The sequence below is a fragment of the Vibrio sp. Isolate24 genome, assembly GCF_022398215.1.
GTDB classification, from domain to species: Bacteria; Pseudomonadota; Gammaproteobacteria; order Enterobacterales; family Vibrionaceae; genus Vibrio; species Vibrio coralliilyticus_A.
In genome coordinates this window covers 57,672-115,342 of the sequence record NZ_JAKEUU010000004.1, presented here as the reverse complement: position 1 = coordinate 115,342, position 57,671 = coordinate 57,672, and the positions used below count along the sequence as shown (strand labels likewise).

Annotated in this window: 50 protein-coding genes and 1 other annotated feature (2 of these 51 cut by a window edge); of the genes, 34 read left to right on the top strand and 16 right to left on the bottom strand. The window is 46.0% G+C overall.

The genetic code is table 11. The annotated features are described in order from the left end of the window. A protein-coding gene (locus tag L1D23_RS17245) for an FAD-dependent 2-octaprenylphenol hydroxylase (protein ID WP_239868854.1) crosses the window boundary here: on the top strand, nt 1-913 show its 3' portion. 314 nt of this gene lie to the left of the window's left edge; the window shows 913 of its 1,227 coding nt (coding positions 315-1,227); the start codon falls outside the window, past its left edge; it ends in the stop codon at nt 911-913. Between the two features lie 54 nt (nt 914-967). Here the strand turns inward: L1D23_RS17245 and L1D23_RS17240 are convergent, their stop codons facing one another. The 3 genes from L1D23_RS17240 to ygfZ form a co-directional block, all read right to left on the bottom strand. Then, nucleotides 968-1,174 carry a DUF1107 domain-containing protein gene (locus L1D23_RS17240; RefSeq protein ID WP_239838542.1) on the bottom strand — a complete coding sequence of 69 codons (207 nt, stop codon included), beginning with the start codon at nt 1,172-1,174 and terminating at the stop codon, nt 968-970. A gap of 625 nt (nt 1,175-1,799) precedes the next feature. Next, nucleotides 1,800-2,273 (bottom strand): YbaK/EbsC family protein, encoded by a 474-nt coding sequence (locus L1D23_RS17235; RefSeq protein WP_239868836.1) that lies wholly within the window; start codon nt 2,271-2,273, stop codon nt 1,800-1,802. Next, complete coding sequence (gene ygfZ / locus L1D23_RS17230) at nt 2,263-3,231, bottom strand: tRNA-modifying protein YgfZ (protein ID WP_239868833.1); 969 nt, start codon at nt 3,229-3,231, stop codon at nt 2,263-2,265. Before ygfZ ends, L1D23_RS17235 begins: the two co-directional genes overlap by 11 nt. A gap of 188 nt (nt 3,232-3,419) precedes the next feature. Here ygfZ and L1D23_RS17225 point away from each other — a divergent pair, with 188 nt between their 5' ends. After that, entirely contained in the window at nt 3,420-3,680 is a 261-nt protein-coding gene (locus L1D23_RS17225) for a succinate dehydrogenase assembly factor 2 (RefSeq protein ID WP_239838539.1), read from the top strand. A gap of 381 nt (nt 3,681-4,061) precedes the next feature. Here L1D23_RS17225 and nadB read toward each other — a convergent pair whose 3' ends face one another. Further along, nucleotides 4,062-5,678: an L-aspartate oxidase gene (nadB, locus tag L1D23_RS17220; RefSeq protein WP_239868830.1), complete on the bottom strand. Its 1,617-nt coding sequence runs from the start codon at nt 5,676-5,678 to the stop codon at nt 4,062-4,064. A 385-nt stretch (nt 5,679-6,063) separates the two neighbouring features. Here nadB and rpoE point away from each other — a divergent pair, with 385 nt between their 5' ends. The 11 genes from rpoE (at nt 6,064) to acpS (ending at nt 15,271) form a co-directional block, all read left to right on the top strand. After that, the gene (rpoE, locus tag L1D23_RS17215) at nt 6,064-6,642 is read left to right on the top strand and encodes an RNA polymerase sigma factor RpoE (RefSeq protein WP_006957798.1); all 579 of its coding nucleotides are present in this window, start codon (nt 6,064-6,066) and stop codon (nt 6,640-6,642) included. 26 nt (nt 6,643-6,668) lie between these two features. Next, nucleotides 6,669-7,298, top strand: a complete 630-nt coding sequence (locus L1D23_RS17210; protein ID WP_239868811.1) for an RseA family anti-sigma factor — start codon at nt 6,669-6,671, stop codon at nt 7,296-7,298. Further along, the gene (rseB, locus tag L1D23_RS17205) at nt 7,295-8,260 is read left to right on the top strand and encodes a sigma-E factor regulatory protein RseB (RefSeq protein ID WP_239868808.1); all 966 of its coding nucleotides are present in this window, start codon (nt 7,295-7,297) and stop codon (nt 8,258-8,260) included. The genes L1D23_RS17210 and rseB overlap by 4 nt, the downstream gene beginning before the upstream one ends. Continuing rightward, entirely contained in the window at nt 8,257-8,727 is a 471-nt protein-coding gene (locus L1D23_RS17200) for a SoxR reducing system RseC family protein (protein WP_239868805.1), read from the top strand. Before rseB ends, L1D23_RS17200 begins: the two co-directional genes overlap by 4 nt. Nucleotides 8,728-8,832: 105 nt before the next feature. Beyond that, nucleotides 8,833-10,626: a translation elongation factor 4 gene (lepA, locus tag L1D23_RS17195; protein WP_043006850.1), complete on the top strand. Its 1,794-nt coding sequence runs from the start codon at nt 8,833-8,835 to the stop codon at nt 10,624-10,626. Between the two features lie 88 nt (nt 10,627-10,714). Further along, nucleotides 10,715-11,611: a signal peptidase I gene (gene lepB / locus L1D23_RS17190; RefSeq protein ID WP_239868802.1), complete on the top strand. Its 897-nt coding sequence runs from the start codon at nt 10,715-10,717 to the stop codon at nt 11,609-11,611. Between the two features lie 76 nt (nt 11,612-11,687). Further along, the gene (gene rnc / locus L1D23_RS17185; protein WP_006957792.1) at nt 11,688-12,365 is read left to right on the top strand and encodes a ribonuclease III; all 678 of its coding nucleotides are present in this window, start codon (nt 11,688-11,690) and stop codon (nt 12,363-12,365) included. Next, entirely contained in the window at nt 12,358-13,332 is a 975-nt protein-coding gene (gene era, locus L1D23_RS17180; protein WP_239868799.1) for a GTPase Era, read from the top strand. Before rnc ends, era begins: the two co-directional genes overlap by 8 nt. 93 nt (nt 13,333-13,425) lie before the next feature. Then, the gene (gene recO, locus L1D23_RS17175; RefSeq protein ID WP_239868796.1) at nt 13,426-14,154 is read left to right on the top strand and encodes a DNA repair protein RecO; all 729 of its coding nucleotides are present in this window, start codon (nt 13,426-13,428) and stop codon (nt 14,152-14,154) included. Beyond that, a complete protein-coding gene (gene pdxJ / locus L1D23_RS17170; RefSeq protein WP_239868791.1) occupies nt 14,151-14,882 on the top strand; it encodes a pyridoxine 5'-phosphate synthase in 732 nt (243 codons plus the stop codon). Before recO ends, pdxJ begins: the two co-directional genes overlap by 4 nt. A 5-nt stretch (nt 14,883-14,887) precedes the next feature. Then, on the top strand, nt 14,888-15,271 hold the full coding sequence (gene acpS / locus L1D23_RS17165; RefSeq protein WP_239838530.1) for a holo-ACP synthase: 384 nt from the start codon (nt 14,888-14,890) through the stop codon (nt 15,269-15,271). Here acpS and barA read toward each other — a convergent pair. Then, a complete protein-coding gene (barA, locus tag L1D23_RS17160) occupies nt 15,256-18,039 on the bottom strand; it encodes a two-component sensor histidine kinase BarA (protein WP_239868787.1) in 2,784 nt (927 codons plus the stop codon). The genes acpS and barA overlap by 16 nt on opposite strands. 169 nt (nt 18,040-18,208) lie before the next feature. Here barA and rlmD point away from each other — a divergent pair, with 169 nt between their 5' ends. The 5 genes from rlmD (at nt 18,209) to eno (ending at nt 26,008) form a co-directional block, all read left to right on the top strand. Then, nucleotides 18,209-19,528: a 23S rRNA (uracil(1939)-C(5))-methyltransferase RlmD gene (gene rlmD / locus L1D23_RS17155; RefSeq protein ID WP_239868768.1), complete on the top strand. Its 1,320-nt coding sequence runs from the start codon at nt 18,209-18,211 to the stop codon at nt 19,526-19,528. Nucleotides 19,529-19,601: 73 nt separating this feature from the next. Further along, a complete protein-coding gene (gene relA, locus L1D23_RS17150; RefSeq protein WP_239868749.1) occupies nt 19,602-21,821 on the top strand; it encodes a GTP diphosphokinase in 2,220 nt (739 codons plus the stop codon). 205 nt (nt 21,822-22,026) lie between these two features. Further along, complete coding sequence (gene mazG / locus L1D23_RS17145) at nt 22,027-22,827, top strand: nucleoside triphosphate pyrophosphohydrolase (protein WP_239868745.1); 801 nt, start codon at nt 22,027-22,029, stop codon at nt 22,825-22,827. A 156-nt stretch (nt 22,828-22,983) separates the two neighbouring features. Continuing rightward, a complete protein-coding gene (locus L1D23_RS17140; protein ID WP_021458603.1) occupies nt 22,984-24,624 on the top strand; it encodes a CTP synthase in 1,641 nt (546 codons plus the stop codon). Nucleotides 24,625-24,709: 85 nt separating this feature from the next. Further along, the gene (eno, locus tag L1D23_RS17135; protein WP_082313390.1) at nt 24,710-26,008 is read left to right on the top strand and encodes a phosphopyruvate hydratase; all 1,299 of its coding nucleotides are present in this window, start codon (nt 24,710-24,712) and stop codon (nt 26,006-26,008) included. Nucleotides 26,009-26,366: 358 nt separating this feature from the next. Here the strand turns inward: eno and L1D23_RS17130 are convergent, their stop codons facing one another. After that, complete coding sequence (locus tag L1D23_RS17130) at nt 26,367-27,584, bottom strand: multifunctional CCA addition/repair protein (protein WP_239868742.1); 1,218 nt, start codon at nt 27,582-27,584, stop codon at nt 26,367-26,369. A gap of 90 nt (nt 27,585-27,674) precedes the next feature. Between L1D23_RS17130 and L1D23_RS17125 the strand changes: the two genes are divergently transcribed. Both L1D23_RS17125 and L1D23_RS17120 read left to right on the top strand, forming a co-directional pair. Continuing rightward, complete coding sequence (locus L1D23_RS17125; protein ID WP_239868740.1) at nt 27,675-29,285, top strand: ExeA family protein; 1,611 nt, start codon at nt 27,675-27,677, stop codon at nt 29,283-29,285. Further along, a complete protein-coding gene (locus L1D23_RS17120; protein ID WP_239868736.1) occupies nt 29,285-30,061 on the top strand; it encodes a general secretion pathway protein GspB in 777 nt (258 codons plus the stop codon). The genes L1D23_RS17125 and L1D23_RS17120 overlap by 1 nt, the downstream gene beginning before the upstream one ends. A gap of 41 nt (nt 30,062-30,102) precedes the next feature. Here L1D23_RS17120 and L1D23_RS17115 read toward each other — a convergent pair whose 3' ends face one another. The 3 genes from L1D23_RS17115 to L1D23_RS17105 form a co-directional block, all read right to left on the bottom strand. After that, nucleotides 30,103-30,714, bottom strand: coding sequence for a TIGR04211 family SH3 domain-containing protein (locus L1D23_RS17115; protein WP_006957778.1), 612 nt, complete (start codon nt 30,712-30,714; stop codon nt 30,103-30,105). Nucleotides 30,715-30,868: 154 nt separating this feature from the next. Beyond that, nucleotides 30,869-32,128 (bottom strand): inorganic phosphate transporter, encoded by a 1,260-nt coding sequence (locus L1D23_RS17110; RefSeq protein ID WP_065740733.1) that lies wholly within the window; start codon nt 32,126-32,128, stop codon nt 30,869-30,871. A 130-nt stretch (nt 32,129-32,258) separates the two neighbouring features. Further along, entirely contained in the window at nt 32,259-32,939 is a 681-nt protein-coding gene (locus L1D23_RS17105) for a TIGR00153 family protein (protein ID WP_239838519.1), read from the bottom strand. A gap of 204 nt (nt 32,940-33,143) precedes the next feature. Here L1D23_RS17105 and L1D23_RS17100 point away from each other — a divergent pair, with 204 nt between their 5' ends. Then, nucleotides 33,144-34,661: an inorganic triphosphatase gene (locus tag L1D23_RS17100; protein WP_239868734.1), complete on the top strand. Its 1,518-nt coding sequence runs from the start codon at nt 33,144-33,146 to the stop codon at nt 34,659-34,661. 28 nt (nt 34,662-34,689) lie between these two features. Here the strand turns inward: L1D23_RS17100 and L1D23_RS17095 are convergent, their stop codons facing one another. After that, entirely contained in the window at nt 34,690-35,454 is a 765-nt protein-coding gene (locus tag L1D23_RS17095) for a potassium channel family protein (protein ID WP_239868731.1), read from the bottom strand. A gap of 116 nt (nt 35,455-35,570) precedes the next feature. Between L1D23_RS17095 and L1D23_RS17090 the strand changes: the two genes are divergently transcribed. The 3 genes from L1D23_RS17090 (at nt 35,571) to hldE (ending at nt 41,258) form a co-directional block, all read left to right on the top strand. Continuing rightward, a complete protein-coding gene (locus L1D23_RS17090; RefSeq protein ID WP_239838516.1) occupies nt 35,571-36,827 on the top strand; it encodes a methyl-accepting chemotaxis protein in 1,257 nt (418 codons plus the stop codon). A 99-nt stretch (nt 36,828-36,926) separates the two neighbouring features. Next, nucleotides 36,927-39,767 carry a bifunctional [glutamate--ammonia ligase]-adenylyl-L-tyrosine phosphorylase/[glutamate--ammonia-ligase] adenylyltransferase gene (gene glnE / locus L1D23_RS17085; protein WP_239868726.1) on the top strand — a complete coding sequence of 947 codons (2,841 nt, stop codon included), beginning with the start codon at nt 36,927-36,929 and terminating at the stop codon, nt 39,765-39,767. A gap of 60 nt (nt 39,768-39,827) precedes the next feature. Next, a complete protein-coding gene (gene hldE / locus L1D23_RS17080; RefSeq protein WP_239838514.1) occupies nt 39,828-41,258 on the top strand; it encodes a bifunctional D-glycero-beta-D-manno-heptose-7-phosphate kinase/D-glycero-beta-D-manno-heptose 1-phosphate adenylyltransferase HldE in 1,431 nt (476 codons plus the stop codon). A gap of 142 nt (nt 41,259-41,400) precedes the next feature. On the opposite strand, the gene arcA is transcribed toward hldE, so the two are convergent. Then, a complete protein-coding gene (arcA, locus tag L1D23_RS17075) occupies nt 41,401-42,117 on the bottom strand; it encodes a two-component system response regulator ArcA (RefSeq protein WP_239838513.1) in 717 nt (238 codons plus the stop codon). 325 nt (nt 42,118-42,442) lie between these two features. Between arcA and L1D23_RS17070 the strand changes: the two genes are divergently transcribed. Together L1D23_RS17070 and L1D23_RS17065 are read left to right on the top strand one after the other, a co-directional pair. Further along, on the top strand, nt 42,443-42,832 hold the full coding sequence (locus L1D23_RS17070) for a DUF3293 domain-containing protein (protein WP_239868721.1): 390 nt from the start codon (nt 42,443-42,445) through the stop codon (nt 42,830-42,832). 29 nt (nt 42,833-42,861) lie between these two features. Then, a complete protein-coding gene (locus tag L1D23_RS17065) occupies nt 42,862-43,347 on the top strand; it encodes a putative 4-hydroxy-4-methyl-2-oxoglutarate aldolase (RefSeq protein WP_239868718.1) in 486 nt (161 codons plus the stop codon). Here the strand turns inward: L1D23_RS17065 and L1D23_RS17060 are convergent. Further along, complete coding sequence (locus L1D23_RS17060; protein ID WP_239868715.1) at nt 43,344-43,805, bottom strand: hypothetical protein; 462 nt, start codon at nt 43,803-43,805, stop codon at nt 43,344-43,346. The genes L1D23_RS17065 and L1D23_RS17060 overlap by 4 nt on opposite strands. A 283-nt stretch (nt 43,806-44,088) precedes the next feature. After that, nucleotides 44,089-44,208, top strand: a sequence feature (Thr leader region). A gap of 29 nt (nt 44,209-44,237) precedes the next feature. Here L1D23_RS17060 and thrA point away from each other — a divergent pair. The 3 genes from thrA to thrC are packed head-to-tail and all read left to right on the top strand — an operon-like array spanning nt 44,238 to nt 48,951. After that, nucleotides 44,238-46,697 carry a bifunctional aspartate kinase/homoserine dehydrogenase I gene (gene thrA, locus L1D23_RS17055; RefSeq protein WP_239868712.1) on the top strand — a complete coding sequence of 820 codons (2,460 nt, stop codon included), beginning with the start codon at nt 44,238-44,240 and terminating at the stop codon, nt 46,695-46,697. Nucleotides 46,698-46,714: 17 nt separating this feature from the next. After that, nucleotides 46,715-47,671: a homoserine kinase gene (thrB, locus tag L1D23_RS17050; protein ID WP_239869014.1), complete on the top strand. Its 957-nt coding sequence runs from the start codon at nt 46,715-46,717 to the stop codon at nt 47,669-47,671. Then, entirely contained in the window at nt 47,668-48,951 is a 1,284-nt protein-coding gene (thrC, locus tag L1D23_RS17045; protein ID WP_239868708.1) for a threonine synthase, read from the top strand. Before thrB ends, thrC begins: the two co-directional genes overlap by 4 nt. 59 nt (nt 48,952-49,010) lie before the next feature. On the opposite strand, the gene L1D23_RS17040 is transcribed toward thrC, so the two are convergent. From L1D23_RS17040 to mtnN, 4 genes are all read right to left on the bottom strand, one after another. Beyond that, nucleotides 49,011-49,631 carry a TRIC cation channel family protein gene (locus tag L1D23_RS17040; RefSeq protein ID WP_239838507.1) on the bottom strand — a complete coding sequence of 207 codons (621 nt, stop codon included), beginning with the start codon at nt 49,629-49,631 and terminating at the stop codon, nt 49,011-49,013. A gap of 81 nt (nt 49,632-49,712) precedes the next feature. Then, on the bottom strand, nt 49,713-50,534 hold the full coding sequence (gene btuF, locus L1D23_RS17035) for a vitamin B12 ABC transporter substrate-binding protein BtuF (RefSeq protein ID WP_239868705.1): 822 nt from the start codon (nt 50,532-50,534) through the stop codon (nt 49,713-49,715). Between the two features lie 3 nt (nt 50,535-50,537). Beyond that, entirely contained in the window at nt 50,538-51,491 is a 954-nt protein-coding gene (locus tag L1D23_RS17030) for a cobalamin biosynthesis family protein (protein WP_239868702.1), read from the bottom strand. Nucleotides 51,492-51,515: 24 nt separating this feature from the next. After that, a complete protein-coding gene (mtnN, locus tag L1D23_RS17025) occupies nt 51,516-52,214 on the bottom strand; it encodes a 5'-methylthioadenosine/S-adenosylhomocysteine nucleosidase (protein ID WP_239838504.1) in 699 nt (232 codons plus the stop codon). A 299-nt stretch (nt 52,215-52,513) separates the two neighbouring features. Here mtnN and rpsO point away from each other — a divergent pair, with 299 nt between their 5' ends. The 5 genes from rpsO to L1D23_RS17000 form a co-directional block, all read left to right on the top strand. Further along, nucleotides 52,514-52,783: a 30S ribosomal protein S15 gene (gene rpsO / locus L1D23_RS17020; protein WP_006957756.1), complete on the top strand. Its 270-nt coding sequence runs from the start codon at nt 52,514-52,516 to the stop codon at nt 52,781-52,783. A 331-nt stretch (nt 52,784-53,114) separates the two neighbouring features. Beyond that, nucleotides 53,115-55,244, top strand: coding sequence for a polyribonucleotide nucleotidyltransferase (gene pnp, locus L1D23_RS17015; RefSeq protein ID WP_239868699.1), 2,130 nt, complete (start codon nt 53,115-53,117; stop codon nt 55,242-55,244). Between the two features lie 121 nt (nt 55,245-55,365). Further along, nucleotides 55,366-56,289, top strand: coding sequence for a lipoprotein NlpI (gene nlpI / locus L1D23_RS17010; RefSeq protein ID WP_239868695.1), 924 nt, complete (start codon nt 55,366-55,368; stop codon nt 56,287-56,289). Nucleotides 56,290-56,397: 108 nt separating this feature from the next. Then, entirely contained in the window at nt 56,398-56,811 is a 414-nt protein-coding gene (locus tag L1D23_RS17005; protein WP_239838501.1) for a MarR family transcriptional regulator, read from the top strand. A gap of 59 nt (nt 56,812-56,870) precedes the next feature. Continuing rightward, a protein-coding gene (locus L1D23_RS17000) for an MATE family efflux transporter (protein WP_239868692.1) crosses the window boundary here: on the top strand, nt 56,871-57,671 show its 5' portion. 537 nt of this gene lie beyond the right edge of the window; 801 of the gene's 1,338 nt are visible here — the first part of the coding sequence; it begins with the start codon at nt 56,871-56,873; its stop codon lies off the right edge, out of view.

Here is a 57,671-nt window from a genome sequence, read left to right as displayed (position 1 = left end):
GCATATTGTTGAAAATCGTGTGATTCAGCTATCATTGCTTGAGCAGGTCAAGCAGCAGTCAAACGTTAGCTTATTTATGCCGACAAAATGCAGTTCGATGGCTATTGGTGAAAGTGAAGCTTGGTTAACGTTGGATAACGGTCAGTCCCTGACTGCTAAGTTGGTTGTTGGCGCGGATGGGGCTAATTCTTGGGTGCGCAAGCAGCAAGATATTCCTTTAACGCACTGGGACTATGGGCATAGCGCCGTTGTAGCGAATGTTTGGACAGCAGAAACGCACGACAGAGTTGCGCGTCAGATCTTTACACCACAAGGACCGCTGGCTTTTTTACCTATGGGTGAAAGCAATATGAGTTCGATTGTCTGGTCTACCGAACCGAATCGAGCCGACAGTTTAGTGGCCATGTCTGATGCTGAATTCAATAAAGCCCTGACGGCTGAATTTGATGCTCGACTAGGGTTATGTGAAGTCGTCGGACAACGCTTCGCTTTCCCACTCAAAATGCGTTATGCGCGAGACTTTGCCGTAGAGCGAGTTGCCCTCGTGGGGGATGCGGCTCATACCATTCACCCGCTAGCGGGGCAGGGTGTCAACCTTGGTTTGTTGGATGCTGCGAGTCTTGCCCAAGAGGTGATGACGTTATGGCGTAAAGGTGAAGACATTGGTGCTAAACGTAATCTCCGTAGTTACGAGCGCTGGAGAAAATCTGAAGCCGCGAAAATGATCGCAGCGATGCAAGGATTTAAAGATCTGTTTTCTGGGGATAACCCTGCGAAGAAGCTGGCGAGAGGTATTGGTATGGCGTTGGTTGGGCAATTGCCAGGAGCGAAAGATGAAATCATGAAACGTGCTCTTGGATTGAAAGGTGAGCTCCCTGCGCTAGCGCAATATCATGAGGCGACATTACCTTAGTTGTTTGTGTAAATCACAAAGGGTTGGCTAAAGCCAACCCTTTCTAATTCCTATTTACGCGTATGCGCAGCGTAGTCTCATTATTTCTTGGTTCACTTCTTTGACTGTCTGGAAATGTCGTCGCTCAGCCTTTTCCGGTAAGACGAGTTTACCGTTATCAAATTCAAACTTACCAATACCGTAGATATAAATCCTTCCCTTAAAGAGCCGACTTACGTGTTTAGCAATCATACTTGGTGTATAGCGCTTAAACAGTCTCATAGAGTAATCCTTATGTTTAGCAAGCACTGCAAAGTATACGATTTTCCGCCTATTTTTATGTGATTATGGTGGAGGAATATGCAGTTAAATGTGTTTTTTTGGATATTTGTGTTGTTGTAGGCAAAACTGCGGATAAATATCCATTTTATTGTGACAATTACCTCAGTTATGTTCTGTTTCTGGAACTCATCTTGGCTTATCACTCAGCGCAATAGTAAACCGGAGATTTATGACATTTATAAGAATAGTTTAACTTTTTTATAATATGCCAACTTACGGTAAATTTTTTGTATAAAAAAAGCCCGCTAAAATGCGGGCGAATAGTCACAGATGCATTACACAAAAAGTGGATGTCCTGAAACAATCAGTGGATTCACTTTTTCGTTGGAGAAGGAGTTGTATGCTTATTACTATTTAATCGCTCAGCAGCTAAACATACCAAGCTATACACCATAATTCGCTCGTACTTTACCCAACGAAAATAAGCTTAATCTAAAATATTGACTGTGACTATATATTCTTTATTTTTGAATAATAATTTATTTTATTGGAGTGCTTTATTGAGTGGCTTATCACGATTTTATGCAAATAGAATGAGTGATAAGAGAGGTAAATGATGGTTATATCACCTGCAGATGTCGGCAAAGATCGGGTTGCAGAGCCGGATCAAGTCGTCCCTGTGGAGGGCTAAACCTGCCATATTTGAGCCACTGCTTATGGTGACTTTGGATTCGTTTAAGATTTGGTTATCAAAAATGATCGGCATGTTAATCGGAAGCAGTAAGGGTGTGACGGTGCCAATTTGATAACCTGTAAGCTCTTCCACCATTGATAAATCCACACAGGTCATTCGTCGGCAGTCAAGCAATGAGCGCACTTTTTTAGGATCAACTGATTTGTCTCCTGGTGCACAAGCTAACGCATACAAGTTACCCATATCACGCAATAGGATCGATTTAACCATCTGTGCAGGTCTAACTCCTCGTTGCCGAGCGGCATCATCAATCGTAATCGCTGGGGATTGATGCGGGAGGAGCTGGAAAGAAACCCGCTGCTCGGTCAAGTAGCGGGTGAGCTTGGTTTCGAACTTATTCATCATCTTCAAGAGAATAAGGAAGGGGTTGCATAGTCAAGGTGGTGTTAGAGACATCTTTTAAGCGGAATTGTGTGTCGGCGTCGAGGTTATTTGGTAAAACCGCAAGGCCAATAGCGATACCATCATTAAAGTGATAATGACTCATGAGTTGTCCTGCACTACGCCAATTATCACCGACGGAACGCTCTATTTCTGCTCCTGCTTTGAGCTCTGATTCGCAGTGACCTCTTAGGATCTGTAAGGCGCGCTTGTTCATGCCACGGTATTTTGCTCTAGCGACGGTTTCCTGGCCGGTATAACAACCTTTGCTAAAGCTGATGCCTCCGAGAGCCTGAACATTCAACGCTTGTGGAATATGTTCGCCTTGGTGCTCTTTGCTGACAGCAGGGATCGCCGCATTAATATCTAGGCAAGTCCAGATATCTTCGCAAGCCTTGGTCGCATTGATGGACTGGCATAGCTGGGCGGCCGTTGCGCTATCAACGGCTAACAACCATCGTTGTTCGTCGATTTTGAGGGCCGTGCCACCTTCGATAGCACGCACATCTCCACTTTGCTGTGACAGTTCCTCAATGACTTGATTGGCGTTAGTACCAATCAGGCCAAGCAATACGTCGTGGCTTTCAGCAAACTCGACATTTGAGAAAATGGCGTATTTCTTTAATTCCGCCAGCTCTGTTTCGATTGCCGACTTGGGCTGTAGCATGGCGTAACCGCCTTGGTGGTGGAACAAACGAAATACACTCCAAACCTTGCCTTTCGCATCACAGTGAGCACCAAATGTTGTCTCGTCTTCGGCAAGCTGAACCACATCACAGGTTACCTGACCTTGCAGGTAAGATTTTTTATCATCGCCTTGTGCGGTGATCATTCCCCATGACGTTAAGTGGGTGAGAACAAGTTCGGGAAGAGAATCTGAACTAGAGAGAGAAAGAGGTGCAAAATCTTGTTGCCATTCCATGATGATTACCTGAATGCTATCGAATAGCGCTATGTTAGCGCTGAAAGAGTGATGGAAACAACCTTTGAAGTGATAGGGATAAATGGTGTAAATCTGTTAGCTTGCTCGGGAGTGTGACTGAGTTAGTAGTTGTGGGCAATTTTGATTGTTACACTCGGCGCAAACAACCGAATAGGTGAGGAATAAGAATGTACACCACGGAAGAAAAAGCGCGAATCAAATGGGCGTGCCGCCGCGGAATGCTAGAATTGGACGTCGTGATTATGCCGTTTTTTGAAGAGTGCTTTGACGAGCTCCAAGACAATGAGCAAAGAGATTTTGTGTCGTTACTTGAGTGCGACGACCCCGATTTGTTTACTTGGATCATGGGTCATGGTCGTAGTGAAAACTTAGGTCATGCATCCATGGTCGATAAGATTGTTGCCCACAACCTCAGTAAAGTGCGTTAATCTCTTCGCCACCAAGTCATTTCTATTTCAACAGGCTAATGCTACTTTCCTGATGTTGGCCTGTTGCCTTGTTATTTCTTCTGATCTACCTCTGCTTGCTACAGTATTTATCCTTATTAGACTGATTCAATACCACAGTGAAGCAACATGGATTACTGAACCTGTACAAGGCCATTTAACCTTCTCTTCTGCCTGCTCATGTGAGATTGACGGAAAACCGTTAGATATTAAAAAAAGTGTGCTGAGCTTGGCTATGTTTGGTGTGTTGATATGGTTCGAAAGCGGGCAAAAACGTATTCTCTGGCGAGATAGTGTTGCAGAAGAGCACTACCGACAATTACTAGTGATGTTAAAAAGGGAACATTAAGTTCCCCCTTTGATTTATGACTGGATTTTCTTCGGTTCCAAAATTGTGGGGCCACTATTTGGTGCCAGTTCTGGGTAGTCGAGAGTGTAATGTAAACCTCGGCTTTCCTTACGCTCCATAGCGCAGCGAACCATGAGTTCCGCGACTTGAAGTAAATTACGTAGCTCAAGTAAGTTGTTAGAAACCTTGAAGTTACTGTAATACTCATGGGTTTCCTGCTGCAGTAGCTGGATGCGGCGTAAAGCCCGTTCAAGACGCTTATCGGTACGAACGATACCCATGTAATCCCACATAAAGAGGCGCAGTTCATGCCAGTTGTGTTGAATTACCACCTCTTCATCTGAGCAGCTCACCTGACTTTCATCCCAAGCAGGTAATGAAGGGGGAAGCTCTGCGTCGTCTAAACGTCGGATGATATCGTTAGCCGCCGACCATGCATAAACAACACATTCTAGTAATGAGTTCGATGCCATTCGGTTGGCGCCATGCAATCCGGTATAGCTGACTTCGCCAATGGCATACAACTGAGATAAATCCGTTTCACCTTGCTTATTGACCATGACGCCACCGCATGTGTAGTGAGCTGCCGGTACAACCGGAATCGGTTCTTTGGTCATGTCGATACCAAGATCCATCAAGCGGGTATATATGGTTGGGAAATGCTTTTCGATAAAGTCGGCAGGTTTATGGCTGATGTCTAAATACATGCAGTCTGCACCCAATCGTTTCATTTCAAAGTCAATTGCACGCGCGACGACATCGCGTGGTGCAAGTTCTTCTCTTTCATCAAAGTCTGGCATAAAGCGTGAACCATCCGGGCGACGTAGGAATGCACCTTCACCACGCAATGCTTCAGTCAAAAGGAAGTTTCTTGCTTCTGGGTGATACAAACAAGTTGGATGGAACTGGTTGAACTCCATGTTGGCGACTCGACAGCCCGCTCGCCAAGCAATCGCAATACCATCCCCTGAGGACACATCAGGGTTTGAAGTGTATTGGTATACTTTAGATGCGCCACCCGTAGCTAGTACCACAAACTTGGCCCGTACCGTCTCAACGTGCTCTTGGTTTCGGTTCCAGATGTAAGCACCAACAATTTTATTTTTATCGCCACCCACCTTATCTTCGCAGATTAGGTCTAAGGCATTATGCCGTTCTAATACCGTAATATTTGGGTGATTGTGAGCGTTATCTTGCAATGAAGTCTGCATGGCCATGCCTGTCGCATCTGCAGCATGCAAAATACGGCGATGGCTATGTCCACCTTCGCGTGTGAGGTGATAACGAGGTTGGTCATCACTATCACCGTCTTCGCGGTCAAAAGGTACACCACCATCAATTAACCATTGAACACACTCTTTCGCGTTCTCTGCGATAAATTCGACGGTTTCTTGCTCACACAGACCAGCACCCGCGACAAGTGTGTCCTGAACATGAGATTCAATGCTGTCTGACTCATCAAAAACAGCAGCAATACCGCCCTGAGCATAATAAGTTGCCCCTTCACTTCTCGGCCCCTTGCTCAATACAATGACTTTGCCATGTTCTGCTACACGTAACGCTAAAGACAGACCGGCTGCGCCACTACCTACCACTAACACATCACATTGATGTTCACGGTTTGCGTTCATAAAACTTTTAAATTCCCGAGTTAAGTTGTACTGGCGCCAATCCAACTTTTTAGCGTCAGTAATAGAGCGGCCTCGCTCTCTAAATCAATTTTTAAATTGCAACATGAACCCTGAAAATATCAGAGTTAGCTCACTATAGTAGCATTGGAATGAATGCAATTCTTGGTAAATAACATTGCTTTTAAGTTCTTTCGTCCCCACAATCTGGGACAGAAGTTATAGGGTCATCACTTCTCAAATAAAATTCGAAGAAAGTTTGAACTTTATATTTATTGCTGAGTCACAATAGTGCTCAAGTAAGCAGTGGTGTCAATACTACATTTTGCATAATTAATGCTCATATCTGACAAGATAGGGGTTAATAACAATAGGAGTACCCGCTCGAATGAACGAGCAGCTGACCGATCAGGTGTTAATTGAGCGAGTTCAGAATGGAGATAAGCAAGCATTTAATCTATTGGTCACTAAATACCAAAATAAAGTGTGTAACCTTATTTCCCGCTACGTCAACAATCCGGGAGATGTGCCTGACGTAGCACAAGAAGCATTTATTAAAGCATATCGCGCCATACCAAGCTTTCGTGGCGAAAGTGCCTTCTATACTTGGTTATATAGAATTGCTGTTAATACTGCGAAAAACCATATTGTTGCTCAAGGCCGAAGACCGCCTGCGCAAGATGTGGATACTGAAGAAGCTGAATATTACGAAACTGGTAGTGCATTAAAAGAAATATCGAACCCTGAGAACTTAACGTTGTCCAAGGAATTGAAGCAAGTAGTTTTCAGTGCGATTGAAGCACTACCCGATGACTTAAAAACTGCAATGACGTTGCGCGAGCTTGATGGCTTGAGTTACGAAGAAATCGCTGCGGTGATGGATTGTCCTGTTGGAACGGTACGTTCACGTATCTTCCGAGCCCGTGAAGCGGTTGAGAAAAAGATTCAACCCCTTTTGCAACGCTAGTACCAGTAACATTAATGGTGAAAAGAATGGCTGACAAAGAAAAACTTTCAGCACTCATGGATGGAGAGTTGGTTGATAAAGCTTTAATTAGTGAATTAGAGCATGACCAAGGTAGCCTGAAAACCTGGAAAAATTACCATTTGATTGGTGATGTGATGCGAGGTGAAGCACCGGAAAAACCGGAGTGGAACATTGCCGATAGTGTTGCACTTGCTTTAGAAGATGAGCCTGTGCATTCGACGTTTACCTCAGGTAAAGTCACAGACATCAATGAGCAACGCACTGAAGCTCAGCCTACGCCTTCTCAAGCTCGTCGCCAATTACCTGCTTGGCTCAGTCAATTTGGTCAAGTAGCTGTTGCAGCATGTGTGTCATTGGCGGTGATTCTCGGTGTCCAGCAGTATGGTGGCAGTGAATCGGGCCAACAGGATACTGAGCAACTCCCAGTGCTACAAACTATCCCATTTACTGGTAGCGCAGAGCCAGTGAGCTTAACGCGCTCATCGGTTGAACAACCATCAGCAACGAGCGAAGCAAATGTTCAGGAGCAACGTCGTCGTATTAACGCTATGCTTCAGGACTATGAGTTACAGTTGCGTTTAAATAGCGACAGTACCGCAGAGCACAATGACAACCCAGAAACGGTAGTTGAATGAGAAAATTTCTGATCAGTGCGCTGACACTGTTCAGTTTGAGCTCGCCACTAGCCTTTGCAGAAGACAAACCTGCAGAGGCTTTGTTGCATCAAATGAACGAAGCCAGTCAGCATCTCAATTATGAACTGTCTTATATCCTGATTAAGAAAAACAGCATCGAACCTTTGTTGTATCGTCACGCTCGTGATGAAGAACAGCAACTTGCCCATCTTATTTACCTCAGCGGCCCAGTACGAGAAGTCATTCGTCGTGGTGATGAGGTCAGCTACATAGAGCCTGGCGTTGAGCCATTTACGATTGAATCGGGTAATATGGTCGCCCCAACTATCCCTCTTTTGGATGCCAATGTGGATGAATTGAGCGAGTTCTATGACTTTGTTCAAGTTGGTCGAGCGCGTGAGGCAGGAACGGCCTGTCAGGTATTGAGAGTGGCGCCAAAAGATGGACTACGCTACTCCTACATTCTGTGGGTTGATGAACAAACTAAGTTGCCTCTGAGGGCTGATCTGGTGGACCGTGATGGCGAAGTGCTTGAGCAGTTTCGTACGATTTCTTACAGCGTGAATGATCAGATTTCCGATATCCTGAGTGGGTTGAATACCGTTAAATTACCGGATGTCCTGTCTTTACCTAAAGGTGAACTTGAGAAAAGTTTTTGGACGGTTGGTTGGATTCCCAAAGGTTTTGAGTCCAAAGAGCTGAACCGTTATCGAATGGCAAATACTGATCGTATGGTGGAGACACAGATGTACAGTGATGGTTTGTTCAGCTTTTCTATTTATGTGTCTGAAAGTGACAATTACTCACTTAAAGGGCAGCTGGTTCGTCAAGGTAGACGCACGCTTCATAGCTTTGTTAAGGGCAACAAAGAGATTTCTGTCATTGGGGATATTCCTCCCGCTACAGCAAAACGTATTGCTCAGTCTGTCACCATTGATAAGCAAGCGGGTACAGCACAATGATGACGGCGTTGGCAACCGTTTCTTCAGTGAGAGCTGGCCCATCTGGCTATGATATTGAGCTGAGCTGCGAGCAACAGACAAGTTGCAGTAGCTGCTCGTCACAAAAAAGTTGTGGTACTGGTATTGTATCTAAAGCGGTGGGAAACAAGTCTCTGCATTGGCATCTAGTGACCAGTAAAAGAGTTAAAGAAGGCCAAGTGGTGGAAATTGGCTTGCCGGAAAAAAGCCTCCTGCAATCTGCCGCGGTGGTTTATTTAGTCCCGTTGTTTGCCATGATCCTAGGCGCTGTTGTTGGACAGTGGCTATTAGCGCCAGCGTTTGGTTTTGGCGAGGGTATTGCTATCCTGACATCTGCTATCTTTACTGTGGCAGGCATTTATGGCGCAAAAACTCTAGCCGCCAATTTTGAGCGCCAGTCACTGCGAGACGTTATATTACTTCGGGTTTTGGGAGAACCAATTAGCTAGTGCGAAGTGCACAGAAATTGGGTAGAATCTGCCAACCTGATTGAAACGCCGTCACAAGACGGCTTTCTTATGTCCCTATTTTAAAGAGTTTAGTCACACCAAATCATGAAGCACATTCGTAACTTTTCGATTATCGCCCACATCGACCATGGTAAGTCGACCCTATCAGACCGTTTGATCCAAGACTGTGGTGGATTGAGTGACCGTGAAATGGCAGCTCAGGTTCTGGACTCCATGGACCTTGAACGTGAGCGTGGCATCACTATTAAATCTCAAAGTGTGACACTCAACTATACCGCTAAAGACGGTGAAACCTACCAATTGAACTTCATCGATACTCCAGGGCACGTTGACTTTGCCTACGAAGTGTCTCGCTCTCTAGCTGCATGTGAAGGTGCGTTGCTGGTGGTTGATGCTGGTCAGGGTGTTGAAGCTCAGACCTTGGCTAACTGCTATACCGCGATCGAAATGGATCTGGAAGTGGTGCCAATTCTGAATAAGATCGATCTACCTGCCGCGGATCCTGAGCGAGTAGCAGAAGAGATCGAAGAAATTGTTGGCATCGATGCGATGGAAGCCACGCGCTGCTCAGCTAAAACGGGCCTAGGCATTGAAGACGTACTAGAAAACATTGTCTCTGCGATTCCGGCACCAGAAGGTGATCCTGAAGCACCACTGCAAGCTTTGATCATTGACTCTTGGTTTGATAACTACCTAGGTGTTGTTTCTCTGGTCCGTATTAAAAATGGCGTTCTGAAGAAGAATGATAAGATCAAGGTGATGAGCACTGGCCAAGTTTGGGGTGTGGATCGTCTTGGTATCTTCACACCTAAGCAGGAAGACACGACAGAACTGCGAACGGGTGAAGTAGGCTGGGTTGTCTGTGGTATCAAAGATATCCTAGGTGCGCCTGTTGGTGATACGCTAACGCTAGCAAAGCATGGTTGTGAAGAGCCGCTGCCAGGGTTTAAGAAAGTGAAGCCTCAGGTATACGCCGGACTATTCCCTGTCTCATCGGATGACTACGAAAACTTCCGTGATGCATTAGGTAAACTGAGCCTAAACGATGCGTCTCTGTTCTATGAACCAGAAAACTCAGCCGCTCTAGGTTTTGGTTTCCGCTGTGGTTTCCTCGGCATGCTTCACATGGAAATCATCCAAGAGCGTCTGGAGCGTGAATACGATCTCGACTTGATTACTACAGCGCCAACAGTAGTGTACGAAGTAGAGCAAACGGATGGCGAGATTCTTTACGTTGATAGCCCGGCTAAGCTACCAGCTGTGAATGATATCGAAGAAATTCGTGAGCCGATTGCACGTTGTAACATCCTTGTACCTTCTGATTACTTAGGTAATGTGATTACTTTGTGTGTTGAGAAGCGTGGTGTTCAGGTTGATATGGTTTATCACGGTAACCAAGTTGCTGTGACTTACGATATTCCGATGGCGGAAGTGGTACTCGATTTCTTTGATCGTCTGAAATCAACGTCTCGTGGTTATGCGTCTCTGGATTACAATTTCCAGCGTTTTGAAGCGTCTAACATGGTTCGTGTGGATGTACTTCTCAATGGTGACAAAGTGGACGCACTGGCATTGATTACGCACAAAGATCAATCTCAGACTCGTGGCCGTCAGCTCGTAGAGAAGATGAAAGAATTTATTCCACGTCAGATGTTTGATATTGCGATTCAGGCGGCGATTGGTAACCATATTATTGCGCGTTCAACGGTTAAACAGCTACGTAAGAACGTAATCGCAAAATGTTATGGCGGTGACGTGAGCCGTAAGAAGAAGCTACTGAAGAAGCAGAAAGAAGGTAAGAAACGTATGAAGCAGATCGGTAACGTAGAGCTGCCTCAAGAAGCCTTCTTAGCGATCTTACACGTAGGTAAAGATTAATTTGTTGGGTAACGACTCAATATAAGAACTTGTTAAGTGAAAGGGTTTCGGCTCTTTCACTTTCGTATTTTTGAGGTAAGGGAAGTCAATGGCAAATACATTTTCACTGTTCTTGGTTATTGTCACTCTGGTGACCGGTATTGTTTGGGTGCTGGAAAAGCTGGTGTTTGCGAAGAAACGTCAGACTAAACTCGCTGCAGTTGAAGCTCAGACAAACGGACTGGATACTGCAACTGCTGAACAAGTGGAAAAGCAGCCATGGTGGATTGAAAACAGTGTTTCAATTTTCCCTGTCATTGCGGCTGTTTTGGTATTGCGCTCGTTTATCTACGAACCGTTCCAAATTCCTTCAGGCTCAATGATGCCGACCTTACTGGTTGGGGATTTTATTCTGGTTGAGAAATACGCATACGGTCTGAAAGACCCAGTGTGGCGTACACAACTGGTTGAAACGGGTAAGCCAGAGCGTGGTGACATCGTGGTATTCAAATACCCACCTCAGCCAAACATTGACTACATCAAGCGCGTTGTTGGCCTACCGGGTGATACGGTTCGCTACAGCAATAAGAAAGAAGTATGTATTCAGCCTAAAGGTGAGAGCCAATGTACTCAGGTTCCCTTATCAAATGTGGAAGAAAGCCCATTTATCCAAGATGGCGTACCTCTGATTCAACTGAACGAAAAACTGGGGGAGGTTGAACACCAGATTTTGGTTAACCCATTACTCCCTAACCGTGTTTCGGCTTACCAGCCTCGCAGTGGTGTAAATGAGTGGGTGGTACCTGAAGGTCAGTACTTTGTGATGGGTGATAATCGTGACAATAGTGCTGACAGCCGTTATTGGGGCTTTGTTCCAGAGGCAAATTTGGTTGGTAAAGCGGTTGGTATCTGGATCAGCTTCGAGTTCGAACGTGATGCAGATAGTGTTTTACCATCATGGATTCCAACTGGTGTGAGATTCAACCGCATCGGTGGTATTAACTAACTTCTCGTGATGGGTGGCGTTGGCTCAAGTAGTCGCGCCATTTGAACGAGAAATGAAATAAAATTATTGAGAGAGCATGAATTCTCCTATTGCCAAACTAGAGAAAAAGCTCGGCTATCAATTCAATGATGCTGAGCTTATTAATTTAGCGCTGACTCACCGTAGCGCTCATGGAAAACACAATGAGCGTCTTGAGTTTCTGGGCGATTCAATTTTAAGTTTTGTCATTGCTGACGATCTTTATCATCGTTTCCCTAAAGTCAATGAAGGGGATATGAGCCGTATGCGCGCGACACTTGTTCGTGGTAACACGCTGGCGGAACTCGGTCGAGAATTCGAACTGGGAGATCACTTAAAATTAGGTCCAGGTGAATTGAAGAGTGGTGGTTTCCGTCGTGATTCAATTTTAGCTGACGCTGTTGAAGCCATTATTGGTGCCATTTATTTAGACAGTGATATTGAAGTGGTACGTGGCATTATCCTTAGCTGGTATAAGCAACGCCTTGAAGCGATTCAACCGGGTGTTTCTCAGAAAGACCCGAAAACACGTCTTCAAGAGTTTCTGCAGGGACGAAGAAAACCACTTCCTGTCTACACAGTGACTAATATTAAAGGTGAAGCACACAACCAGCAGTTTACTGTGTCGTGTGAAGTCGCAGGTGTCGGATCACCTGTAATAGGTAAAGGCACCAGCCGCCGCAAGGCAGAACAAGCGGCTGCAGAACTAGCACTAGAGCAACTGAGCAATGACTGATTCAACAGATAACAACGAGTTCGATATCGATGCGTTTTTCTCATCGAGTGGTGAAGTGAGCTCACCGGAAAACCAACATTGTGGCTTTGTTGCTATTGTTGGTCGTCCTAATGTGGGTAAATCAACACTACTCAATCGAATTCTTGGGCAAAAAATTTCGATCACTTCTCGTAAGCCCCAAACAACGCGTCACCGTATAATGGGGGTTGACACTGAAGGCGATTATCAGGCGATTTACGTCGACACTCCTGGCCTTCACATTGAAGAAAAGCGCGCGATCAACCGCTTAATGAACCGCGCGGCTAACTCATCTCTGAGTGATGTGAATTTGGTGTTCTTTCTGGTCGATGGCACACATTGGACCAAAGACGACGAAATGGTGCTGACTAAGCTGCAGAAGTCGAACTTCCCAGTGGTGTTATGCGTCAACAAAGTCGACAACGTACAAGATCGTAACGACGTGATGCAGCACATGATGGATATGTCGAAAAAGATGGAATTCGTTGATGTGGTGCCTATCTCCGCGAAGCAAGGCAAAAATATCGATGTGCTGCGTAAGCATGTTCGTGAGCACCTACCGCAAGCGACCCATCACTTCCCAGAAGAGTATGTTACTGACCGTTCTCAGCGCTTTATGGCGTCGGAAATTGTGCGTGAGAAACTCATGCGCTTCACTGGAGAAGAGTTGCCCTATTCGGTGACGGTAGAAATTGAGCGCTTTGACTACAATCCTGAAACCGATGGTTTCCATATCAATGCATTGATTCTGGTTGAACGTAATGGTCAGAAGAAAATGGTGATTGGTAAAGGCGGCGAGAAAATTAAGACAATAGGTCGTGAAGCACGTCTGGACATGGAAGAGCTGTTTGGTCGTAAAGTGTACCTAGAAACTTGGGTTAAAGTGAAATCCGGCTGGGCTGATGATGAACGTGCACTGCGTTCACTTGGCTACATCGACGATTTATAAGTTTGGCAGCGAATTCACTTCGCTCCAACATGAGTTAGCATAAGGAGCCTATAGGCTCCTTATTTTTTATGTAACATTGATTTGGCATTATCTATGACTTCAGAAGGCTTACAGCGCTGCTTTGTTCTTCATCGTCGTCCTTACAGTGAGTCGAGTTTAATTCTTGATGTCTTTAGTGAGGAGTTTGGACGCGTCACATTGATGTCAAAAGGGGCGCGCAGCAAACGATCCAATCTCAAAGGGGCATTGCAACCATTCACACCTTTACTTCTTAAATGGTCTGGGAAAGGTTCGATGAAAACACTGCGCCAAGCAGAACCTATCAGCCTTGGATTGCCTCTTAGCGGAATCAACCTGTATTCAGCGATGTACGTAAATGAGTTGATTGGACGTATCTTGATGGCAGAAGTACCGATGCCAGCTTTATTCCATGATTACCTTCATGCGCTGACTGAGTTAGCTCAGTGTGATAATCCAGAACCGGCATTGCGACGTTTCGAGTTAGCTATGCTGTCAGCCATGGGGTATGGTGTTGATTTTTTACATTGTGCGGGCACTGGAGATGCGATTGATCCAGACATGACCTATCGCTATCGGGAGCAGAAGGGTTTTATCGCCTCTGTCCGATGCGATAACTTAACTTTTTTGGGGAATGAACTGATTGCGATTAGTGAGCGAAGGTTCACCACAAAAGAACAACTTAAAGCGGCAAAACGCTTTACACGTATAGCATTAAAGCCGTATCTTGGCGGCAAACCATTAAAGAGTCGGGAGCTATTTATGCAAATTTTAGCGCCCAAATCACGGAGTATTGGAAAATGAGTTCAATTTACCTGGGTGTTAACATCGATCATATTGCGACATTACGTAACGCTCGTGGTACTAAGTACCCAGATCCGGTTCATGCAGCAGAAGTGGCAGAGCGTGCTGGAGCGGACGGTATCACCATTCATTTGCGAGAAGATCGCCGCCATATTGTTGATCGTGATGTACGTATTCTGCGTGAAACTATCCAAACTCGTATGAACCTTGAGATGGCTGTGACGGATGAAATGGTTGAGATCGCCCTGCAAACTCAGCCTGAATACGTGTGCCTTGTACCGGAAAAACGTGAAGAATTAACCACAGAAGGTGGCCTAGATGTGGCTGGTCACTTAGAGAAGATTAAAGCTGCCACTAAAACATTGACGGACGCAGGTATTAAAGTGTCCCTATTTATTGATGCTGACCGCGAACAGATTGATGCAGCTAAAGCGTGTGGTGCGCCATACATTGAGCTTCATACTGGCCATTATGCGGATGCAGAAAATGATGCTGATCAGCAGGATGAGCTAAAGAAAATCGCTGCGGGTGCGAGCTATGCTGCGGATCTGGGTATTACAGTAAATGCAGGCCATGGCCTGACTTATCACAACGTGGCCCCTATTGCTGCTATTCCAGAGATCTACGAACTGAACATTGGTCACTCTATCATCGGCCGTGCAGCATTTGATGGCTTGCATAAGGCGGTGGCAGACATGAAAGCACTGATGGTTGAAGCGCGTAAATAACCACAATGGCGATCGTTGGTCTAGGGACAGATATTGCAGAAATCGAGCGAGTGGAGAAAGCACTAACTCGTAGTGGAGAAGCGTTTGCTCGACGTATTTTGACGGATGTTGAGCTACAACGATTCCAATTGCTTAAGCAGCAGGGGCGGTTTTTAGCTAAGCGCTTTGCGGCTAAAGAAGCCGCATCAAAAGCATTGGGCACTGGTATTGCATTGGGGGTGACGTTCCATGACTTCACCATTACCAATGACGAACATGGCGCGCCACTGTTGTCTTTATCTGGCAAAGCATTGGAATTTGCTCAAAAAAAACAGGTGGAGCATATCCACCTGTCGATTTCCGATGAGCGTCACTATGCCGTGGCTACTGTTATCTACGAATCTAAATAAGGCGCCGCACTTGCGGTGACCTTTTCCATTTCATCTTGTAGCTCAAACAGCTCTGGTTCTATATCTTCAATACTGGCGCCTGAACGTAGGGCTTTCTCTATTGTCGCGCAGACTTTCTTTAATCTAGGGACACCACAGTAAGAGCTACTGCCATGCAGTTTGTGTACATGGTGGATGAGGTTTTCACTGTCCACATTTTCCTCTTCCAACGCCGCTTCAACGATTGCGCTGACTTCGGGAATATAGTCGATCAGCATTTGCAGCATATCGCGAGCAAGGTCTTCCTTGTTTGCGGACTGTTTAAGCGCTGCTTGCCAGTCAATAATGATGTTGTCGTGCTCAATGATAGGCATGCTAGTGTGTTCATCAGGTTCGATATCAGAAGGTAAGTCGATCTTCTCCATTTGTGTTTCAGAAGTATATGGATTCCAGTGCATCAGTACTTGTTGCAGTACATGCTCTTCAATCGGTTTGGTCAGGTAATCATCCATACCCGCTCCTAGTAATCTATCACGTTCGCCACTCATAGCATGGGCTGTCACAGCGATCACTGGAGTGCTGGCATTCAGTTGTGTTTGCTTGATTTTGCCACAAGCGGTCACACCATCCATGTGCGGCATTTGAATGTCCATTAATATGATATCGAAATGCTGAGCTTCGGCTTGAGTCACGGCATCTAAGCCATTAGTACAAGTGACGACTTTTTCGACCCGCTCTGTTAATAGGGCGCTGATTAATTTGAGGTTAGCCGGGTTGTCATCGACGGCCATAACGGTAAGTGGCAGGGTTTCATTGTAGGCGGGTTCTGCTTCTATAACAGGTAAACTTTCTTGATTTGCTGCCAGTGTTTGCAGCAGTTTGCGACGAGATAATGGCTTAGTAATACAATGGACATGATGGGTCTGAATCAGATGATCAGACAATGCCAGAGCCGTACTTGGAATACCGACCACAACTTGAGGAGCACATAGCTGTGCTTGTTTCACCCATTGCTCGACTAGTTCAGGCTCGTTGGCTTTATTTGGCGCAAGATTCAGTAGCACATAATCGTATTGGTTGGCTTCTTCAGGCACGGAAGAGCGATAGATAACAATCAAGCCCTCTTGTACAAGAGTTTGTTGAGTGACAGAAGCGGCTTGCATATTTGGCTCTACCAACAGCAGTGTTCTCTGCTTGAGAACCTGAGTTTCGATCAAATCGCTCACGGGCATATCCGTGGCGTTCAATCTCAGAGTGAACCAGAAGGTGGAACCTTGGTGCAAGCGGCTGGTTAGGCTGATTTCTCCCCCCATTTGGCTGACCAGCTTCTGGGTAATGACTAAGCCAAGCCCCGTACCACCGTAGCGACGAGAAATACTGGCGTCTGCTTGGCTGAATGCTTGAAATAATTGTGATTGCTGGCGCTCTGAAATACCAATGCCGGTGTCTCGCACCATAAACTGAAGCTCGACTGAGTCTTCTTTCTGTGAGCGTAGCTCAACACTGATATCGATGTTGCCACGCTCGGTAAATTTGATCGAGTTGCCTACCAGATTAGTCAAGACTTGCTGAATACGTAGCGGGTCTCCGACCAGGCCTGCAGGGATTTTAGGATCCACTTTAAGGGTTAATTCGAGGCCTTTTTCATGGGCGCTGGTGGCTTGCAAGCTCACAACTTCTTCAAGCGTTTCCTGAAACTCAAATGGAATATTTTCCAATGCCAACTTGCCTGCTTCCAGTTTAGAAAAGTCCAGAATGTCATTGATAATATTGAGCAGGTTGTTAGCTGACTTTTCGATGGTCTGCAAATAATCCGCTTGGCTGTTAGTCAGCTTGGTTTTGAGCATCTGTCGAGTAAAGCCAATCACACCGTTCAATGGTGTACGTAGCTCATGAGACATATTCGCGAGGAACTCAGACTTCACTCGCGCGGCTTCTTGGGCTCGTTTCTTGGCAATATCCAATTCAACGTTTTGGATCTCGAGCTGTTCAAGCGTTTCTCGCAAGTCGGAAGTCGCCTGATCAATACTATGCTGCATTTCCACATGATATTCTGACAACGAAACTGCCATTGCGTTGATACCATTTTTGAGTGAATCGAGCTCTCCATGCATTTTACCTTCAATTCGCACATCTAAATGTCCACGACGGATTCTATCGACCATGTTTTTCATGTGAGAAATCGGGCGCGTGACATCATGCATCAATCGGTAAGCGAACATCGCGGATAGCCCTAGCCCAGAGAGTAGAACCAGAAAGGCGGAAAAAATCTCTTGGTATTGTTGCAAACGTAAGGAAGAAAGATCCAGCTCTACCGCAATGTAGCCTAGAGCTTGGTTGGTGTTTTGTCCTTTTGGTGTTGATATCAGCCCTGATTCAGCGATGATCGGCGCACGTAGGATCAGTGTGTTTTCCTGTAAGTCAGAAGTGACCAGTAGTGGAATTGGCGCATTGCCCGGGAACGTCAGAGATTCGAAGTTCGGATGAAAGTTAGAAGTAACGAATAATTCGTGGTTGTAATCGAAAACCGCAATACTGCGGACGAACTTAGAGTTTTTACGATGCGCATAACTGATAATTCGACGGACAGATTCGCGGCTGTTGTTTTTCAATCCCTCTTCACTGGCAATCGCCAGAGGCTCGATGATACTTAACCCTGAATTGATAACCTGTTTTTCGAGATCGTGATAGCGGTTAAAAGAGAAAAATGCACTCAGTAACAGGCCAATGATCAACGTCGGTGCGAGTGTGAGGGTAATAACGCGGGCGCGTAAGCCATATCTTGTCATTATTATCTAAACATCGTGGTGTGGATATGGGAAAATAACTTCCACAAATAGAAGAAGCCGTCGAATCCTTAAGCATAATAAACTCGTTCGGCTCAGACAATGATTCAGGCCTGAAAAGGTGCGCCTGAACATCAATACAGAGCAATAGTTAAAAGGCACAGAGCAAAGCATGGCGCGTTTCTTCCAACCGAAAAAGAAAACTCAACTCAATACTAAGCATCAATCGCTGAAGATCGAAAAACTCGATCACCACGGTGCCGGAATTGCTTACCAGAACAAAAAGCCAATTTTCATCGATGGTGCATTGCCTGGAGAGCAGGTCATCGCACAATTAACAGAAAGCAAAAGTAAATTTTCTCGCGCATCTTTAATCAAAATTCAGACACCCAGTGAACAGCGTGTTGAGCCTTTCTGCCCTCACTATCAGCAATGCGGCGGTTGTAACATGCAGCACTTGAGCAGTGAGCATCAACAAACGCATAAGCAGCAAACATTGAGCCAGTTGATGAGTAAATTTGCGGGGCAAACACTGAACCTAGATGCGCCTATTGTGGGGGATACAAAAGGTTACCGACGCCGTGCCCGAATCAGTGTCATGGTGGATAAAAAAAAGCGCCAACTGCAGTTCGGTTTTCGCAAGAAGCAGAGTAAAGACATCGTCACCGTAACTCATTGTCCCGTTTTGACACCGGAATTGGATGAGTTATTGCCTGAGTTATATGCGCTGTTATCACGCTTTTCTCAACAAGAGAACATCGGCCATGTCGAGTTGGTAAAAGCTGACAACACGCGGATTGTGGTTTTACGTCATCTCAAGCCACTGAAAGATAAAGATCATACTGCACTGCTTGAATTTGCCAAGCTCAATAAAGTTACGCTTTATCTAATGCCAAACAATGAACAACTGGTGCTAGAAAGCGGTGAGGCGGGTGTTTATCAGGAAGTTGGTGTGACTGTTCCGTTTGAACCAAACCATTTCATTCAAGTGAATCAACAAGTGAATGCGCAGATGGTGGCTCAGGCGTTGGATTGGCTGGCGTTATCTGAGCAAGACAGAGTGTTAGATTTGTTTTGCGGGCTAGGGAATTTCAGCCTCCCTATTGCTAAGCAGGTGAAGAGTGTGACGGGCGTGGAAGGGATCGATGAGATGGTTAGTAAAGCCACTCATAATGCTCAAGTGAACCAGATTGAGAATGCACAGTTTTATCAGGCGAATTTGGAACAAGATATGTCTGGTCAGCTCTGGGCGAGAGAAAAGTTTGATAAAATACTGCTGGATCCGGCACGAGCTGGCGCCAGTGGTATTGTCGAGCAAGTTTCATCGCTAGGTGCGACAAGAGTCGTTTATGTTTCTTGTAATCCTGCTACTCTAGCGCGAGATTCTCAGAGCTTGCTAAGTCAGGGATTCAAGTTACAACGATTGGGAATGCTAGACATGTTTCCACACACCAGTCACTTAGAATCCATGGCGCTTTTTGTGAAGGATTAATACGAACTTACTCTCTCAAGCGCAGTCTCACTGCGGGGTAGGTCGAAGAAAAAAGTTTAACAGGACGAAGACAATGGTTGCGGTAAGAAGCGCACATTTGAACCAAGACGAACAGTTTGATCTAGATAATTGGATTGCTAGCCTAGAGCAGGACACAAAAGTCGCGAAGCGTCTTAAAGAAGTGTATCGCCATTGCGAAACGATTCTTGAAAATAACGACCAAGGCCCACTGTTATTATGGCGTGGCCGTGAAATGATCGAAATCCTCATTACTCTCTCCATGGACAAAGCAACGCTAGTCGCCGCCTTATTGTTCCCCGTCGTTTCTAGCGGTGCGTATCAACGTGAAGCGCTGGAGGAGGACTTCGGTAAGGAAACGATTAAATTGATTGATGGCGTTGAAGAAATGGCGGCATTGGGCCAACTCAACGTCACAATGGAAGGCAGCGCCGCTTCTGCTCAGGTCGATAATGTGCGCCGCATGCTACTGGCGATGGTTGACGACTTTCGCTGCGTGGTGATCAAACTTGCCGAGCGTATTTGTAATTTGATTGAGGTGAAGAAGGCCCCGGATGAAGTTCGTCAAGCCGCGGCAAAAGAGTGTTCAAACATTTATGCCCCTTTGGCTAATCGCTTAGGTATCGGTCAGCTGAAATGGGAAATTGAAGATTATGCTTTCCGTTATCAACAGCCAGAAACTTATAAGCAAATCGCCAAACAGCTGTCTGAGCGTCGTATCGTCCGTGAACAGTACATCACAGATTTTGTGGATGACCTGTCGAATGAAATTACATCGTCAGGCATCAATGCGGAAGTGAGTGGCCGTCCGAAGCATATTTACAGTATCTGGCGCAAAATGCAGAAGAAGAGCTTGGCATTCGATGAACTGTTTGATGTGCGTGCGGTTCGAATCATTGCTGATAAGCTTCAGGATTGTTATGCCGCCCTAGGTGTGGTGCATACTAAGTATAAGCATTTGCCAAGTGAGTTTGATGATTACGTGGCAAACCCCAAGCCAAATGGTTATCAGTCAATTCATACTGTGATCCTTGGCCCTGAAGGAAAAACCATCGAAATCCAGATTCGTACTAAAGACATGCATGAAGACTCGGAGTTGGGGGTTGCTGCGCACTGGAAGTACAAAGAAGGTGGTGGTGGTCGAAGTGGCTACGACGAGAAAATTACTTGGCTGCGTAAACTGCTTGATTGGCAGGAAGAAATGTCAGATTCGGGCGAAATGCTTGATGAAGTCCGCAGTCAGGTCTTTGATGATCGCGTTTATGCCTTTACCCCGCGCGGGGATGTTGTTGATTTGCCGATGGGCGCGACACCGCTTGATTTTGCCTATCACATTCATTCTGAAGTTGGTCATCGCTGTATTGGAGCGAAAGTCGCAGGTCGCATCGTACCGTTTACTCATAAGCTTTCTATGGGTGATCAGGTCGAGATCATCACGGCGAAAGAACCCAATCCTTCGCGAGACTGGCTCAACCCGTCAATGGGGTTTGTCACTTCTGGCCGTGCTCGTGCCAAGATCAATGCTTGGTTCCGCAAACAATCACGTGAGAAGAATTTAGAAGCGGGTCGAGAGATCCTTGAAGTCGAACTGGCAAAAATCGGTGCAACACTGAAAGATGCAGAGCAATATGCGCTGAAACGTTTTAATGTTAACAGTGCCGATGAGCTATACGTCGGTGTTGGCAGCGGCGACTTGCGTATTAACCAGATCATTAATCACATCAATGCCTTGGTGAACAAGCCAACCGCAGAAGAAGAAGATCAGCAGGCGCTCGAAAAACTGCAGGAAGCAAAAACTAAAGCGCCTGCGCAAAGTCGTCCGAAGAAAGATGCCGTAGTGGTTGAAGGTGTAGATAATTTGATGACGCACCTTGCACGTTGCTGTCAGCCTATTCCGGGTGATGAGATTTCTGGTTATATCACACAAGGGCGGGGGATTTCTGTCCACCGAGCGGACTGTGAACAACTGGAAGAGCTGCGTCATCACGCGCCAGAACGTATCATAGATACTGTGTGGGGTAGTGGTTTTGTAGGGTCTTATATACTGACGGTACGCGTAGAAGCCATGGAGCGCAGTGGGTTACTCAAAGACATCACGACGCTGTTTGCCAACGAGAAAATCAAAGTCACCAGCATGAAGAGTCGTGTTGACTACCGTAAGCAGTTGTCGATTATGGACTTTGATCTTGAGGTGACGAATATCGAAATTCTACAGCGTGTGTCGAAGCGAGTAGAGCAGATCCGAGATGTTATGAGTGTTAAACGCTTAGGCTAAAATTCTCGTCATACTTGAAGCTGATAGCGTTGTTGCCTGCGCTTACTCGCTCCATCACATAGGCAAGCTATGCTCAGGAGTCTCGCTCGCTTGCCGCCTAGCTACAGCTTCAATTATTTAGAGAATTGATAAACATATAACAAAGGTGAGTGGTTGTACCGCTCACCTTTTTCTTTAGATAGAAAGGTTTAAAGGAAAAGAGAACATGAATCACCCGATAGAACAATTAGAAGCGATCATGGCACAGCTTCGTGATCCTGAGAATGGCTGTCCGTGGGACCTAAAACAAAGCTTTGACACGATTGTTCCTCACACCATTGAGGAAACCTACGAAGTTGTAGATGCCATCCACAATCGCGATTGGCCAAACCTTAAGGAAGAGCTCGGGGATTTATTGTTTCAGGTTATTTTCTATAGTCAGCTAGCTAAAGAACAGGGTTTGTTTGATTTTTCAGAGGTGGTCGACACGGTGAATGAAAAGCTTACTCGTCGTCATCCCCATGTCTTTTCTGATGTTGAATTTGAATCGGACGAAGAAATCAACGCCAACTGGGAAGCTGAAAAAGCCAAAGAAAAAGCTGAAGTAGGCAGAATGGAACAAAGTATTCTAGACTCAATACCGAATTCTCTGCCTGCCTTGTCGCGTGCGACAAAGATTCAGAAGAAGTGCGCCAAGTTTGGCTTCGATTGGGATTCATTAGGGCCTGTGGTCGACAAAGTGAGAGAAGAGGTTGATGAAGTGATGGCAGAGGCACTTCAAGTTTCCCCTGATGAATCGAAAATTGAGTTGGAATTAGGTGATTTACTGTTTGCTACCGTCAATTTAAGTCGGCACTTAGGGCAAAATCCTGAATCGGCCTTAAGCAAAGCAAACTTAAAATTTTCTCAACGATTTAGAAGTGTTGAAGCTATGGTGGCAGAGCAAGGTAAGCAACTGACAGATTTTGATTTACAACAATTGGATAGCATGTGGGACGAAGTAAAACGCCGCGAATCGAAGCCGTAATCATAGTGTATCTTGCCGATCGAATTTGATTTGAAGCAAAAAATAAAAAATTACAGTGTGATAGATTTCACGTTGTGGCGATAAGGGTCTTCTGGTATATTTATCTCCCGTCCAGAAGAAATCCATTTCCCTCATTCAACCAATTTCAGGTTAAACATGACGACAAATTACATTTTTGTTACTGGCGGGGTTGTATCCTCTCTAGGTAAAGGTATTGCAGCAGCATCTCTTGCCGCTATTCTTGAAGCTCGTGGTCTTAAAGTGACTATGATGAAGCTTGACCCTTACATCAACGTTGATCCGGGCACAATGAGCCCAACTCAGCACGGTGAAGTGTTCGTTACGGAAGATGGTGCCGAAACTGACCTAGACCTTGGTCACTACGAGCGTTTTATTCGCACTAAGATGACTAAGCGCAATAACTTCACCGCCGGTCGTGTTTACGCTGACGTGCTACGTAAAGAGCGTCGTGGCGACTACCTAGGTGCAACCATTCAGGTTATCCCTCACATCACTAATGCAATCAAAGACCGCGTTATTGCAGGCTCTGAAGGCCACGACGTTGCGATCGTTGAAGTTGGTGGCACCGTTGGTGATATCGAATCTCTACCATTTATGGAAGCAATCCGTCAGTTGGCTGTAGAGCTAGGTCGTGAGCGTGCTATGTTCATGCACCTGACACTGGTTCCTTACCTTGCCGCAGCAGGTGAGGTGAAAACTAAGCCGACCCAGCACTCAGTTAAAGAGCTGCTGTCTATCGGTATCCAACCAGATATTCTTGTTTGTCGCTCTGATCGCATGATCCCAGCGAACGAGCGTAAGAAGATCGCTCTTTTCTGTAACGTGCAAGAAAAAGCGGTTATCTCTATGAAGGACGTAGATTCAATCTACAAGATCCCTCAATTGATCAAATCTCAAGGTCTTGACGACCTAGTTTGTTCTCGTTTCGGCATTTCTGCTCCTGAAGCTGATCTGACTGAGTGGGAACAGGTTATCTATGAAGAAGCAAACCCAACGGCAGAAGTGACCATTGGTATGGTCGGTAAGTACATCGAACTGCCGGATGCTTACAAGTCAGTCAACGAAGCGCTGAAACACGCAGGTCTGAAGAACCGTTTGAGCGTTAAGATTAAGTACGTTGACTCACAAGACGTAGAAACCAAAGGTGAAGAAGCGCTGGAAGGTCTAGATGCTATCTTGGTACCTGGTGGTTTCGGTGATCGTGGGGTGGAAGGCAAAATCCGTGCGGCGCAATACGCTCGTGAAAACAAGGTTCCTTACCTAGGTATTTGTCTGGGTATGCAAGTGGCACTGATTGAATACGCGCGTAACGTTGCGGGTATGGAAGGTGCACATTCAACAGAATTTAACAAAGAGACCAAGTACCCTGTGGTAGGTTTGATCACAGAGTGGGTAGACGGCGAAGGTAAAGTTGAAGAACGTACCGAAAAGTCTGACCTAGGCGGTACGATGCGTCTTGGTTCGCAGCTATGTCACCTAGAGAAAGGGACTAAAGCTCGTGAACTCTACGGTAGCGCGACGATTCATGAACGTCACCGCCACCGTTACGAAGTGAACAACAATCTGCGTCCAAAAATTGAAAAAGCGGGCCTAAAAGTGTCAGGCCTGTCAGCAGATAAGAAACTTGTGGAAGTTATTGAGAATCCAGCTCACCCATGGTTTGTAGCGGCTCAATTCCACCCAGAGTTCACTTCGACACCTCGCGATGGTCACCCACTATTCGCAGGGTTCGTAAAAGCGGCTGGTGAATTCCAACGCGGCGAATTAGAGAAGTAAAAAGGATACGGGCAGTGGCGAAGGTTGAAGGTTGTGCTGCTGCCTTTTAAATTTGACATTTATATTTGAACGAGAGGAAACATTAATGTCTAAGATCGTTAAAGTTCTAGGTCGTGAAATCATCGACTCACGTGGTAACCCAACTGTAGAAGCTGAAGTACACCTAGAAGGCGGTTTCGTAGGTATGGCTGCTGCTCCATCTGGCGCATCAACTGGTTCACGTGAAGCTCTTGAGCTACGTGATGGCGACAAAGCTCGTTTCCTAGGTAAAGGTGTTCTTAAAGCTGTTGAAGCGGTAAACGGTGAAATCGCTGAAGCTCTAGTTGGTAAAGACGCTAAAGACCAAGCTGCAATCGACGCAGTAATGATCGAGCTAGACGGTACTGAGAACAAATCTAAGTTCGGTGCTAACGCAATCCTAGCGGTTTCTCTAGCTAACGCTAAAGCTGCTGCGGCGGCTAAAGGCATGCCTCTATACGAGCACATCGCTGAACTAAACGGTACTGCTGGTCAGTTCTCTATGCCTCTACCAATGATGAACATCATCAACGGTGGTGAGCACGCAGACAACAACGTTGACATCCAAGAGTTCATGATCCAACCAGTTGGCGCTAAGACTCTTAAAGAAGGTCTACGTATAGGTGCGGAAGTATTCCACAACCTAGCTAAAGTTCTTAAGTCTAAAGGCTACAGCACTGCAGTTGGTGACGAAGGTGGTTTCGCCCCTAACCTTAAGTCTAACGCTGAAGCTCTAGAAGTTATCGCAGAAGCTGTTGCAGCTGCTGGTTACGAACTAGGTAAAGACGTGACTCTAGCGATGGACTGTGCGGCATCTGAGTTCTTCGACAAAGAAGCTGGCATCTACAACATGAAAGGCGAAGGTAAGACTTTCTCTTCTGAAGAGTTCAACCACTACCTAGCTGAGCTAGCTAACCAATTCCCAATCGTTTCTATCGAAGATGGTCTAGACGAATCTGACTGGGATGGCTTCAAGCACCAAACTGAACTACTAGGTAGCAAGCTTCAACTAGTTGGTGACGACCTATTCGTTACTAACACTAAGATCCTTGCTGAAGGTATCGAGAAAGGCGTAGCTAACTCTATCCTAATCAAGTTCAACCAAATCGGTTCTCTAACTGAGACTCTAGCTGCAATCAAGATGGCTAAAGACGCAGGTTACACAGCAGTAATCTCTCACCGTTCTGGCGAAACTGAAGATGCAACTATCGCTGACCTAGCGGTAGGTACAGCTGCAGGTCAAATCAAGACTGGTTCTATGAGCCGTTCTGACCGTGTTGCTAAGTACAACCAACTAATCCGTATCGAAGAAGCTCTAGGTGCTAAAGCTCCTTACAACGGTCTTAAAGAAGTTAAAGGCCAGTAATTCATAGTTTGAATGCTTTAATGAATGCCTCACTTTTTAGTGGGGCATTTTGTGTTTAAGGCTCTAAGAACTTTTAGAATTCTATGGGCAATGAGCCGTTCTGACCGTGTTGCTGCTACACCTAAAAGAAAGCAACCAACTAATCGGTATCGAAGAAGCTCTAGGTGCTAAAGCTCCTTACAACGGTCTTAAAGAAGTTAAAGGTCAGTAATTCATAGCTTGAATTATTAGCTTAAAGCTTTAAAAACGCCTCCGGTTTCGGAGGCGTTTTTGTTTTTAGGGAAGAGACCAGGCCGTGATAAGTCCGAAGGTACTAATGCTCAGTTTTACATGACCTACTTCTCTTTGAGTGCAATGCTTAAACTTTTGTTGCCCGAACGGCTTCGATTCGGCGTTTCTCCATTTCTTCTCGGATCGCAGCGCCTTTGAATCCATCTTGTATGATGTCTTGAACGTTAACCGCCAGTGCTGCTTGGTATGCCTGCTCAAAAATACCTTTTTGAGGGTACTCAATATCTTCGAAGCCAGTACGACCGCGGCTGTCAGCCATGCAAGATAACAAGATCTCCTCTAAACGTTCAGGTTTTCGCCATGCATCAAAGCCATTGAGGATTTTGATAATGGTATCGGCTCTAAGCTCTGCTGCTCGATGGATATTAGAGTGTTGTTCACACACCATTAAGGCAAGATCGCGATATTCATTCGGAATACGAACTCGCTCACACAGTTTCTTGATTATGCTAAGGCCCGTGTGACAGTGCTTCTTATGGCTCGGCCACTCATCTTTTGGTGTCACTCCTTTGCCTAAATCGTGCATCTGCGCGGCAAAGCGTACTCTGTGAGAGGGGCTGAGTAGGGCAGCCTGTTTCGCCACTAAAAGGTTGTGAATGCCTGTATCGATTTCCGGGTGCCACTTTTCTGGTTGAGGTACACCAAACAGGCGATCCAGTTCAGGAAGTATCACTTTGAGGGCACCGCAGTCACGCAGGACCGATAGAAAAATCTGTGGATCTTGGGTTGATAGCGATTTGTGCCATTCCTGCCACACACGTTCAGCCGTTAAATGAGTTAGCTCTCCAGACTCGACAATCTGAGCCATTAGCTGTTGAGTTTCTGGGGCGATGGCAAAACCAAGGTGATGCAATTTCGCCGCGAAGCGCGCGACTCTAAGTACGCGAAGAGGATCTTCTGTAAAAGCATCTGAAACGTGGCGAAGAACGCGATCATTGAGATCTTTTTGGCCGCCGTAAGGGTCGATAATCCGACCTTGCTCATCTTCTGCCATTGCATTGATAGTCAGGTCTCGGCGAATCAGGTCCTCTTCAAGGGTGACATCAGGAGCAAAATAACAATCAAAGCCTTTGTAGCCTGAGCCAGTTTTGCGTTCGGTTCTTGCTAGGGCATGCTCTTGCTTGGTTTTAGGGTGTAGGAACACAGGGAAGTCCTTTCCAACAGCAACAAACCCCTGGTCCAGTAATACCTGAGGCGATGCGCCAACCACGACCCAGTCTTGGTCGTAAACGTCGATTTTCAGCAGTTTATCGCGGACTGCACCACCAACCAGAAATATTTGCACAGATGTCTCTCTTAAATTCGGATTTTAGAATTGGCTATTCATGCCAGCAATGGTACTTTTCTTATCGGTAAATTCCCAGAGACGAGAAGTATGTATAAACAACATTTTGGATTCACAGAGCTGCCGTTTTCGATTGTGCCGAATTCTCGTTTCCTGTTCCAAAGCCAAAGGCACAAAGAAGCGCTGTTTCGCTTACAAGCAGGCCTTGGCGAGGGTGGGGGCTTTGCGATGTTGTCTGGTGAAGTTGGTACCGGGAAGACAACCGTTGCACGCGCATTGCTGAAATCACTCGGTACGGATACTCAGCCTGGTCTAATCCTCAACCCTACCTTTTCAAGCATAGAGTTGCTTGAAGCAATCTGCGATGAATTTTCGATTGAGTATCAATCTGGCGCAACGCTCAAACAACTGAATCAGAAGATTCATGAATTTCTGCTCAGTACATATGCGAATGGTATTCAGACTTTGCTGGTCATCGACGAAGCACAGCATTTGTCCGCTGAAGTGCTAGAGCAGTTGCGCTTATTGACTAATCTTGAAACGGACAACCAGAAGCTGCTCAAAGTGCTACTTGTTGGCCAACCAGAGTTACAACAGAAATTGCAGATGCCTCAATTGCGCCAGCTAGCGCAGCGTATTACGGGGCGATACCACCTGTTGCCATTGGATAGCAAAGAAACCGCCAGTTATATTCAGTATCGTCTTGAACTGGCGGGTGGCGAAGCGAGTTTGTTCTCAGCTAAGTCGCTCAAGCATATTGCTCTGCAGTCGTTGGGTATTCCACGCCTGATTAATCTGATTTGTGATGCAGCTTTAAAACGAGCTTACAGCATCGGAGAAGCGGTACCGAGCCATTCAAGCGTTGAAGTGGCTTGTGAAGAGGTGATGAGTTTTCAAACCTCGTATCATCAGCCCACTCAACCAGTGCCTTCATTGCCACAGCGTTCTCCACTGGGTATTGCTGCTGCCGTAGGAGCTGTACTGGCTGTCGGTAGTTATTGGTTAGCTCCAATGCTTTTCAGTGCGTCGATTGAAGCGCACCTAAGTGAAGCGTATCCAGCGTCAAATGTGGAAGCGATAGAAAAGGAAGTTTTTCCTGTTGAATTACAGTCCACTCTTGCTCGTGCAACGGATTTCCAGCAGGGTATTGCGGAGCTTTATCATGTGTGGGGGCTGAATGCGTCTGTGGCTGAGCGTCTTTGCCAGCAAAGTGATCAAAGTGCGTTCCGTTGTACTCAATCACGTGGCACGCTGAATACGCTCAGACAAGCTAATGTTCCCGTACTTTTGTCTCTCAGCAAAGACGGCCTGCAAAGTTATGCCGTGCTATATAAGCTCACACAGGATTCTGCTCAGCTATTGTTAGGAACGGAGCGAATTGAATTGCCGATCACCAAGCTCAAGGAATTATGGCAGGGGCAGTATCACCAGATCTGGCAAGGTTACTGGCATCAGACTTTGAAACCTAATATGTCAGGACGTGCGATCGCTGAATTGGATGATCGTTTGTCTAAAGTTCTGGGTGAGCCCGAAAGAGAGTCCGATGTTTATGATCAGGAACTGATGCGTAAGGTTGAGCTTTTCCAGCAATGGCAGGGACTCCATGTGGATGGCATTGCCGGACGAAGAACCTTGCAGCGTCTTGAAAAGTTATCTCAAGAGCATGCCCCTTCGTTAACTGCCTCAGAGGAGAAAGCATAATGTCAAAAGTACTGCAGGCTTTAGACCACTCTGAGCAAAACCATCAGACATTTAACGGCGTGAATCATTACCAATCAGTCAATGATGTGCGACCTCGACGGACGGTATCAGGCTGGTTGTTAGCTACGGTTATTGTTGCCCCTGCGTTGGTGACGGGAGCTCTAAGTACATATCAGAGTTACCTCGAGCAACGAGGGCAATGGCAGGCGAGCCATCAAGCGAAACCTCAAGTGCTAGAAGTCCCGTTTGCGTATCAGACTTTGCCTTACCCATCATTTAGCGAGCTTCGTGAAACTTACGAATATGCTAAGGCTGACACTGGTCATATAGAAGTGGCAAGCGAAGAAACTCAACCACCAGTGGTTCAACCTCAAGAACCTGTTCTGCCGCGCGTTCAGCCGCCTGCTCAGTCACAAAACAGTACACTATTGGATGGTTTAGATTTATCTGGCTTATCACCTGAACTGGCTATGCGGGTTGAATCTGCACTGGAGTCGAGTGCAAACCCAGAGCCGAAATATGATGACAGTGAGGCGTCCGATCTAGCGATACACAGCCGCCAGTGGCAAGGAAAGCTACCACCGCTGAATTTCCAGACACACGTTTACTCAAGCAACCCAGACAAACGTTGGGTGAAAGTCAATGGGACCGAATATCGCGAAGGTGACTGGATTAGCAATGACATTCAGTTGCAGCACATTGAACCGCAACACAGTGCGATTTCATTTAAAGGCTCGGTGATTGAAGTGCCAGCTTTGTATGACTGGAAAGGATAATAAAAAAGGTCGCCAAGGCGACCTTTTTTGATGTTCTGTATTTAAGCCCAGCCAGATGGAGAGCGCTTTTTGCGTGGGATAATGTGTGGCAAGAGCAGGCCAAATAGTAATCCAATACCCGCTACGCCACCACCGTACATAAAGTACTTCAGTAGTAGGTCATCTTTCTGCGTATCCAGCTTAGCGCGTAGATTACGGACTTCTTCTTGTGAGGCTGTCAGTTGTTGACTGATTTCACCGTAGCTCTTCTCAAGGTCGGCAATCTGGCGATTACGGTTTTCTAGTGAATCAGCTAAACCTGCTTTTTCTTGGTCAGCGCTAGATCGAGCATTGGCAAGCTTTCCTTTAACATCTGCCAGTTCTTTCTCTAGTTTAGGAAGACGAAGCGCCATGCTTTCTTGTCTTGTGACGAAGCGGCTTTCTACCCAGCCTTTGCGACCTTTGGCGTCTTCAATCTGGGTGTAGCCAGTATCTCGGTTGGTCGAAAGTTGCTTCACTTTGTCACCGGCATCGACACTGCCGATAATGCGGAATTGGTTGCTAGGACCAGAGTGCATGTAGGTAAATAGCTTATCAGAAATGTATCGGTCTTGAGCCATTGCTGCTGGAACAGCGAGCAGTGATGCTAGAACGAAGCAAACCAGTTTTTTCACGGTAAATCCTTTAACAGTCTTTTGTCTATAACTTGCTAGTGCCAAATAGTAAGTAGTTTCCCCAGTCACTGCAACAAAGAAGGGAGGCTGAGCCTCCCTTTCTGTGGATTTGAGTCAATAATGACAGTGTGTTAACACATCATTGACTTGCTCATCAGATGAACATTGCCTGAATTGCGTAGAAGAACACAACCGCAAGTAGTGCACCTGCTGGCAGGGTCACAATCCAAGATGCAACGATGTTACGTACAACACCTAGGTTCAATGCTGCGATACCGCGAGCAAAACCAACACCTAATACCGCACCAACTAGTGTTTGTGTGGTCGAGATAGGAAGACCAGTACCTGATGCCAGAACAACAGTACACGCTGTTGCTAGCTGAGCTGCGAAACCGCGGCTTGGTGTCAGTTCAGTGATGCCTGTACCAACAGTTGCCATTACTTTGTGACCAAGCGTCGCCAGACCAACAACGATACCGAAACCGCCAAGAGGTAGAATCCACCAAGCGATGGTGCTCTTAGTTGTGATTTCGCCCATGTGTTCAATGGTAGATACAACTGCAGACAGAGGGCCAATCGCGTTAGCAACGTCGTTTGAACCGTGAGCGAATGCCATTGCACATGCTGTGATAACCATAAGTACGCTGAAGATACCTTCTACGCCAGCGAAACCGTGATCATCTTCGCGGCTTGAGAATTTCTTCTGAATGTAGAAGTAACCGCCCGCCATAACCAGTGCAGATACCGCAGCTGCCCACATCCATGCTTCGCCGTCAGAAAGGTGCAGACCAACGTGCTTAAGGCCTTTTTTGATCGTTACCAGAGCAATCACCATGGTAGTGATGAACATATAAACTGGGACGAAACGTTTAGCGTTGAAGAGTGGCTTCTCGGTATCAAAGATCAGGCGCTGGGCGCTGACAAAAATCACGTACGCAAAGAAACCTGAGATGACTGGAGTAATGATCCAGCTACCAACGATGCCTTGAACTGAGCCCCAATCGACAGCTTCTGTACCCACAGACACACAGGCGAAACCAATGATGGCACCAATGATCGAGTGAGTAGTTGATACAGGCCAACCCATGTAAGAAGCAAGGAGTAGCCATGTACCTGCCGCAAGTAGGGCTGACATCATACCGAAGACAAGAACGTCCGGCTGGCTAGCAAAAAGTGACGTTTCGATTACGCCTTTACGGATAGTGTCGGTTACTTCACCGCCTGCAAGGTATGCCCCCGCAAATTCAAAGATCATCGCGATAATGATCGCTTGTTTTACGGTGAGAGCTTTAGAGCCTACCGATGTACCCATTGCATTGGCCACGTCATTCGCGCCAATACCAATCGCCATCATAAATCCAAAAGCTGCTGCAATAATAATCAGGACAGTGCCGTAGTTCGCAAGGATATCCATCGTAATACCTAGTTGTTGATAACAAGCGGAGCAAATTAGGCACGACAAAGCCCCTTCGGCGCCTCGTTATTTAACGCCTATCAGGGGAGTGCTATTAAGATGCTCTTCGTTATTTGGTTAACTTATTTGTTTATGAGCGAGATAACATGAGTTCCAGACGCGCACCAACACGTTGCGCCTGATCTGCTATGCCACCTACCCATTCAAGAATTTTATAAAGGAACATCACATCAATCGGATTCAGATCGCCTTCAATCACCATCAGTTGTTGGCGAAGTTGAATCTGCATCGCGTCTGTGTCGTCCTCAATCACATCCAGTTGGTGGATCATTTCAGCCACAAGTGTTACTTCGCGGCCTTTGAACCCCGTTTCCAATAACTCGTCGAGCTCGTTGATGACTTTTTGCGCTTGATTCGCTGCATCGAGGCAACGTTTAACATACGCAATGAAGTTTTCCTGGAGTGGTTCTGGGATAGTCAATTGTCGACCGTACACACGGCCCGCAATATCTTTTGCTAGGTTTGCCAGTTTGTCTTGCTGAGTCAGCAGTTCAAGCATGTCGCTACGATCTACTGGCATAAACAAACCGCGAGGAAGTTTAAGGCGAATTTCGCGCTTAAGTACGTCAGCTTCTTTCTCTAGGTGAGAAATCTGTGCTCGAATTTCTGAAGCTTTCTCCCAGTCACCCTTTGAACTGACTTCAAAGAAATTAACCAGATGAGAACAACATTCGTTAACACACACAACGTGGCGCTGCAAAGGCTTAATAGGGGACTTTGCAAATAACCCCATAATTGTATTTACTGGCATGGTCATTCAACCTAATTAATATAACCTAAAAATAACATACACCATTCGTGGTGAAATGTTGAACGATGGCTATAAAGGCGCGCATGGTAACGCATTAAATCCATCATTAAAACTGTTTTAGATCATCATTACGGCGATATTTCTTTCTTGCCCAGTGCGAAAATTGGCAATATCCTGTTCGTATCTGTTTTAAAAGGTATAGCTATGGAAACCGAGATAGAACTGAAGTTTTTTGTTTCTCCTGATTTTTCAGAGACTTTGCGAAATAAAATCGCCCAAGCAAAAGTACTTCAGCACAGTTGTCGTGAGCTAGGAAATACCTACTTTGATACTCCCGACAATTGGTTACGTCAGCATGACATTGGCTTAAGAATCCGTCGTTTTGATGATGTTTACGTTCAGACGGTCAAGACTTCCGGGCGTGTCGTCGCTGGGTTACATCAACGACCAGAGTTTAACGCTGAACATGACAGTAACGAGCCACTTCTTTCTCTTCACCCGTCAGATATCTGGCCAACTGGTAAAGACGCCGACACACTCCAATCTGAACTTATCCCGCTTTTCTCTACCAATTTTACTCGTGAACAATGGTTGATTGCGATGCCTGATGGCAGCCAAATCGAAGTTGCGTTTGACCAAGGTAATGTAGAGTCTGGTGATAAAGAAGATCCGATTTGCGAAGTGGAACTGGAACTGAAATCCGGTCAAACCGATGCCTTATTTACCTTAGCCCGTCGTTTTTCTGAAGAGGGGGGCATGCGCCTAGGTAACTTGAGTAAAGCGGCGAAAGGTTATCGCCTTGCTAGTGGTTATACTGGAGATGAAGTGAAGCCTATGGCGTTGGTGAGTACAGATAAATACGACACTGTGGAGTCTTGCTTTATCAACTCTCTGGAACATGGTTTATCTCATTGGCATTATCACGAACAAATTTATGCTGAACGTGAATCTGTCGAAGCCTTACATGAGATTAAAAACGCCATCAGTTTTATTCGTCAAGTTTTGACTGTATATGGCGGCGTGGTGCCGCGCCGAGCGAGTGCGTTAGTACGTCAAGAACTTAAGTGGCTTGAGCAAGAGCTAGAGTGGTTACATGACTATGACTACCTTGAAGCATTGCTCGACGATAAAGGCCATGCACTGCGCAAACTCGATGCGCGTAAGTTTCTGCTTGAAGAACTCAAAGTGATTCAGGAAGCGTTGCCTGCTCGTGAAGAAATACTGACCCTGTTAAATTCGGCCAGATACACAGGGCTCTTACTGGATTTAAGTCGTTGGATTTTAACGCGTGGTTGGCAACCATTTCTCGATGAGAAAGCGCGCGATAAGATGTCACTGACGATTGAACCTTTCTCTGTCAAGCAGTTGGATCGCACTTGGGCTGAGTTAATGGAAGCTTTTCCGCCAGAGCGTGCCTTGAGCAGTCAGGACTATATCGATCAGCAGTATCGCCTGATGCGCAACCTATACACCGGAGTCAGTTTTGCGAGTCTATTTGACTTCGAGGAGCGCAATAGCTTCCGTTTGCCTTGGAGCGATTTGCTACATGGTATCGATGATCTACTGAAACTGCGTACTTTAGACAAGATGGTGAATAAACTGGAAGGCGAGGAGCAAGAACAGCTTCAACGCTGGTTGTCTCGACAGGAGCGTTCAATCCTCCATGCCATGGAGCAAACGCGCATCATTTGTATTGAAGCGGAACCCTATTGGCAAGACTAAGCGGCGTACTAGGGTGGAAGCGGGAGCCTTATGGCTCCCGTTTTTGTTGAGTTTGCTGTTCCAAGCGCTCTAAGCGGTGCAAGATTTCGTTTTGTTTCTCTACCAACTCTAATAGTAAGCGTTCTTTATTCTCAGAGCGTTTGGCTTGGACTTCAGTAGGTGAAGTGATCAGCGAAGTGATCAAACCGGAAATCATACCAAAAATACCCACCCCACAGATGATCAGACCTGAGGCAAGGATTTTTCCTGCATCAGTCACCGGAAAGTGATCGCCATAGCCTACGGTAGAGATGGTTACCAATGCCCACCACATCGCATCCCCTCCCGTTTGAATATTGGCCTCCGGTGATTTTCCCTCCACGAATAGCATCATGCTTGAGCCTATGGTGAGCAAGACCACCATCAATAATAGGATAGAAGCCAGAGTCGTTTCACGACGATTCACAAGTAGCTGCTTGATGAGAAGTTTGCTCGAACGGATGACCAGAATCACGCGCAGGATATGGAATAACCGAGCAAAGCGTAGTGGCTCGATCATTGGGATGCTGGCGATGAAGTCAATCCAGTGTCGTTTCATAAATTGCATGCGATCTGTAGAGCGGATCAAATCTACGCTTAGCTGAAGGAGAAAGACGCTACAGATAATAAAGTCTAAGCCGATAAGAACTTGTCGCGTTTGAGTGCTGAGTGGGAAGAACAGCAGGCCAGAGATCACAAATAGTGCCATGAAAGACAGGATTAGTGACAGTAAGCTCATTGGTTTTGTATCAGATTTGATATCATCTATATTCATACGAGGCTCAAAATAAATATGTATTCGCTATCTATCGATAGTCACGAGCGGCAGTGTACAGCCTCCTGAATGTGATCAGGAAAAACAAATATATAAGACTTAGCGGAGAACTAACAATGACCAAGATGGCATTTAAGCCATGGGAACGAGTGATAACGGATATTCGTTTGGTTCCCAAAATGGTGATGTTGATGGTGTTCAGTACCATTTTGATCATCGGCAAGCAACTATGGGATGCGAGTACTTTTTATGATTCTCTTCTCGCCGCTACGAAAAATGTTCAGGTTGCGCAGGAACACTATGAGGCTTACATGGTGCAGGTGGCGTGGCAAACGGCCACTATGATCATTGTGTTTGTTGTCTTGCTTTTATTCGCTGCACGTATCATGTTACGTCAAACTCAATATCTTAGTGATGCGATCAAATTAATGGCAGATCGTAACTTATCGGTGCCAATTGAAATGGACTGTAAGGATGAATACGGTGACGTGGCTCGTGAATTGGAAAAGACGCGAGTGCAACTGCAGGACATGATCAAACTGCAAATTGAAGCATCACAGGAACTGGCAGGCTTAACAGAAGTCATGACCTTGAGCATGTCGGAAACCAAAGAGTCAGCGCAAGAAGAGTTTAACGAGATTGACCAATTGGCAACGGCGATGAGTGAGATGTCATCAACGGTCCAAACCGTCGCGGATCATGCGCAAAATGCGTCTTCGTTGACTGAGAATGCTTCCGGTCAGGCGGAAAGTGGTCAGCGGTTTGTTCAGGATACCGTTCATAAAATCAGCGAACTATCGAGAGATATTTCCGCTTCAGCACAGGCTGTGAATCAGGTTGAGGAGAGTGTCGAGTCAATCGGCAGTGTGGTTGGCACTATTCAAGGCATCTCAGAGCAAACAAACCTGTTGGCACTCAATGCTGCGATTGAAGCAGCGAGGGCGGGGGAAGCGGGTCGCGGATTTGCCGTCGTAGCAGATGAAGTTCGCAGCCTAGCCCAGCGTACTCAGAACGCGACAGTAGAAATTCAGGATATGATCACTCAGCTGCAATCCAGTGCGAGCTCAGCAGTTGAGCTGATGGAAAAAAGTGTGGTTGAGGCGGCTGAAGGCGTGGATTTGGTCACCAATGCCGGTAGTGAGTTGGATGGTATCGTCACGCAAGTCAACCAAATTAACGATATGAATTTCCAAATAGCGACCGCCGCAGGGCAACAAAGTAGTGTGGCAGAAGAGATGAATCAAAACCTCACGAACGTTCGTGAACTGGTGGAAGCGTCGGTGACAGTGGTATCAGAATTACTTGAAACTTCAGAGATCATGCAGAAAAATGCTGAAGCCTTAGATGCCAAGATCACATCCTTTAAAGTCTAATAGTCACAAGTCCTATGAATCAGCGCCCACTCAGTGTTAGTGGGCGTTTTTTATTGGTATAAAACGCTATCAAAGAATTTATCGAACCAAGGAAGAACCATGCAATTGCCCGCAAGTCTTGCTTCTGTTTCTCAGACGGCTCTGGAATCCCTACTGCAACATCAGGCTATTCAAGAGTGGCCTGACTCTTATCGTAAGGAGCTTAGCTATGTGGCTGGGTTGAGTCAGTTTATTGTCGACACCCTGCAGCAAGATGAGTATTTGCATCAACATTTGCCTGAGATGTTGGAGGCAGAGTCTCGGCACGAAGCATATCGACAGCGTCTGGAAGAGTTATTGGCCGGATGCAGTGATGAAATGCAAGGTCACCGAGTACTCAGACAGTTTCGTAATCGCGAGATGACATACATTGCATGGCGAGATTTCATAGGCAGTTGGGAGCTTGAACAAAGCCTAGAGCACTTGTCTCAGTTGGCGGAGGCGATGATTTTTGAGACTTACCAATGGCAATACAAAGCGTGTTGTGATTTGTGGGGAACTCCTTGTAATGAAGCGGGTGAAGCGCAGCCAATGTTGATTATTGGCATGGGTAAGCTTGGTGGCGGAGAGCTGAACTTCTCCTCAGATATTGATCTTATTTTCACTTACCCAGAAAACGGTGACACTCAAGGCGCTCGTCGCAGTATTGCCAATGCTCAGTTTTTTACTCGCCTAGGACAACGCATCATCAAAGCGCTCGACCAGCAGACGTTTGATGGTTTTTGCTATCGCGTCGATATGCGGTTACGTCCTTTTGGTGACAGTGGCCCGTTGGTGATGAGTTACGCGGCGTTAGAGGACTATTACCAAGAGCAAGGACGCGATTGGGAGCGTTACGCGATGATCAAAGCGCGTGTAATGGGGCGTGAGATGTATCCGCAATATCAGGAATTACGTCAGATGCTGCGCCCGTTTGTTTTCCGTCGTTATATTGATTTCAGTGCGATTCAGTCACTACGGCGCATGAAGTCAATGATCAGCAGTGAAGTTCGTCGTCGTGGTTTGACAAATAATATCAAGCTAGGAGCGGGCGGCATTCGGGAAATCGAGTTTATCGCTCAGGTATTTCAGTTGATTCGAGGAGGCCGTGAGCCAAACCTGCGCCACCGAGGATTACTGATGACTCTCGATGCAATTGAAGAGCTGGAGCAACTAACCAGTGAAGAAGTGAGTAATCTCAAACATGCGTACAAGTTCCTTCGTCGCTTGGAAAACCTGCTTCAAGCAATGGCTGATAAACAAACGCAAACTCTACCAGAAAGTGAGATTGAACAGCTTCAACTTGCTATTGCCATGGGATTCTCGGATTGGACTTCACTGATCGAGCAAGTGCGTCAGCATATGCGCAATGTCCATCAGGTATTCAATAGTTTGATTGGCGATGAAGAAGAGGAATGCTCCGAGGTCGCCAAGCATTTTCATGAGCTGTGGGATATGGCGGAGAAGCCAGATGTAATTGAAGCGGTACTTGAGCAGGATATTGCGAGCGGCGATGCTACTGAAATGGCATCAACCATTATTCAATTTAAACAAGATCTTGCGAAGAAGACACTGGGGCCTCGTGGTCGAGAAGTTCTGAACCGTTTAATGCCAAAGATCTTTGCGGCGATCTATTCTCATCAAGATGCCAAATATGGCTTACCCCGTGTCTTACATTTGCTGCATAAGATCGTGACTAGAACAACGTATTTGGAGTTATTGGATGAGCACCCTGCAGCGTTGACGCAGCTAGTTAGATTGTGCACGGCCAGCCCGATGATTTCTGAGCGGCTTGGACGTTATCCGATTCTGCTTGATGAGCTGATTGATCCCCAGCAGTTGTACAATCCCGTACCATTGGAAAGCTACCGTACTGAACTGCGTGATTTCCTTGCTCGTATCCCGGAAGACGATATGGAGCAACAGATGGAAGCACTGCGTCAGTTTAAGCAGATCTGTATTTTACGCATCGCTGCCGCAGACATTGCAGGAGTACTGCCTGTTATGAAAGTGAGTGATCACCTCACTTATCTGGCAGAGGCTATTGTGGAGTCGGTTGTCAATCAGGCGTGGCTGCAAATGGCGGAGAAATATGGTGAGCCAACACATCTAAAAGATAGAGAGGGTCGAGGTTTTGCTGTGATTGGTTACGGCAAAGTAGGCGGCTGGGAGCTAGGGTACAACTCGGATCTGGATATTGTGTTTATGCATGATTGCCCAGTTCATGCCTATACCGATGGGAAAAAAGAGATTGATGGTCGCCAATTCTACTTACGTTTGGCCCAGCGCATCATTCATATATTTTCAACAAGAACGGCGTCAGGCATCTTATACGAAGCGGATACCCGACTGCGCCCCTCAGGTGCTTCAGGGTTGTTGGTTAGTCCTGCAGATGCCTTTGATGAATACCAGCATAAAGAGGCGTGGACTTGGGAGCATCAGGCACTGGTAAGAGCACGAATGATCTATGGGGATCAGCCACTGCAACACGTGTTCTCTCAGACAAGACATAATATTTTGAGTTTGGTAAGAGAAGAGTCAAAGCTCAAAAAGGATGTCACGGAGATGCGAGTCAAGATGCGAGAGCACCTTGGTGGGAAAAAAGCAGGTCGCTTTATGCTTAAGCAAGATCCCGGTGGTATTACCGATGTGGAATTTCTTGCTCAGTACCTAGTCTTAAGGTACAGCCATGAAAAACCTAAGCTGACTCGATGGAGTGATAACGTCAGAATCTTTGAATCCATGATGGCACAAGGCATTATGGATGAAGCTCCTGCGATGGCATTGACTCAGGCATACACAACGATGCGCGATCAAATTCATCATCGCAATTTATTGAATCTTGAGGCCGATGTGGCTGAAGAAAAATTTCTCAAAGAGCGAGAGCTGGTTAAAGCGCTTTGGCATGAGTGGTTAGAATAGGTTTAGGGTCCTTATCCCCTGTGTTAAACTCTTGCCCGAATTAGAATTTGGAGACCCATAATGAAACCAATCCTACCGAACTATAGTGATTCTGGTGTATTGATCATCGGTGATGTCATGCTTGATCGTTACTGGTATGGCCCGACTGGACGCATTTCCCCAGAAGCCCCAGTTCCTGTAGTAAAAGTAGAAAATAACGAAGAGCGTCCAGGTGGTGCAGCGAATGTGGCAATGAATATTGCTTCTTTGGGTGGCCATGCGCATATCGTGGGTTTAACTGGGATTGATGAGCCAGCTAAAGTGCTTAATGAGACGCTATCTGCACTGAAAGTAAAGTGTGACTTTGTGGCTCTGCCAAACTATCCAACCATTACTAAACTTCGCGTTTTGAGCCGTGGTCAGCAGCTGATCCGCCTAGATTTCGAAGACAAATTTGAAAATACCGATGCCGAGCTGATTTTAGATCGTATGGAGCAGGCACTGCCAAAAGTGAAATCGGTTGTTCTGTCTGATTATGCTAAAGGTGCATTGGAGCACGTTCAGCAGTTTATTCAGAAAGCACGCGCAGCTAAGGTACCTGTGTTTATTGACCCTAAAGGTGCGGATTTTGAACGCTACCGTGGCGCAACATTACTGACCCCTAACATGGCTGAATTTGAGCTGGTTGTGGGGAAAGTGAAATCTGAGCAAGACTTGGTTGAGAAGGGCTTAGCGCTGATTGAAGAGTTCGATTTTGATGCATTATTGGTGACGCGAAGTGAGCACGGTATGACCTTGCTGCGCCGTGGGCAGGAACCATTCCACCTACCAACTCTTGCACAAGAGGTCTATGACGTAACGGGTGCAGGTGATACCGTGATTTCTGTGCTGGCGGCATCAGTGGCGGCGGGTAAGCCCCTTGATGAAGCTTGCGCATTGGCAAATGCAGCAGCAGGCGTCGTAGTTGGTAAGCTGGGTACATCCACTGTATCAACCATTGAACTAGCTGAAGCGGTTCATGGCAGTCAAGACACTGATTTTGGTGTTATCACTGAGCAAGCGCTGATTGAAGCGGTGAAGAACGCACAATCGAAGGGCGAGAAGGTAGTGATGACCAATGGTTGTTTCGACATTCTGCACGCTGGACACGTTTCTTATCTGAACCATGCTGCTGAATTGGGTGACCGCCTGATTGTCGCTGTGAACACCGATGAATCGGTGAAGCGTTTGAAAGGCCCTGGTCGCCCGGTTAACCCGACAGATCGCCGTATGGCGGTTCTGGCTGGCCTTGGTGCGGTTGATTGGGTTGTCCCGTTTGGCGAAGAAACGCCTCAACGCCTGATTTCAGAAGTTTTGCCAGACATGCTTGTCAAAGGTGGTGATTACAAGCCTGAAGAGATTGCGGGTGGTAAAGAAGTGATTGCCAATGGTGGTGAAGTTAAAGTACTCAACTTTGAAGATGGTTGCTCAACGACTGAGATCATTGACGCAATCAAGGGCGGCAAAGGCTAAAAAGACACATTAGGCAGCGCGTTATTGAGCTCTGCCTGAGTCAGGCTTTGTTCATAACTTGTTACCATTTAAGTCGCAGCCGACAAAGAAAAAACAAAAAATGGAGCCAATTGGCTCCATTTTTCTTTCTTCGTTTTGGTGATTATTCTTCTAAATCACCACAGAATCGGTAACCTTCACCATGAATTGTCGCGATGATTTCTGGTGTACCTGAGACTGATTCAAAATGCTTACGGATACGACGGATAGTCACATCGACAGTACGGTCATGTGGCTTAAGCTCACGACCAGTCATCTTCTTAAGCAGGTCAGCACGTGTCTGGATCTTGCCTGGGTTTTCACAGAAGTGGAGTAGGGCTCGGAACTCAGAACGAGGCAGTTTGTAGCCATCGCCACTTGGGCTCACTAGTGAGCGGCTATTGATATCCAATACCCAGCCGTTGAATTCGTATTTTTCAACGCTGCGTTTTTCTTCCGTGACCACGCTGGTGCTCATAGAGCGATTTAGTAGGTTACGGGCACGGATCGTTAGCTCACGCGGGTTAAATGGCTTGGTAATGTAGTCATCTGCACCGATCTCAAGACCAAGGATCTTGTCAACTTCGTTGTCACGACCAGTCAGGAACATTAATGCCACATTCGCTTGCTCGCGCAGTTCACGTGCCAGCAGAAGGCCATTTTTACCTGGAAGGTTGATGTCCATAATAACCAAGTTGACCTGGTTATTAGACAGCACCTGGTGCATCTCTTCACCGTCACTGGCCTCGAAAACAGCGTATCCCTCTGCTTCAAAAATACTCTTTAGAGTGTTACGAGTTACTTGCTCATCTTCAACAATAAGAATGTGCGGGGTTTGCATTGGCGGTACCTAAACTTGTGAAAAAATTGTGCTAATAGAATAAATTCTAGGCAAAAACCTAACATACAGGTAATGTGATGTTGATAATAAACCAAAGACTGTAAAAATACATTGTTTCTTTGATTGCCCGCCTTCCTTGGTCCCAATTCGCTTCTTGAGGTCCCTTTTCCTCACACGCTCTATTAGTCTTTGAGGCGGATTCTATAATGTTAACAGCATGCTAACAACGTCATAATGTTAATTCCATGCACTTTGTTGATTTATATCAAGAGTTCGAATGTAACAAATATTAATAGTCTAAAACAAATGTAAAACTGTGGTTTACATGATGATAGATGCGCAACTTTGGCAAGAATATTCAGATCCTTATTTCAAGTTTTCTCGCAAACCAAGTACAACAAGGTTTGCGATTATAACTGCGTGGAATCCCGCGAGTCAGTGGTTGTCGAAGCCACAAAATGATCGAAATAATCACGACTTAGCCCAAGATTTTGGCCATACTTACTTTGTTGAAGTATTAGTGGGAGATGAAAGTTTTGCTTGGGCTGAAGAGAGTTTCGCTGTCGATATTGAGCAACAACAAGCTCTGCTGTTAGGGCGTAAATATAAACAGAATGCAATCTATTATGTGGTAGGTGACGAGCTGTTTTTGCTCTCATGTTTAGCTGATGCGACTAAGGTCAACTTGGGGCAATGGCAATGTCGATGCAGGTAAGGATTTAAAGCCAGATTCATGGAGGAAAAATGAAAGATATTACACCGGATATATGTGATAAGCATGAAGATAAAGTCACCTCATTAGATATCCCACTGCATACTTTTGGTAAGAAAAGTGCATTTTGGGGGGAGATAGTGACCGTTCGTTGTTATCACGATAACTCTAAAGTTAGGGAAACGTTGAGTCAGAACGGCAAAGGAAAAGTTTTGATTGTCGATGGGCATGGCTCCTGTCAGAAAGCTTTACTTGGTGATCAACTGGCGATTCTTGCAATTGATAACCATTGGGAAGGCGTAATTGTGTATGGTGCTATTCGAGATGCTGCTGCAATGGCTGAAATGGAACTTGGTGTAAAAGCTTTAGGGACTAGCCCATTTAAAACGGAGAAGCGAGGAGCTGGCGATACAAATGTGACACTGACGGTTCATAACCAAATGATTCAGCCTGGCGATTATGTCTACGCCGATTGGAATGGGGTGCTAATGTCTACTGAATTATTGGATTGGAGTTAGAATCGAAAGCCGATACCAACTTCTAGTTCTTGTTGCCACTCTTGATGTTCGAGGGTGGCGTGAAGATCAAGGTTTTCAGTTAACCTCATACGGCTAGATACTTCGGCTGAGATGACTTTGTCAGTCCCTCCCTCAGTGCTGTCTTCATTGTAGGAGTGCAGAGTACTTTTTACTGAGACTCTTGGCGTTATCTGATAGCTAACACCACTTAAAAAACCACTTTCATTGATGTGATTCCCTTGATTGACTCTAGCCCCAACGTAAAGATCGATATTATCGAAAACATTGTATGAGTAGCCACCATCAATTTTCCAAGTATCAAAATCGTGTTGGTTAGCTTCACTAGATAGGAACAACTTGTGCGGAGAGTTTTTTTGCTGTGATGGTAAAGCTGGAAGCTCTGTTGCCATCGATGAGCACGCAACAAGAGTAAGCAAAAGGCTTAGTGTTGTTTTCATTTGCCACTCCTTGATTGTTACTTATCCACCGCAAGATCAATTAAAGCATAAAACCTCAGCTCTGGTAGTCACTTTTTCAGTAATTTCGTGAATTAGCTAATATGCAATCTTGTTTATACTTTAGATATAAAAGGTAACTTATTGAACTGGCTCACAGAAGACGAGCCGAACGAAGTGTAAACAAAAAATAAAAACTTTTCGTTGACTCATGCTAAACAAATAGGTTAAACGTATGGGTAAGCAAACACACAATCGCAACAAAAAATATATATGTACAGCCATAGCCTAGTAGTAATGACCACAACCATTATTATTACCGACATCACACATGTTGGGGCAGGCTGCTAAGCGAAAGAAATTCAAAGAAAAGGCCTGTATCCCACAAGATACAGGCCTTTTTTTATACCAATTTACAGACATTTGGAGAAAGGGATGCGTGTATTAAAGTTTGGAGGTTCATCATTAGCAGATGCTGATCGTTTTTTGCGAGCAGCAGATATCATTGCTAATAATGCACAGCAGGAAGAGGTCGCTGTGGTTCTTTCAGCACCGGGTAAGACAACCAATAAACTCGTGGCCGTGATTGAGGGAGCACTGAAAAATGGCCAAGCGGAGTTACAAATCGCGGAGTTGGAAGATTCTTTTCGCGATCTGTATCAGGATATCAAGCAAGTTTTACCTAACATTGATGGCTCTGGCTATGACAATCAAGTCAAAACGTCTCTGACTCAGCTACGCCAATTTGTTCATGGCATCGATTTATTAGGGATGTGTCCAGATAACGTTAATGCTCGCATCATCAGTAAAGGTGAGCGTGTTTCCATTCAGCTTATGAAAGCGGTATTGGAAGCAAAAGGTCAACCTGCCAGCCTGATTGATCCAGTTAAATACCTTTACGCAAACGGTGAACACTTAGAGGCGATGGTTGACGTTGAGGTCTCGACTCAGAATTTCCGTCAGAATCCATTACCACAGGGGCACGTTAACATCATGCCGGGCTTTACCGCGGGTAACGAAGAGGGTGAACTCGTCACTCTAGGGCGTAATGGCTCAGACTATTCGGCGGCGGTTTTAGCTGCGTGTTTACGTGCTGATTGTTGTGAAATTTGGACAGATGTCGATGGTGTATATAACTGTGACCCACGCTTAGTCGATGATGCGCGTTTACTCAAATCGTTGAGCTACCAAGAAGCGATGGAGCTGTCTTACTTTGGTGCTTCTGTTCTTCACCCGAAAACCATCGCTCCAATTGCCCAATTCCACATCCCATGTTTGATCAAAAATAGCTTTAATCCTCAAGGAGCCGGTACATTAATCGGTCAAGATACGGGTGAAGATAATCTAGCGATCAAAGGCATCACTACGCTCAGTGATCTGACTATGGTTAACGTCTCTGGCCCAGGCATGAAAGGCATGGTTGGCATGGCGAGTCGTGTGTTTGGTGCTATGTCTTCAGCGGGCGTATCGATTGTGTTGATTACCCAGTCCTCTTCTGAGTACAGCATTAGTTTCTGTATCGAAGCGGAAGATAAAGCCATCGCTCAGCAAGCGCTCAGCGACTCGTTCGAATTGGAGCTCAAAGATGGTCTGCTCGAGCCAGTTGAGTTTATGGACGATGTAGCCATTGTGACACTGGTTGGCGATGGTATGCGTACTTCCCGTGGTGTCGCCTCTCAGTTCTTCTCTTCTTTAGCCGAAGTGAACGTGAACATCGTTGCTATCGCACAAGGCTCATCGGAACGTGCAATTTCTGCTGTGATTCCTGAAGATAAAATTTCTGAAGCGATCAAAGCTTGTCATGAGAACCTGTTTAACTCTAAACACTTCTTGGATGTGTTTGTAGTCGGTGTTGGTGGTGTTGGTGGTGAACTGGTAGATCAAATCCAACGTCAGCAAGCGAAACTGGCGGAAAAAGGCATCATTCTAAGAGTGTGTGGTTTGGCGAACAGCAAAGGCCTCCTGCTCGATAGTGAAGGTCTACCCTTAGAACACTGGCGTGACCGTATGAACGACGCAACCGAAGAGTTTAGCCTTGCACGGTTGATTTCTCTGGTCCAGCGCAACCACATTATCAACCCCGTTCTGGTGGATTGTACTTCTTCGGAATCTATCGCTAATCAGTATGCGGACTTCTTGGCGGCGGGCTTCCACGTTGTCACACCAAACAAAAAAGCCAACACAGCGAGCATGGCGTATTACCACCAGCTACGCGATATCGCCCGTAGTTCACGTCGCAAGTTAATGTATGAAACAACAGTTGGTGCTGGTCTACCAGTGATCGAAAACCTGCAAAACCTTATTTCCGCAGGGGATGAACTTGAGCGTTTTAGCGGGATTCTGTCAGGTTCGCTGTCATACATCTTCGGTAAGCTTGATGAAGGTATGACGCTAAGTCAGGCGACCAATATTGCGAAAGACAATGGCTTTACGGAGCCAGATCCACGTGATGATCTGTCTGGTATGGACGTCGCTCGTAAGCTACTAATTCTGGCACGCGAAGCTGGTATGAATTTAGAGCTGGAAGATGTGATTGTTGATCAAGCATTGCCACCAGGTTTTGATGATTCAGGCAGCGTAGATGAGTTTATGGCGCGATTGCCTGAGGCGGATGCTTACTTCCAAGAGTTGTCTGCCAAGGCCGCACAAGAAGGTAAAGTGCTGCGTTATGTCGGTGAAATCAATGACGGCCAATGTCGTGTTAGTATGGCTGCTGTGGATGAAAATGATCCTATGTTCAAGATCAAGGATGGTGAAAATGCACTCGCTTTCTATAGTCGCTATTACCAGCCTATTCCATTGGTGCTGCGTGGTTATGGCGCAGGTACAGAAGTGACGGCGGCTGGGGTTTTCTCGGATGTGATGCGTACTTTAGGATGGAAGCTAGGGGTTTAAGACGGATGAGTAGTGGTATGGATGTGGTGGTTTACGCTCCAGCGTCAATCGGTAACGTGAGCGTTGGTTTTGATGTGTTGGGGGCAGCGGTATCGCCTATTGATGGCACCTTGCTGGGTGATCGCGTGATGGTGAAAGCTGGAAAGGAGTCTTTTAGCCTCAAAACGGCAGGCAATTTTGTTTCTAAGTTACCGGAAAATCCTAAAGAAAATATCGTTTATGATTGCTGGCAAGTTTTTGCGAGAGAGTTGGATAAAAAGGGCGTGACTCTGTTACCGCTAGATATGACGCTTGAGAAAAACATGCCGATTGGCTCTGGGTTAGGATCAAGTGCTTGTTCGATTGTCGCGGCTCTGGATGCGCTAAACCAATTCCATGGCAATCCATTGGATCAAACTGAGCTATTGGCGTTAATGGGTGAAATGGAAGGGCAGATCTCTGGTGGCATTCACTATGATAACGTCGCTCCATGCTACCTTGGTGGTGTGCAACTAATGCTTGAAGAGCTTGGCATTATCAGCCAAGAAGTTCCTTGCTTTGACGATTGGTACTGGGTGATGGCGTATCCAGGCATTAAGGTATCAACAGCGGAAGCACGTGAGATCCTACCTTCTCAGTATCGTCGTCAGGATATCATTGCTCATGGCCGACATCTGGCGGGCTTTATTCATGCTTGTCATTCCAATCAGCCAGAGCTGGCGGCTAAGATGATCAAAGACGTGATCGCTGAACCGTATCGTGAGAAACTGCTACCGGGCTTTGCTGATGCACGTAAATACGCGGCTACAGCAGGTGCTTTGGCAACCGGGATTTCAGGAAGTGGCCCGACGCTATTTAGTATTTGCAAAGAGAAAGATGTCGCTGAGCGAGTTGCTCGCTGGTTAGAACAAAATTACGTACAAAATCAAGAAGGATTTGTCCATGTTTGTCGTTTAGACAAGCAGGGCTCAATCGTTACAGGAAGTGAGCTATGAAGCTTTACAATATAAAAGAAAATGATGAACAAGTTTCCTTTGGTCAAGCCGTTCGCCAAGGGTTAGGCCGTAACCAAGGCCTTTTTTTCCCGTCAGAACTGCCAAGGTTTGATGATGTGGATACACTTTTAGCAGAGGACTTTGTTTCTCGTAGCACCAAGATTTTGTCTGCATTGATTGGTGATGAACTGGCGCAAGATAAAGTTCACTCTATGGTTGATGCGGCATTCCAATTTCCGGCACCAATCAATGAAGTCAAACAAGGCGTTTACGCTCTTGAACTTTTCCATGGTCCAACTCTAGCGTTTAAAGACTTTGGTGGCCGCTTTATGGCGCAATCCTTAGCTGCGGTTTCAGACGGTGGTAAAATTACCATTTTGACTGCTACCTCTGGCGATACGGGCGCCGCAGTCGCGCATGCTTTTTACGGTATGGAAGACATCAATGTGATGATTCTGTACCCGAAAGGCAAGATCAGCCCACTGCAAGAGAAATTATTCTGCACGCTTGGTAAAAATATTCACACCGTAGCAATCGATGGTGACTTCGATGCTTGTCAGGCGCTGGTTAAGCAGGCGTTTGATGATGCGGCACTGCGTGAAGAGATAGGCCTGAACTCAGCAAATTCAATCAACATTAGTCGCTTGATGGCGCAAATCTGTTACTACTTTGAGGCCGCAGCGCAAATGAGTAAGGAAGAGCGCGAAAACTTGGTCGTTTCTGTGCCAAGCGGTAACTTTGGTAACTTAACCGCAGGTCTACTGGCGAAAGCACTTGGCCTGCCAATTAAACGTTTTATTGCGGCAACAAATGCTAATGATACCGTACCACGTTACTTAGAGACAGGTAACTGGGAGCCAAAACCAACAGTGGCAACCACATCGAATGCGATGGATGTAAGCCAGCCAAACAATTGGCCGCGTATTGAAGAGCTATGCCGTGTGAAAGAGTGGGGCCTAGAGACATTAGGTAAAGGTGCGGTTTCAGATGAGCAAAGTGCGCAGTCAGTCAAAGAGTTGTACTCGCTTGGTTATCTTTGTGAGCCGCATGGTGCAATTGCATACCGCGTCCTTCAAGAGCAGTTGCAAGATGGGGAAACAGGGTTATTCCTTTGCACCGCTCACCCGGCCAAATTCAAAGAAGTTGTTGATGAGATTCTTGATTCAGATATCGCTCTACCAGGACCGCTCGCAAAACACGCTGAGATGGAATTGCTTTCTGAAGACTTAGCCAATGACTTCGATTTACTGAAAGACGTTCTGCGTCGAGTGCAAAAGTAATTTATCGCTCAAAGCCAAAAGGTCACCTCGGTGACCTTTTTTATGTTTAAACGCTTTAATTAACGATTGAGCGCAAATGTTGGCAGAGACAAGTGCCAGCGAATAGCGCCTAAACGAATTAATAGGGTAGAAAATACGCCAGCCAAGAAAGCCGTGTCGGAATCATGGCCCATGGCGAGTGCTGTGGTATGAAAAACACCACCGATAATACAGGCCGTCGCATACACTTCACTGCGCAGCACCATAGGAACTTCGCGAGCTAAAACATCACGAATGATCCCTCCACCGCACCCGGTAATCACACCCATAATGATGGCAACCAAAGCTGAATCTTGATAGGTCATGGTTTTATCCACACCAATACCAACGAAAACGGCTAGGCCAATCGCGTCGCAGACAGGAAGAATCCACCAAGCCAGACGTTTGGGGCGACGGACGATGATCATGGTCAACAGACAAGTGATGAGAATGGTCCACAAATAGTTGGTATCAGTGATCCAAAAGACAGGGGTTGCGCCTAAAGCCATATCTCTAATTGTACCTCCACCGATGGCAGTCACACTGCCTAATACGGCGACACCAAAAGGGTCCATTTTTAAGCGGCCAGCGAGTAGTACACCTGATACAGCGAAAATAGCGGTGCCGAATAAATCGACACTATAAAGCAGCATGGAGTTCACGGGGCTAATATCTCTTACAAAGGCTCAGTAGACTGAGTGACAAAAACGACGCGGATTGTATGGTAACAGAGCGCATAGAAGTTAGCGATTTCGTCTCACTGTATCGAAGTGCTCACAAACTTCCTCGATCGCGTTGAGCGTTCTTTGGGTCGGGCGGTTCAACCAGTTAGAGTTGAGAGACCAAACGTGATGGTTCTTCACGGCAGAAAGCTGCTGATTCCATTTATTCCATGGATGAGTGTTAGCTATGGCCGATTGTGAAGTGAAAATAACATCCGGGTTTTTTAAAACGACTTGTTCTGTGCTCACTTGCGGATAGGGTGCTGAACTGCTCTCAAAAACATTGATGCCGCCACAAAAGGAAAACACTTCGCTTGGCCAACTTCGTTTTGCAACAGTAATCATGGGTTGTTCACTAAGCTGATAGAAATACGAAACCGGAATTTCAGTTTGATAGCGTTGTTTGAATTCGGCAAGCTGAGCTCTGAATAGCTGTCCGGCTTCGATCCCAATCGATGGATTTTCTGCATATTTACTCAATTGCTCAATATTTTTGGCAATATCGTCCAGTGAATTTGTGGTGGAAAAGTAAATATTGAGACCAAACTGTTTGAGCTTCTCAAGCTCTCTTGGTGGATTACCAGCAGGCCATGCGATGACTAAATCTGGTTGAAGAGCAATAATGCGCTCTAGCTTAATTCCCTGATAGTTAGAAACTTTTTCTATTTCCTTTGCTTGTTCGGGATAATCACTATGCTCGCTCACGGCGATAAGTTTATCCCCCAGACCAGCTGCAAAAGCCATTTCAGTCGCGTGGGGGGCCAAACTGATTACACGTTTGGCTGGCTCGGCGTGGCTGAAGGTTGGAAATAGTAGAAATAAAATAAGGGACAGTCGTGTCATTATTTAAATGCCTTGATAGATTAAACCCATGATCGCACTCTGCACTAATATCCAAGCAAACATCCGCCAAGCCAGTAAGCGTTGTACCTGAGCAATGTGGATCGCAGAAGGGGCTATTCTGCCACCTAGCTTACTTCGCACTGATTTCTTCCCGTCGTAAATGGCAGGCCCTCCGAGCGATAGTTCTTGCTTCGCACCCACTGAAATGATCAGCCAAGATGGTCCTGGAAGTGGCCAACTACTTGCTTGCTGTTTCAACAGTGCAAACACTTCACTGGTTCGTTTTCCTAACGCTATGACCAGTGCAAATAGGCGAAGTGGAATATAGTCTAATACCGCGACAGCACGGATAACAGGTAGACCAAAAGGAGAGAATTTCTCTCGAGATGGAGACCAAGCGCGAGCCAGTTCTACGGTCATACGATAAATGAAGGCACCAATCCCCCCTGCGATGGCGTACCAGAAAAGGACAGCGACGACATTGCGCCCGTAGGACATGATTAAGGTTTCTGCGCCCGCTTTACCTAAGCCGAGTAGCGATAGTGAGTCGGTTGAGCGATTTACTATTGGCTTGAGCAGCATTCTTGCGTGTTCTTTATCCTCTCTTGCGAGTGCTTCGACAAAATGTGCGGTGAATTTATCGGTGTTGCGCCAATCAATGGCAAGTAAGAGCAGAGCCAGCTCAAACAGCTGAGCTTGCCAGACAAGAGGTTTTAGGGCGATCAACACGATAAGCATGGGAATGGTCATCAACAACCACGCTAAAGTACCGGAGATCATACTCTGCGAATAACTGGAGTTGGTGTTGACCTTGTCAGCCAGTTGCTCAGCAAATTTATGCCATAAAATAGCAGGGTGGGCTTCTCGAGGGAAAGGAAGGATAAGGTGAAACAACAAAGCGCCCCATAATACGAGGAGCGCTCCATTTGAGTACAACTGATGAAAAAGTTCTTCCATGAATATCAGTCACTCTCTAGAGGATTAAGCTTTTAACAAATCAACCATTTTTACTACCATCTCTGATGAGCTCTTAGCCGCTAATGGCAGGAACTCATCAAAGCTCATGCCCGCTTCCTTATCTGCGACGTCAGAGATAGCACGCACGACAACAAATGGTACCTTGAACTGGTGACAGGTTTGAGCAATCGCTGAGGCTTCCATTTCAACGGCAATAACGGAAGGGAAGTATTTGCGAATAAAGGCTTGACGCTCTGCGCTTGCGACAAATGCATCACCAGTACAGATTAAGCCACGTACGGCGTGTTTGTCGTCCATTTTCGCCAGTGCTTTTTCAGCGACATCCATCAATTTTTCATCTGCCATGAAAGCCGCTGGCTGACCAGCCATTTGCCCCATTTCGTAGCCAAAGGCCGTCACGTCTGCATCGTGGTGACGAACTTCCGTTGAGATCACAACATCACCAAGGTTAAGGCTAGAGTCAAAGCCACCAGCAGAACCTGTATTAATCACGACGTCAGGCTGGTATTCATCCAGCAGAATAGTGGTTCCTATCGCAGCCGCGACTTTACCAATACCAGATTGAAGTAGCACCACCTCTACACCGTTAAGCTGACCTGCGTAGAAAGTACAGCCTGCTTTAGACGCTTCTTGGCAGTTTTCAATAGCTTGCTTAAGAATAGAGACTTCTTGCTCCATTGCACCGATGATGCCGATTTTCATAAGGAATCCTGTTAATTCAAATAGGTAGGTTTGGATAGGCTAAGTGTAACAGAAAAGGGGCATAACGGAATGGACTTCATGTAAGCCTCGGTAGGGTTGTACGGAGTTTGTTTACTGAGAATGGCTGACATTATTGTTCAAGCGAGTTTTCCTAATCGTTAAGAATAGGTGCTGGAGTGGTTCTCCCCAAATACTTATTGCTTAACCCGAGCTCATCCCCTATAATTCGCGCTCCTCGTGTCGGCTGAATCAGAGATTGGCTGGCACAACGTTTAACCTACTCTTATTAGGAGAGAATTATGTCTCTGAATGCAGAAACTAAAGCAGCAATCGTTGCTGATTACGCACGTGGCGAAGGCGACACAGGTTCACCAGAAGTACAAGTAGCTCTACTGACTGCTTCTATCAACCACCTACAAGGTCACTTCAAAGCGCATAAAGGCGATCACCACAGCCGTCGTGGTCTTCTACGTATGGTTTCTCGTCGTCGTAAGCTTCTAGATTACCTAAAAGGTAAAGATCTAGATCGTTACCACGACCTAATCAAGCGTCTAGGCCTACGTCGCTAATTAGCGGCTGCATAGAGCAGTTTGTCGAAAAAGGGGCTTTTAGCCCCTTTTTTGTTGCCAGTTACTTATTTTGGTTGGTATAACTTAGCCAAACAGAATTAATCCCGCTATAATACGCCCGCATGCTCTCGATGCTTTAATAAAAGATCAGAGTCTGTTCACAAAGCTCATAGCATTACAGTCAACCACGTCGACCAAAAGGTCGCGACTATTCAAAGTGAATTCAGCCTATCTCAGTTCACTTTTACTAGTCGCGATTTGTAATGCCTTGAGTATCAATCAATACACTCTAAATACATTCATATGATGTGTTTAGAAACAAGGAATAACAATGTTCGAAAAACCAGTTGTTAAAACGTTCCAGTACGGTAACCACACGGTTACTCTAGAAACTGGCGTTATCGCACGTCAAGCGACGGCAGCAGTAATGGTGACTATGGACGATACAGCAGTATTCGTTTCTGTAGTTGGTAAAAAAGAAGCGGTAGAAGGTCAAGACTTCTTCCCACTAACAGTAAACTATCAAGAGCGTACATACGCTGCAGGTAAAATCCCAGGTGGCTTCTTCAAGCGTGAAGGTCGTCCATCTGAAGGCGAAACGCTAACGGCTCGTCTAATCGACCGTCCAATCCGTCCTTTATTCCCAGACGCATTCAAAAACGAAGTTCAAGTTATCGCGACAGTTGTGTCTGTAAACCCAGACGTTCAACCTGACATCGTGACGATGATTGGTACTTCAGCAGCACTTGCTATCTCTGGTATCCCGTTCAACGGTCCTATCGGTGCAGCGCGTGTTGGTCACGTAGATGGTCAACTAGTGCTTAACCCAAGCAACACTGAGCTTGAAAATTCTAAGCTAGACCTAGTCGTTGCAGGTACTGAAGGCGCTGTTCTAATGGTTGAGTCAGAAGCTGACAACCTAACTGAAGAAGAGATGCTATCTGCTGTCGTTTACGGTCACGATCAACAACAAGTTGTGATCAAGGCGATCAACGAATTCAAAGCGGAAGTGGCTACTCCTGCTTGGGATTGGGTTGCTCCAGAAGAGAACACTGCGCTTGTAAACAAGATTGCTGAACTTGCAGAAGCTAAGCTAGTAGAAGCTTACCAAATCACTGAGAAGATGGCTCGTTACGACCGCATCCATGAGATTGCGGCAGAAGTAAACGAAGTGCTACTTGCTGAAGATCCTGAAGCGAACACGAAAGAAATTCACACTATCTTCCACGATCTAGAGAAGACAGTTGTACGTCGCAGCATTATCGCAGGTAACCCACGTATCGACGGTCGTGAAAAAGACATGGTTCGTGCGCTAGACGTACGTACTGGCGTTCTTCCACGTACTCACGGTTCTTCACTATTTACTCGTGGTGAAACTCAGGCGCTAGTAACGGCGACTCTAGGTACGCAGCGCGATGCTCAAATCATTGATGAACTAACAGGTGAGAAGAAAGATCACTTCCTACTACACTACAACTTCCCTCCATACTGTGTAGGTGAGACTGGTTTTGTTGGTTCTCCTAAGCGTCGTGAAATCGGCCACGGTAAACTAGCTAAGCGTGGTATCGCTGCAGTAATGCCTTCTGTTGATGAGTTCCCATACACAGTCCGTGTTGTATCGGAAATCACTGAATCTAACGGTTCTTCATCAATGGCTTCTGTATGTGGTACATCTCTAGCTCTTATGGACGCTGGCGTGCCAATCAAGTCTTCTGTTGCGGGTATCGCAATGGGTCTTGTTAAAGAAGGCGACGATTTCGTTGTTCTTTCTGACATCCTTGGTGACGAAGACCACCTAGGTGACATGGACTTTAAAGTAGCAGGTACTAACACGGGTATCACTGCTCTTCAAATGGACATCAAGATCGAAGGTATCACTAAAGAGATCATGCAAATTGCGCTTAACCAGGCGCAAGGTGCACGTAAGCACATCCTATCTGTAATGGATGAAGCTATCTCTGGTGCTCGTGAAGATATCTCTGAGTTCGCTCCGCGCATTCACACAATGAAGATCAGCGCAGAGAAGATCAAAGACGTTATCGGTAAAGGTGGTGCCGTTATCCGTGCTCTAACTGAAGAGACGGGTACAACTATCGAAATCGAAGACGACGGTACTATTAAGATTGCTTCTGCTGAAGGCGCTGCTGCGAAAGAAGCAATTCGTCGTATTGAAGAGATCACAGCAGAAGTTGAAGTTGGCCGCATCTACACAGGTAAAGTAGCGCGTCTAGCTGACTTTGGTGCATTCGTAACTATCCTGCCAGGTAAAGATGGTCTAGTACACATCTCTCAAATTGCTGACAAGCGAGTAGAGAAAGTGTCGGACTACCTAGCTGAAGGTCAAGAAGTTCAAGTGAAAGTGCTTGAAATCGACCGTCAAGGCCGCGTTCGTCTAAGCATGAAAGAAGCTGTAGAAAAGACTGAAGAAGCAACGGAAGAAAAACCAGTAGCTGACGCATAATTTAGTCAACTATGGCGTATTAGCCTATTGTGCTAAAAGCATGTTATAAAGGGAGCATTACGCTCCCTTTTTTAATGCGGACCAGTCTGGGTTAAAGGCTCAGCAACAGGAGTATTTATTTGTGAAATGGTTTCAAACCGCAACACTTAGTTTGGCATTGTTAGTGACGGGCGGTTGTGCGTCTGTATTCGATCAGCAGCCTGATTGGATATTGCCGCCGATGGTTGAAGCGTTACAGCCTACTTTGCAACAAGAAGTACAGATAGCCCGATTAAGCCAACTGCTACAGCGCCCCGATTTACCCAATGAAACGAGAGCTAAAATTCTTAACGAAAGGGGAAATCATTATGATAATGTTGGCCTGAGAAACTTAGCTCGATTGGATTATGAGCAATCATTGGCAATCTACCCTGCTCAGGCGGATCTCTTCAATTTGTTAGGAGTCTATTTCACAGAGAATAGAAACTTTGATGCTGCATATGATGCATTTGATTCTGCTTTAGAGTTAGCTCCTGATAACTCATATGCGGCAAGAAATCGTGCTATTGCTTTGTACTATGGTGATCGAATTGAACTAGCGCTTGAAGACATGCAGTTACATTATGATCAAGACCCCAGTGACCCATTCCGAGCGCTTTGGTTATATATAGTCAAGTCTGAAGTTTCCCCTCATGTTGCGAAAGAAGAGTTACTGTCTAGGTACGCGGACCGTGACAACCAGTGGGGGTGGTTTTTAGTCGGGATTGTTTTAGGTGAGGTGTCCGAGAGAGAGGCTTTTAAAGCCATCACGGAAGCCAGTAAGGAGCGTACTGTTTTGGCTCAGCGCTTGACGGAAGCTTATTTCTATTTAGGTAAACGTTATCAAGCTCAAGGAACCGATGAAGGTCTAGCGAAAGCGATATCATTCTATAAACTGGCTATTTCTTTCAATGTCTTTGAGTATGTTGAGCATCGCTACGCATTTCTCGAACTACAGGGCATCTATGATGACGCGCATCAAAAGGGGATGGCTGATTCCCAAAATAAACAGGCCCGTTTAAAGTAGTCACTAGATATTTCAATTGGAACCGCTGCCTTGCAGCGGTTTTTTATTGCCAAAAATCTACTCTAAGATTAATATAGTTAGCCTTGCTAACTATATTCTGGGTTTGTTATGGAACTAGAGAATTGTTTGGTAGAACTGGAGCGTTTTTGTGCTAAAGCGTGGCGTGTGCACGCAAAAGAAGACCCATTATCGTTATTGAGTTTCAACGAGTATGATTATCTGCGGGCCATTGAAGAGCATCCGGAAGGGGTCAGAATTACCGATTTGGCTAACGAGATGAAAGTCACCAAACCTTCTGCGTCAAACATGGTGGCTCGGCTACAAAAGAAAGGTTTGGTTGTACGTGTGGCTTGTCATGAGGATGCACGCTCAAAGCGAGTTGTACTTAGTGAGCAGGTATTAAAAGACTTATCTAAAGAGCAGGTGGTATATCAACATATTGCTCAAGCGATGAAGGGTAAATTAAATGACAAAGAAGCAGGACAGCTCGTGTCTTTGTTGGAAAAATCATTGAAAGGCTAATGGGAAAACTGCCTTTCAATTTAACTATTTAGTTAGCATGGCTAACTTGTGGTGAGAAAATGCAAACGTCCATATATAAACAATTTTGGAAATACACCATTCCAACCGTGGCCGCTATGTTGGTTAACGGTCTTTACCAAGTTGTTGATGGTGTATTTATTGGCCGCTACGTCGGTGCCGATGGATTAGCAGGCATCAACGTTGCTTGGCCGGTTATTGGTTCCATTCTTGGTATTGGTATGCTGGTGGGAGTGGGTACCGGAGCGATGACGTCTATTCGTCAGGGGGAAAAGGATACCTTAGGAGCAAAGCAAACCTTGGCGACAGGCTTAGTGTTGCTACTTGCGCTCACGCCTGTGGTATCAGGTGTGCTGTTTTTCTTTGCGGATGACTTTTTGTATTGGCAAGGCGCGCAAGGGCGAGTTTTCGAATTGGGATTGCAGTATCTGCATATTTTGATTGGTGCCAGTGTGTTTACACTTGGTTCGATAGCGATGCCATTTTTGCTGCGTAACGACGATAGCCCAAATCTCGCGACTTTGTTGATGGTCGTTGGAGCGGTGATCAATATCATACTCGACTACTTATTTATTGCTTTGCTTGAGTGGGAATTAACAGGAGCAGCAATCGCGACAGGGATTGCCCAAATGGTGGTCACTTTGTTGGGCGTGGGGTACTTCTTTTCCGAGAGAGCCAAATTACGTCTTCGGTTTCATGAGCTGAAATTGAGAGTAGCACTGGTTCCAAAGATATTTTCTATTGGTACATCAAGCTTTTTTATGTATGCCTATGGTTCAGTGATGGTGGCATTGCATAATAGCTTATTTGCTCAGTATGGCGATCAACTCATGATTGGTGCC

What these genes read in the sequence shown, in the direction of transcription:
- L1D23_RS17120 (WP_239868736.1), top strand. Translation starts at nt 29,285, where the DNA reads ATGTCAAAAGTACTGCAGGCTTTAGACCACTCTGAGCAAAACCATCAG.
- acpS (WP_239838530.1), top strand. Translation starts at nt 14,888, where the DNA reads ATGGCGATCGTTGGTCTAGGGACAGATATTGCAGAAATCGAGCGAGTG.
- L1D23_RS17110 (WP_065740733.1), bottom strand. Translation starts at nt 32,128, where the DNA reads ATGGATATCCTTGCGAACTACGGCACTGTCCTGATTATTATTGCAGCA.
- glnE (WP_239868726.1), top strand. Translation starts at nt 36,927, where the DNA reads ATGCAATTGCCCGCAAGTCTTGCTTCTGTTTCTCAGACGGCTCTGGAA.
- L1D23_RS17240 (WP_239838542.1), bottom strand. Translation starts at nt 1,174, where the DNA reads ATGAGACTGTTTAAGCGCTATACACCAAGTATGATTGCTAAACACGTA.
- pdxJ (WP_239868791.1), top strand. Translation starts at nt 14,151, where the DNA reads ATGAGTTCAATTTACCTGGGTGTTAACATCGATCATATTGCGACATTA.
- L1D23_RS17090 (WP_239838516.1), top strand. Translation starts at nt 35,571, where the DNA reads ATGACCAAGATGGCATTTAAGCCATGGGAACGAGTGATAACGGATATT.
- recO (WP_239868796.1), top strand. Translation starts at nt 13,426, where the DNA reads ATGACTTCAGAAGGCTTACAGCGCTGCTTTGTTCTTCATCGTCGTCCT.
- rpsO (WP_006957756.1), top strand. Translation starts at nt 52,514, where the DNA reads ATGTCTCTGAATGCAGAAACTAAAGCAGCAATCGTTGCTGATTACGCA.
- eno (WP_082313390.1), top strand. Translation starts at nt 24,710, where the DNA reads ATGTCTAAGATCGTTAAAGTTCTAGGTCGTGAAATCATCGACTCACGT.
- L1D23_RS17100 (WP_239868734.1), top strand. Translation starts at nt 33,144, where the DNA reads ATGGAAACCGAGATAGAACTGAAGTTTTTTGTTTCTCCTGATTTTTCA.
- L1D23_RS17005 (WP_239838501.1), top strand. Translation starts at nt 56,398, where the DNA reads ATGGAACTAGAGAATTGTTTGGTAGAACTGGAGCGTTTTTGTGCTAAA.
- thrA (WP_239868712.1), top strand. Translation starts at nt 44,238, where the DNA reads ATGCGTGTATTAAAGTTTGGAGGTTCATCATTAGCAGATGCTGATCGT.
- barA (WP_239868787.1), bottom strand. Translation starts at nt 18,039, where the DNA reads ATGACAAGATATGGCTTACGCGCCCGCGTTATTACCCTCACACTCGCA.
- btuF (WP_239868705.1), bottom strand. Translation starts at nt 50,534, where the DNA reads ATGACACGACTGTCCCTTATTTTATTTCTACTATTTCCAACCTTCAGC.
- thrC (WP_239868708.1), top strand. Translation starts at nt 47,668, where the DNA reads ATGAAGCTTTACAATATAAAAGAAAATGATGAACAAGTTTCCTTTGGT.
- L1D23_RS17095 (WP_239868731.1), bottom strand. Translation starts at nt 35,454, where the DNA reads ATGAATATAGATGATATCAAATCTGATACAAAACCAATGAGCTTACTG.
- rnc (WP_006957792.1), top strand. Translation starts at nt 11,688, where the DNA reads ATGAATTCTCCTATTGCCAAACTAGAGAAAAAGCTCGGCTATCAATTC.
- relA (WP_239868749.1), top strand. Translation starts at nt 19,602, where the DNA reads ATGGTTGCGGTAAGAAGCGCACATTTGAACCAAGACGAACAGTTTGAT.
- mazG (WP_239868745.1), top strand. Translation starts at nt 22,027, where the DNA reads ATGAATCACCCGATAGAACAATTAGAAGCGATCATGGCACAGCTTCGT.
- L1D23_RS17140 (WP_021458603.1), top strand. Translation starts at nt 22,984, where the DNA reads ATGACGACAAATTACATTTTTGTTACTGGCGGGGTTGTATCCTCTCTA.
- lepB (WP_239868802.1), top strand. Translation starts at nt 10,715, where the DNA reads ATGGCAAATACATTTTCACTGTTCTTGGTTATTGTCACTCTGGTGACC.
- thrB (WP_239869014.1), top strand. Translation starts at nt 46,715, where the DNA reads ATGGATGTGGTGGTTTACGCTCCAGCGTCAATCGGTAACGTGAGCGTT.
- era (WP_239868799.1), top strand. Translation starts at nt 12,358, where the DNA reads ATGACTGATTCAACAGATAACAACGAGTTCGATATCGATGCGTTTTTC.
- rseB (WP_239868808.1), top strand. Translation starts at nt 7,295, where the DNA reads ATGAGAAAATTTCTGATCAGTGCGCTGACACTGTTCAGTTTGAGCTCG.
- L1D23_RS17030 (WP_239868702.1), bottom strand. Translation starts at nt 51,491, where the DNA reads ATGGAAGAACTTTTTCATCAGTTGTACTCAAATGGAGCGCTCCTCGTA.
- pnp (WP_239868699.1), top strand. Translation starts at nt 53,115, where the DNA reads ATGTTCGAAAAACCAGTTGTTAAAACGTTCCAGTACGGTAACCACACG.
- L1D23_RS17225 (WP_239838539.1), top strand. Translation starts at nt 3,420, where the DNA reads ATGTACACCACGGAAGAAAAAGCGCGAATCAAATGGGCGTGCCGCCGC.
- rpoE (WP_006957798.1), top strand. Translation starts at nt 6,064, where the DNA reads ATGAACGAGCAGCTGACCGATCAGGTGTTAATTGAGCGAGTTCAGAAT.
- lepA (WP_043006850.1), top strand. Translation starts at nt 8,833, where the DNA reads ATGAAGCACATTCGTAACTTTTCGATTATCGCCCACATCGACCATGGT.
- hldE (WP_239838514.1), top strand. Translation starts at nt 39,828, where the DNA reads ATGAAACCAATCCTACCGAACTATAGTGATTCTGGTGTATTGATCATC.
- L1D23_RS17125 (WP_239868740.1), top strand. Translation starts at nt 27,675, where the DNA reads ATGTATAAACAACATTTTGGATTCACAGAGCTGCCGTTTTCGATTGTG.
- rlmD (WP_239868768.1), top strand. Translation starts at nt 18,209, where the DNA reads ATGGCGCGTTTCTTCCAACCGAAAAAGAAAACTCAACTCAATACTAAG.
- L1D23_RS17200 (WP_239868805.1), top strand. Translation starts at nt 8,257, where the DNA reads ATGATGACGGCGTTGGCAACCGTTTCTTCAGTGAGAGCTGGCCCATCT.
- L1D23_RS17060 (WP_239868715.1), bottom strand. Translation starts at nt 43,805, where the DNA reads ATGAAAACAACACTAAGCCTTTTGCTTACTCTTGTTGCGTGCTCATCG.
- nadB (WP_239868830.1), bottom strand. Translation starts at nt 5,678, where the DNA reads ATGAACGCAAACCGTGAACATCAATGTGATGTGTTAGTGGTAGGTAGT.
- L1D23_RS17070 (WP_239868721.1), top strand. Translation starts at nt 42,443, where the DNA reads ATGATGATAGATGCGCAACTTTGGCAAGAATATTCAGATCCTTATTTC.
- arcA (WP_239838513.1), bottom strand. Translation starts at nt 42,117, where the DNA reads ATGCAAACCCCGCACATTCTTATTGTTGAAGATGAGCAAGTAACTCGT.
- L1D23_RS17210 (WP_239868811.1), top strand. Translation starts at nt 6,669, where the DNA reads ATGGCTGACAAAGAAAAACTTTCAGCACTCATGGATGGAGAGTTGGTT.
- L1D23_RS17065 (WP_239868718.1), top strand. Translation starts at nt 42,862, where the DNA reads ATGAAAGATATTACACCGGATATATGTGATAAGCATGAAGATAAAGTC.
- ygfZ (WP_239868833.1), bottom strand. Translation starts at nt 3,231, where the DNA reads ATGGAATGGCAACAAGATTTTGCACCTCTTTCTCTCTCTAGTTCAGAT.
- mtnN (WP_239838504.1), bottom strand. Translation starts at nt 52,214, where the DNA reads ATGAAAATCGGCATCATCGGTGCAATGGAGCAAGAAGTCTCTATTCTT.
- L1D23_RS17235 (WP_239868836.1), bottom strand. Translation starts at nt 2,273, where the DNA reads ATGATGAATAAGTTCGAAACCAAGCTCACCCGCTACTTGACCGAGCAG.
- L1D23_RS17105 (WP_239838519.1), bottom strand. Translation starts at nt 32,939, where the DNA reads ATGCCAGTAAATACAATTATGGGGTTATTTGCAAAGTCCCCTATTAAG.